General features: G+C 71.8%; 49 protein-coding genes and 10 pseudogenes (1 of these 59 running past the window's edge). 19 read left to right on the top strand and 40 right to left on the bottom strand.

The genetic code is table 11. From position 1 onward, the window contains the following. The 3 genes in view from ABZ478_RS34745 to ABZ478_RS34735 are tightly spaced (at most 2 nt apart) and all read left to right on the top strand, a layout consistent with a single transcriptional unit that may run on beyond the window. Nucleotides 1–178, top strand: the final stretch of a protein-coding gene (locus ABZ478_RS34745) for a hypothetical protein (protein ID WP_359555984.1). Its footprint begins 623 nt before the window's first position; 178 of the gene's 801 nt are visible here — the last part of the coding sequence; the start codon falls outside the window, past its left edge; the stop codon is at nt 176–178. Further along, nucleotides 168–539: a hypothetical protein gene (locus ABZ478_RS34740; RefSeq protein WP_359555981.1), complete on the top strand. Its 372-nt coding sequence runs from the start codon at nt 168–170 to the stop codon at nt 537–539. Before ABZ478_RS34745 ends, ABZ478_RS34740 begins: the two co-directional genes overlap by 11 nt. A gap of 2 nt (nt 540–541) precedes the next feature. Beyond that, on the top strand, nt 542–994 hold the full coding sequence (locus ABZ478_RS34735) for a hypothetical protein (RefSeq protein ID WP_359555980.1): 453 nt from the start codon (nt 542–544) through the stop codon (nt 992–994). Here the strand turns inward: ABZ478_RS34735 and ABZ478_RS34730 are convergent. Continuing rightward, on the bottom strand, nt 937–1215 hold the full coding sequence (locus ABZ478_RS34730) for a transposase (RefSeq protein ID WP_359555978.1): 279 nt from the start codon (nt 1213–1215) through the stop codon (nt 937–939). The two genes, ABZ478_RS34735 and ABZ478_RS34730, sit on opposite strands and share 58 nt — an antisense overlap. 428 nt (nt 1216–1643) lie before the next feature. Between ABZ478_RS34730 and ABZ478_RS34725 the strand changes: the two genes are divergently transcribed. From ABZ478_RS34725 to ABZ478_RS34715, 3 genes and pseudogenes are all read left to right on the top strand, one after another. Beyond that, complete coding sequence (locus tag ABZ478_RS34725) at nt 1644–3977, top strand: molybdopterin cofactor-binding domain-containing protein (protein WP_359555976.1); 2334 nt, start codon at nt 1644–1646, stop codon at nt 3975–3977. 9 nt (nt 3978–3986) lie between these two features. Next, on the top strand, nt 3987–4463 hold the full coding sequence (locus tag ABZ478_RS34720; protein ID WP_359555973.1) for a (2Fe-2S)-binding protein: 477 nt from the start codon (nt 3987–3989) through the stop codon (nt 4461–4463). A 47-nt stretch (nt 4464–4510) separates the two neighbouring features. Further along, nucleotides 4511–4886: pseudogene (locus tag ABZ478_RS34715) on the top strand (XdhC family protein); the annotation flags it as partial. 112 nt (nt 4887–4998) lie between these two features. On the opposite strand, the gene ABZ478_RS34710 reads toward ABZ478_RS34715, so the two are convergent. The 4 genes and pseudogenes from ABZ478_RS34710 to ABZ478_RS34695 form a co-directional block, all read right to left on the bottom strand. After that, nucleotides 4999–5679 carry a hypothetical protein gene (locus ABZ478_RS34710; protein WP_359555971.1) on the bottom strand — a complete coding sequence of 227 codons (681 nt, stop codon included), beginning with the start codon at nt 5677–5679 and terminating at the stop codon, nt 4999–5001. A gap of 658 nt (nt 5680–6337) precedes the next feature. Continuing rightward, nucleotides 6338–6502 (bottom strand): annotated as a pseudogene (locus ABZ478_RS34705) (transposase); the annotation flags it as partial. A 143-nt stretch (nt 6503–6645) separates the two neighbouring features. After that, nucleotides 6646–6951, bottom strand: a complete 306-nt coding sequence (locus ABZ478_RS34700) for a hypothetical protein (RefSeq protein WP_359555969.1) — start codon at nt 6949–6951, stop codon at nt 6646–6648. 67 nt (nt 6952–7018) lie between these two features. Then, nucleotides 7019–7393, bottom strand: a pseudogene (locus tag ABZ478_RS34695) (restriction endonuclease); the annotation flags it as partial. On the opposite strand from ABZ478_RS34695, the gene ABZ478_RS34690 reads away from it, so the two are divergent. Continuing rightward, the gene (locus ABZ478_RS34690; protein ID WP_359555967.1) at nt 7325–7897 is read left to right on the top strand and encodes an STAS domain-containing protein; all 573 of its coding nucleotides are present in this window, start codon (nt 7325–7327) and stop codon (nt 7895–7897) included. The pseudogene ABZ478_RS34695 and the gene ABZ478_RS34690 overlap by 69 nt on opposite strands. A 220-nt stretch (nt 7898–8117) precedes the next feature. Beyond that, complete coding sequence (locus tag ABZ478_RS34685; RefSeq protein WP_359555964.1) at nt 8118–8762, top strand: carbonic anhydrase; 645 nt, start codon at nt 8118–8120, stop codon at nt 8760–8762. 139 nt (nt 8763–8901) lie between these two features. Here ABZ478_RS34685 and ABZ478_RS34680 read toward each other — a convergent pair. The 16 genes and pseudogenes from ABZ478_RS34680 to ABZ478_RS34605 form a co-directional block, all read right to left on the bottom strand. Further along, a pseudogene (locus tag ABZ478_RS34680) lies at nt 8902–9489 on the bottom strand (Sua5 family C-terminal domain-containing protein); the annotation flags it as partial. A 119-nt stretch (nt 9490–9608) separates the two neighbouring features. Then, the gene (locus ABZ478_RS34675; RefSeq protein ID WP_020120296.1) at nt 9609–9812 is read right to left on the bottom strand and encodes a cold-shock protein; all 204 of its coding nucleotides are present in this window, start codon (nt 9810–9812) and stop codon (nt 9609–9611) included. A 348-nt stretch (nt 9813–10160) separates the two neighbouring features. Then, nucleotides 10161–10295 (bottom strand): DUF4157 domain-containing protein, encoded by a 135-nt coding sequence (locus ABZ478_RS34670; RefSeq protein WP_359555961.1) that lies wholly within the window; start codon nt 10293–10295, stop codon nt 10161–10163. Nucleotides 10296–10557: 262 nt separating this feature from the next. Then, nucleotides 10558–11271 carry a zinc ribbon domain-containing protein gene (locus ABZ478_RS34665; RefSeq protein ID WP_359555959.1) on the bottom strand — a complete coding sequence of 238 codons (714 nt, stop codon included), beginning with the start codon at nt 11269–11271 and terminating at the stop codon, nt 10558–10560. An 838-nt stretch (nt 11272–12109) separates the two neighbouring features. Continuing rightward, a complete protein-coding gene (locus tag ABZ478_RS34660; protein WP_359555957.1) occupies nt 12110–12673 on the bottom strand; it encodes a phage tail protein in 564 nt (187 codons plus the stop codon). Beyond that, nucleotides 12670–14634 (bottom strand): putative baseplate assembly protein, encoded by a 1965-nt coding sequence (locus ABZ478_RS34655; RefSeq protein WP_359555955.1) that lies wholly within the window; start codon nt 14632–14634, stop codon nt 12670–12672. The genes ABZ478_RS34660 and ABZ478_RS34655 overlap by 4 nt, the downstream gene beginning before the upstream one ends. After that, on the bottom strand, nt 14634–15056 hold the full coding sequence (locus tag ABZ478_RS34650; protein ID WP_020938511.1) for a GPW/gp25 family protein: 423 nt from the start codon (nt 15054–15056) through the stop codon (nt 14634–14636). Before ABZ478_RS34650 ends, ABZ478_RS34655 begins: the two co-directional genes overlap by 1 nt. Further along, on the bottom strand, nt 15056–15373 hold the full coding sequence (locus ABZ478_RS34645) for a PAAR domain-containing protein (protein ID WP_359555953.1): 318 nt from the start codon (nt 15371–15373) through the stop codon (nt 15056–15058). Before ABZ478_RS34645 ends, ABZ478_RS34650 begins: the two co-directional genes overlap by 1 nt. Nucleotides 15374–15406: 33 nt before the next feature. Then, nucleotides 15407–17260 (bottom strand): VgrG-related protein, encoded by a 1854-nt coding sequence (locus ABZ478_RS34640; protein ID WP_359555950.1) that lies wholly within the window; start codon nt 17258–17260, stop codon nt 15407–15409. Further along, nucleotides 17257–17979: a LysM peptidoglycan-binding domain-containing protein gene (locus ABZ478_RS34635; RefSeq protein ID WP_020938514.1), complete on the bottom strand. Its 723-nt coding sequence runs from the start codon at nt 17977–17979 to the stop codon at nt 17257–17259. The genes ABZ478_RS34640 and ABZ478_RS34635 overlap by 4 nt, the downstream gene beginning before the upstream one ends. 74 nt (nt 17980–18053) lie before the next feature. Continuing rightward, complete coding sequence (locus tag ABZ478_RS34630; protein ID WP_359555948.1) at nt 18054–18479, bottom strand: phage tail protein; 426 nt, start codon at nt 18477–18479, stop codon at nt 18054–18056. A 39-nt stretch (nt 18480–18518) separates the two neighbouring features. Next, nucleotides 18519–20603, bottom strand: coding sequence for a hypothetical protein (locus ABZ478_RS34625; RefSeq protein WP_359555946.1), 2085 nt, complete (start codon nt 20601–20603; stop codon nt 18519–18521). Nucleotides 20604–21519: 916 nt separating this feature from the next. Next, a complete protein-coding gene (locus tag ABZ478_RS34620) occupies nt 21520–21678 on the bottom strand; it encodes a DUF6760 family protein (RefSeq protein WP_020938517.1) in 159 nt (52 codons plus the stop codon). Further along, the gene (locus ABZ478_RS34615; RefSeq protein ID WP_359555943.1) at nt 21675–22172 is read right to left on the bottom strand and encodes a hypothetical protein; all 498 of its coding nucleotides are present in this window, start codon (nt 22170–22172) and stop codon (nt 21675–21677) included. The genes ABZ478_RS34620 and ABZ478_RS34615 overlap by 4 nt, the downstream gene beginning before the upstream one ends. Then, a complete protein-coding gene (locus ABZ478_RS34610) occupies nt 22169–22609 on the bottom strand; it encodes a phage tail protein (RefSeq protein ID WP_020938519.1) in 441 nt (146 codons plus the stop codon). Before ABZ478_RS34610 ends, ABZ478_RS34615 begins: the two co-directional genes overlap by 4 nt. 34 nt (nt 22610–22643) lie before the next feature. Beyond that, the gene (locus ABZ478_RS34605) at nt 22644–24206 is read right to left on the bottom strand and encodes a phage tail sheath family protein (protein WP_359555941.1); all 1563 of its coding nucleotides are present in this window, start codon (nt 24204–24206) and stop codon (nt 22644–22646) included. 239 nt (nt 24207–24445) lie between these two features. Here ABZ478_RS34605 and ABZ478_RS34600 point away from each other — a divergent pair, with 239 nt between their 5' ends. Further along, nucleotides 24446–25903, top strand: coding sequence for a DUF4157 domain-containing protein (locus tag ABZ478_RS34600; protein WP_359555939.1), 1458 nt, complete (start codon nt 24446–24448; stop codon nt 25901–25903). A gap of 70 nt (nt 25904–25973) precedes the next feature. Further along, nucleotides 25974–26157 (top strand): annotated as a pseudogene (locus ABZ478_RS34595) (integrase core domain-containing protein); the annotation flags it as partial. A gap of 17 nt (nt 26158–26174) precedes the next feature. On the opposite strand, the gene ABZ478_RS34590 reads toward ABZ478_RS34595, so the two are convergent. The 4 genes from ABZ478_RS34590 to ABZ478_RS34575 form a co-directional block, all read right to left on the bottom strand. Continuing rightward, a complete protein-coding gene (locus tag ABZ478_RS34590; RefSeq protein WP_359556014.1) occupies nt 26175–28208 on the bottom strand; it encodes an ATP-binding protein in 2034 nt (677 codons plus the stop codon). Between the two features lie 53 nt (nt 28209–28261). Beyond that, the gene (locus ABZ478_RS34585) at nt 28262–28966 is read right to left on the bottom strand and encodes a DUF4255 domain-containing protein (RefSeq protein ID WP_359555936.1); all 705 of its coding nucleotides are present in this window, start codon (nt 28964–28966) and stop codon (nt 28262–28264) included. After that, entirely contained in the window at nt 28963–32142 is a 3180-nt protein-coding gene (locus ABZ478_RS34580; protein WP_359555934.1) for a hypothetical protein, read from the bottom strand. Before ABZ478_RS34580 ends, ABZ478_RS34585 begins: the two co-directional genes overlap by 4 nt. Nucleotides 32143–32337: 195 nt before the next feature. Continuing rightward, nucleotides 32338–32997, bottom strand: a complete 660-nt coding sequence (locus tag ABZ478_RS34575; RefSeq protein WP_359555931.1) for a response regulator transcription factor — start codon at nt 32995–32997, stop codon at nt 32338–32340. Between the two features lie 207 nt (nt 32998–33204). On the opposite strand from ABZ478_RS34575, the gene ABZ478_RS34570 reads away from it, so the two are divergent. After that, nucleotides 33205–34536 (top strand): hydrolytic protein, encoded by a 1332-nt coding sequence (locus tag ABZ478_RS34570; protein ID WP_359555928.1) that lies wholly within the window; start codon nt 33205–33207, stop codon nt 34534–34536. Between the two features lie 1027 nt (nt 34537–35563). On the opposite strand, the pseudogene ABZ478_RS34565 reads toward ABZ478_RS34570, so the two are convergent. From ABZ478_RS34565 to ABZ478_RS34555, 3 genes and pseudogenes are all read right to left on the bottom strand, one after another. After that, nucleotides 35564–36220, bottom strand: a pseudogene (locus tag ABZ478_RS34565) (RNA-guided endonuclease TnpB family protein); the annotation flags it as partial. 105 nt (nt 36221–36325) lie between these two features. Beyond that, a pseudogene (locus tag ABZ478_RS34560) lies at nt 36326–36485 on the bottom strand (tyrosine-type recombinase/integrase); the annotation flags it as partial. A 320-nt stretch (nt 36486–36805) separates the two neighbouring features. Next, on the bottom strand, nt 36806–37039 hold the full coding sequence (locus ABZ478_RS34555; protein ID WP_359555926.1) for a DUF5958 family protein: 234 nt from the start codon (nt 37037–37039) through the stop codon (nt 36806–36808). Between the two features lie 656 nt (nt 37040–37695). On the opposite strand from ABZ478_RS34555, the gene ABZ478_RS34550 reads away from it, so the two are divergent. The 3 genes from ABZ478_RS34550 to ABZ478_RS34540 all read left to right on the top strand — a co-directional run bounded on the left by ABZ478_RS34550 (nt 37696) and on the right by ABZ478_RS34540 (nt 40089). Then, a complete protein-coding gene (locus ABZ478_RS34550; protein WP_359556011.1) occupies nt 37696–37878 on the top strand; it encodes a transposase in 183 nt (60 codons plus the stop codon). A 129-nt stretch (nt 37879–38007) separates the two neighbouring features. Next, nucleotides 38008–38730: a reverse transcriptase domain-containing protein gene (locus tag ABZ478_RS34545; RefSeq protein WP_359555923.1), complete on the top strand. Its 723-nt coding sequence runs from the start codon at nt 38008–38010 to the stop codon at nt 38728–38730. Between the two features lie 396 nt (nt 38731–39126). Continuing rightward, a complete protein-coding gene (locus ABZ478_RS34540; protein WP_359555920.1) occupies nt 39127–40089 on the top strand; it encodes a polysaccharide pyruvyl transferase family protein in 963 nt (320 codons plus the stop codon). Between the two features lie 295 nt (nt 40090–40384). On the opposite strand, the pseudogene ABZ478_RS34535 reads toward ABZ478_RS34540, so the two are convergent. Both ABZ478_RS34535 and ABZ478_RS34530 read right to left on the bottom strand, forming a co-directional pair. Continuing rightward, nucleotides 40385–41283 (bottom strand): annotated as a pseudogene (locus ABZ478_RS34535) (glycosyltransferase). Beyond that, nucleotides 41280–42043: pseudogene (locus ABZ478_RS34530) on the bottom strand (glycosyltransferase); the annotation flags it as partial. The pseudogenes ABZ478_RS34530 and ABZ478_RS34535, both read right to left, overlap by 4 nt. Before the next feature lie 182 nt (nt 42044–42225). Between ABZ478_RS34530 and ABZ478_RS34525 the strand changes: the two are divergent. The 4 genes from ABZ478_RS34525 to ABZ478_RS34510 all read left to right on the top strand — a co-directional run bounded on the left by ABZ478_RS34525 (nt 42226) and on the right by ABZ478_RS34510 (nt 45470). Continuing rightward, the gene (locus tag ABZ478_RS34525) at nt 42226–43260 is read left to right on the top strand and encodes a DNA topoisomerase IB (RefSeq protein ID WP_359555918.1); all 1035 of its coding nucleotides are present in this window, start codon (nt 42226–42228) and stop codon (nt 43258–43260) included. Nucleotides 43261–43596: 336 nt separating this feature from the next. Then, a complete protein-coding gene (locus ABZ478_RS34520; RefSeq protein WP_359555915.1) occupies nt 43597–43785 on the top strand; it encodes a hypothetical protein in 189 nt (62 codons plus the stop codon). Continuing rightward, the gene (locus ABZ478_RS34515) at nt 43764–44477 is read left to right on the top strand and encodes a transposase family protein (RefSeq protein ID WP_359555912.1); all 714 of its coding nucleotides are present in this window, start codon (nt 43764–43766) and stop codon (nt 44475–44477) included. Before ABZ478_RS34520 ends, ABZ478_RS34515 begins: the two co-directional genes overlap by 22 nt. A gap of 348 nt (nt 44478–44825) precedes the next feature. Next, nucleotides 44826–45470, top strand: a complete 645-nt coding sequence (locus ABZ478_RS34510) for a transposase (protein ID WP_359555909.1) — start codon at nt 44826–44828, stop codon at nt 45468–45470. 15 nt (nt 45471–45485) lie between these two features. Here ABZ478_RS34510 and ABZ478_RS34505 read toward each other — a convergent pair whose 3' ends face one another. The 7 genes and pseudogenes from ABZ478_RS34505 to ABZ478_RS34475 all read right to left on the bottom strand — a co-directional run. After that, nucleotides 45486–46142 carry a hypothetical protein gene (locus ABZ478_RS34505; RefSeq protein WP_359555906.1) on the bottom strand — a complete coding sequence of 219 codons (657 nt, stop codon included), beginning with the start codon at nt 46140–46142 and terminating at the stop codon, nt 45486–45488. A gap of 579 nt (nt 46143–46721) precedes the next feature. Then, nucleotides 46722–46916: a hypothetical protein gene (locus ABZ478_RS34500; protein ID WP_359555905.1), complete on the bottom strand. Its 195-nt coding sequence runs from the start codon at nt 46914–46916 to the stop codon at nt 46722–46724. Nucleotides 46917–47020: 104 nt separating this feature from the next. After that, nucleotides 47021–47422: a hypothetical protein gene (locus ABZ478_RS34495; RefSeq protein WP_359555903.1), complete on the bottom strand. Its 402-nt coding sequence runs from the start codon at nt 47420–47422 to the stop codon at nt 47021–47023. 227 nt (nt 47423–47649) lie between these two features. Continuing rightward, nucleotides 47650–48558 carry a glycosyltransferase gene (locus ABZ478_RS34490; RefSeq protein WP_359555902.1) on the bottom strand — a complete coding sequence of 303 codons (909 nt, stop codon included), beginning with the start codon at nt 48556–48558 and terminating at the stop codon, nt 47650–47652. Then, nucleotides 48555–49496, bottom strand: a complete 942-nt coding sequence (locus ABZ478_RS34485) for a glycosyltransferase (protein ID WP_359555899.1) — start codon at nt 49494–49496, stop codon at nt 48555–48557. The genes ABZ478_RS34490 and ABZ478_RS34485 overlap by 4 nt, the downstream gene beginning before the upstream one ends. Then, the gene (locus tag ABZ478_RS34480) at nt 49486–50424 is read right to left on the bottom strand and encodes a glycosyltransferase family 9 protein (protein WP_359556009.1); all 939 of its coding nucleotides are present in this window, start codon (nt 50422–50424) and stop codon (nt 49486–49488) included. Before ABZ478_RS34480 ends, ABZ478_RS34485 begins: the two co-directional genes overlap by 11 nt. After that, nucleotides 50412–51782: pseudogene (locus ABZ478_RS34475) on the bottom strand (PfkB family carbohydrate kinase); the annotation flags it as partial. The gene ABZ478_RS34480 and the pseudogene ABZ478_RS34475, both read right to left, overlap by 13 nt. 158 nt (nt 51783–51940) lie before the next feature. Between ABZ478_RS34475 and ABZ478_RS34470 the strand changes: the two are divergent. Further along, the gene (locus ABZ478_RS34470; RefSeq protein WP_359555897.1) at nt 51941–53149 is read left to right on the top strand and encodes an RNA-guided endonuclease TnpB family protein; all 1209 of its coding nucleotides are present in this window, start codon (nt 51941–51943) and stop codon (nt 53147–53149) included. Here the strand turns inward: ABZ478_RS34470 and ABZ478_RS34465 are convergent. The 3 genes from ABZ478_RS34465 to ABZ478_RS34455 all read right to left on the bottom strand — a co-directional run. Beyond that, nucleotides 53146–53922, bottom strand: coding sequence for an SIS domain-containing protein (locus tag ABZ478_RS34465; protein ID WP_359555895.1), 777 nt, complete (start codon nt 53920–53922; stop codon nt 53146–53148). The two genes, ABZ478_RS34470 and ABZ478_RS34465, sit on opposite strands and share 4 nt — an antisense overlap. Continuing rightward, on the bottom strand, nt 53919–55151 hold the full coding sequence (locus ABZ478_RS34460) for a glycosyltransferase (RefSeq protein WP_359555892.1): 1233 nt from the start codon (nt 55149–55151) through the stop codon (nt 53919–53921). The genes ABZ478_RS34465 and ABZ478_RS34460 overlap by 4 nt, the downstream gene beginning before the upstream one ends. Then, nucleotides 55148–55910: glycosyltransferase (locus ABZ478_RS34455; protein WP_359555889.1), on the bottom strand; the 763-nt coding region annotated here is incomplete at its 5' end. The genes ABZ478_RS34455 and ABZ478_RS34460, both read right to left, overlap by 4 nt.

Genomic DNA, 55910 nt, shown 5'->3' with positions numbered 1-55910 from the left:
CGGTACCTACTCGACCTACACGCTGATCTTGCAGTGGCAGGACGGTGACTGGAAGGTCGCGACGATCGACCAGGCCGACGGTCCCACTCCGCTGGTCGCGGCCGACCAGTCGGTGTCGTCCACCGACGAGATGCGCCTGGCCACCCAGGAATTCGAGGCACCGCGCTATGCAGGCTGACGTCGTACGGCGGATCGCGCAGCCGATGGTCGCCGCCCTGTTCGCTGCCTGCCTTGTGGTGGCCGGCCCGGCAGCCCCCAAGGCACGGGCCGACGGCGGTCTCGGCTCGCTCAGCCCGTGCAATCTGCCGGGCGGGAAGTTGGTCTGTGATACGGCGGATAAGGGGAGCAAGTGGCTGTACGACAAGTCGGGGGCCGACACCGTCGTCGACACTGCGAGCGGAGCCGTCGATTTCGCAACCGACCCGCTCGGCTACCTGGAGGGGAAGCTGCGGTCCGGAACGAAGGGCATGTTCTCCGCGTTCGGTGAAGAACTCACCGGCAAGAAGCCGTCCTCCCCCAAGAACGGCAAGGGGAACTAGTCATGATGGAAATCGACTGGGGAAACCCCGGTTTCTTACGCCTGTACGGTCTCGTCTTCGCGCTTGCCGCCGTGTTCACGATGGTGCAGTGGCTGATATCGGTGGTGAAGCGGGTGGTGCGGGGTGTGCCGGTCGCCCAGGCCGCCATGGAGAACGTCGGCTATCTGCTGATGTCCGTCGCCGTGGCGGCTTTCATGCCGCTGGCCATGGCGTACGCAGTCGGTTTCAATGACAGTGCGGCAGAGGCCATCCTCGGGGACTACATCGATGAGGTGTTCGTCGGCGGGCTGGCCGTCTTCACCGCGCTGAGTGCCGTTTCCGTTCTCGCGCCTGGGGTCGGCATGGTCATCGCCATCCCGATCGACGTTTGCCGAGGTCTTCACGCTCTGCGCGTTGATCACGGCCGCGGTCGGCTCCGCACGGCGGCCGTGGAATCGGCGGGCCTTGTCGCGTAACAGGTCGTGGACCTGCTGGGTCGTGCCGTCCGATTCCCACTTTGCGTAGTAGTCGTAGACGGTCTTACACGGCGGGAAGTCGTGCGGCAGGACTCCCACGGAATGCCGGTGCGGTTCACGTAGAGGATCGCGTTCACGATCTCCCGCAAGTCGTGGACGCGGGCCACCGTGCCAGGGCCGGTCCGGCCGGCTCGCCAGGCTGTGAAGACCGGTTCGATCAAGGCCCAACTCGCGAAACTACTGGCGTTCGGCGGTCACCCCGCCCCCTTGTGGATACCGCATGCCCCGGCCATACCGCACGCCCGACGAGCCGTCAGCCTCTGCGACACCACGAGTTCAACCTCAGTAGCGGTAGTTCCCCCTGCAGGCCGCACGTCTCGGCACCGTCGTTCTGTGAGGCCTTGGTAGGCGGGATATTCGGCTGGCGGACTCTGACTGAGGTGGCTCGCCGATCAGCGTCGAGCGATCGCGACCTGTTGTGTCCCTGCACAGTTCACTGGCCCAGTTCACTGGTGCTCGGCCACTAGACCACGACGTGCTGCGGACCTAGTCTCTGACCCGCCCGCATACGGAAACCCTCGTTCCGTTCGCCGATGAGGGCTGACACCTGGGCAGCAGAGCGGACGACCGGATCAGAAAGGAAGGCCCGATGACCGACATCCCTGCCCAGGGGAGCCGCACCTCTGGTCGCGGTGAACGCGCGCCGATCGGACGCCGCACGTTCATGGGGTATGTGCTGGTCGGTGCCACCCTGGCTGTCGCCGCCGAACTCCCGCTGGGCGCGCCCGCTCACGCGGCGGTGCCCTCCGTGCCGCAGATCCCGGAGCTGTACGACCTGGAGGACATGCAGACCGACGCCGCGCGGCCGACGTCCGCACTGATCAAGATCGTGCTGCACGAGGACGGCACGGCGTCGTTCGAGCTGCCGCGCATGGAGGTCGGACAGGGCATCACCACCTCCACGGCGATGATCATCGCGGAGGAGCTCGACCTGCCCGTCGACAAGGTACGGGTGACGCTCGCACCGGCGCGTCCGGAGTTGCTGCTCAACCAGCTGACGGGCGGGTCGAACACCACGGTGTCGATGTTCACCCCGGTGCGAGTGGCCGCGGCGATTGCCCGCAAGGCGCTACTCGAAGCCGCGGCGATCGAACTCGGCTCGGTCGTGGGCCTGTTGAAGTCCAAGGCCGGGGTGATCTCGGCGCCGGACGGATCGTCGGTGTCGTACGGGGAGCTGGCGGTCAGAGCCGCGAGCAGCACGGTCAAGATGGTCGAGGCCGAGCTCAAGCCGGTCTCGGAGTTCTCGGTGATCGGCAAGCCGCACGGTCGTGACGACGCGCGGCTCGCGGTCACCGGGCAGAAGAAGTACGCGATGGATCTGCAGGTGCCGGACGCGCTGCCGACCATGGTGTGCCGGCCTCCGACGCTGAACGGGTCGCCGAAGTCGGTGCGCAACAAGGCGGAGGTGCTCGCGCTGCCGGGGGTCACGGACGTGGCCGTGGTCGACACCGGGGTCGCGGTGCGCGCGATAACGTTCGGGCAGTGCATCGACGCGGTGCGGGCGCTCCAAGTGGAGTGGGCGGCCGGTTCGGTGGAGGGTGAGTCCGACGAGACGATCCTAGCGCGGCTGCGGAAGGCCGAACTGCCGCTGGCGGTCCCGGACATCCCGCTGCTCGCCAAGACGGTGGAGGCGGACTTCACATTCATGTTCCGCAGCAGCGCGGCGCTGGAGCCGAACTGCGCGATCGCCGACGTCCGCATCGACCGGGCGACGGTGTGGGCGGGCCTGAAGTCACCGATCGTGGCGCAGGGCGACATCGCCAAGGCCGTCGGACTGCCGCAGACCGCAGTAACGGTCAACGTCATAACGGGTGGCGGCTCGTTCGGGCACAAACTCTTCGGCGACGCCGCGATCGAGGCCGCGAAGATCTCCAAAGCCATGGGCAAGCCGGTCAAGCTGATGTGGCACCGCGCGGACGAGCCCCGGCAGGGCCGCGTGCACCCCATGGCCACGTCCCGGATCCGGGCCACGTATCTGGCCGGACAGGTGCTCACCTTCGAGCAGCGGCACACGAGTGTGGTGACCGACTTCAGTCACGGGCTCGGCGAGATGATCACGGCGACGGCGGACCGGCTGCCCACCGGGCTCGGCGGGCTGGCGTTCTCGGAGACGATCTTCACGCTCACCCAGGAGCTGCCGTACAACTTCGGTGTCGTCACGCAACTGCTCAGCGAGACCGACTCCCGGTTCAACACCGGGAGCATGCGCAACATCTACTCCCCCGACGTGGCGTGCGCGAACGAGCTGGTCGTCGACCAGCTCGCGAAGAAGATGGGCAAGGACCCGCTCGAGTTCCGGCTCGCGTTCCTGAAGAACGCGCGGGTCAAGGCGGCGCTGAAGAAGGTCGCCGAGGTGGGTGACTGGGGCCGGTCGATGCCCGCGGGAACGGCCCAGGGCATCGCGATCCACAGCGAGTACAAGGGCGCGACCGCCGTGCTCGTCGAGATCGACTGCCGCCCTCAGACGGTGAACCGGAAGGTGCCGAACGGTGCGACCGGGCCACGCGTCACAAAGGCGGTCATCGCCGTCGACGCCGGACTCGTGATCAACCCCAAGGGGCTCGAGGCCCAGATGATGGGCGGCGTCTCGGACGGCATTGCGCTCGCTCTAACCAGCAGCCTGCACCTGCGCAACGGGCATTTCCTCGAGGCCAGCTGGGACAATTACTTCTACACCCGGCAGTGGAACGTCCCCACTGACTTCCAGTGCGTCGTGATGCCCTCCGACTCGCAGCAGCCCGGCGGCGCCGGCGAGGCGGGCGTGGCCGCGTCCGTGGCGGCGGTCGCGTGTGCCTACGCGCGGGCGACCGGCACGGTCCCGACGCGTTTCCCGGTCAACCACAGCACGGTCGACTTCGAGGTCAAGCCGTTCGTCCCGCCGGTCCCCCAGTCGCCGTCCGACGGCCTGAGCCACACGTTCTGAGGAGCCCACGTGAGCACCCACACCTTCATCCTCAACGGCAAGCCCGTCACCGTCGACGTCGACGACAGCGTCCGGCTGCTGTGGGTCCTGCGGGACGTGCTCGGCGTGACCGGCCCGAAGTACGGCTGCGGCATCAACGTCTGCAAGGCCTGCACGTCCCACGTCAACGGCAAGGCGTTCAACCCCTGCTCCGTCGAGGTCAAGGACATCGGCCCGGACGACGAGATCACCACGATCGAGGGCCTCGCCGACACCGTCGACGCCGACCTGCACCCCATGCAGGAGGCCTGGCTCGAGTACGACGTGGCACAGTGCGGCTACTGCCAGCCCGGACAGATCATGGCCGCCGTCGCCAAGGTCAGGCAGGCCAGGGCGGCCGGCCACGAGATCACCGACGCGGACCTCGACGAGATCCGCAACATCTGCCGCTGCGGCACCTACAACCGCATCCGGGAAGCGATCAAGGCGGCCGCGGAACGTATGTGAAGACGCGTCTGCACGTCTCAGGACCATCGACCAGGGAAAGGAGCACCGTGCTGGACCTGAGAGACCAGTTGCTCCGTTGGTACGAGGAGGGTCGGGCCTTCGCCGTCGCGACCGTGGTGGCGGTCCACGGGAGCGCTCCCCGGTCACCGGGTTCAGCGCTGGCCGTAGGTGTCGACAGGGCTGTCATCGGAAGTGCGTCCGGCAGTTGCGTGGAGGGCGCCGTGTACGACTTGTGCCAGGAAGCCCTGGCATCCGGCGCCTGCACGCTGGAGTCCTTTGGGTACTGACGCCTTCGCCATCGGCCTGACCTGTGGAGGGTCCCTGGCCTTGGCAGGTGCCACGGACCCGGCGACCGTGGCCCGGGTCGTCCGCGGGCCTGCCGAGCAAGTTGGCCAGGTCGTGTGCGTACGGGCGGACGGAACCAGCCGTCAGCAACTTCGCCGATCCGGTCCTGGAGGCAATGGCGGCACGCGCCGCTCGCTGGTTTCGCGGTAGTCGCACAGGCCCTGATCGCGCCATCGGCACTCGGTGACGGTCACGCAGGCGTGGGCGTCGAGGTCGGGCCAGTTGTCGGCGCCCGTGTGCAGGGCGTTGCCGCGGCCGCGGGACGGGCAGCCTCTGCGCTCGGCGCGGCTGCGTTTCGCGGCGCGCTGAGGTCCGCTTTTCTTGGTGCCCGGCTTCTCGGCCGGCGGTACGGTGCCCGGGAAGTTTGATGGTGGGGTAGGGCGTTGACCAGGCGGCCGACCGCCCACTGGTCGGCTGCGTCCGGATTGGCGAGCACCGCACGCAGGGTCGCTTCGAGGTCTTGCTGAACCGATTCCGACAGCGGGTGTCCGGCCTCGCGGGCGAGCTGCGCGGTCTGCCGGGACAGGGCGGATACGACACGGCGGCGCTGCGCGAAGAGATCCTTCAGTCCGTCGGCGTCCAGCGCACGGTAAGCCTCCCGCAGTGCCTGCCCCAGGTGAAGGAACTGCTGGCTCTCTTCCGGCTGGGAGCGCAGCAGAAGGTTCGCCGCCCAGGCTGCGAGGGTGGGGCGACGGGCGGCATGGATCCGGCGGGCATCGTCCACCCGGCCGGCTGCCTTCGCGACGGCGGCCGCCGTCTCCCGTCGAGCGACGAAGTCGGACGGCGGCGTGGTGTACAGCTCGTCGAGGACGGCTTCCACGTCCTGCCCTGCGCCGCCCCGGCGGTTGCTTCGCGCGTTCAGTCTTTCCACACCTCCGCCCGCCCTCCTGCCGCTCGATCCATGCCGTCCGTCGGACCTGCATCGCTGTCCTAGACAGCGGACACGACGATCCGCCGCGCTCCCACATGGCAATCAGACTCACGCGCACCTCATCACCCCGCATCCCAGCCAACGTCACGCCTCTCAGATGGGGGCTTTGGGCTCATCCATGTGGGAGTGGCGGCGGCCCCTGCAGGCCGGTCGAGGTGACCGGGTGCCACTGCCGGCCGGTGCGGCCGGCACGAGGAGAGGCGACCGTAGCTGCGCCCCGTGCGCCCCCCTCGCGCGGGTCGAGGCGATGGCTCCTTGCGCCCGGCCTACGATCGGGCAAGTGGAGATCCCCGTCAGCCTGATCGAGTCGGAGCCTCGCGCTGAGGCGGAGCGGGCCCGTCTGGCCGGCCTGACCGGCGAGGAGTACGAGCAGCAGCGGGGGCTCTGACATGAGGCGTCCGAGGCCGCCGAGGCGGCCGTAACGGCGCACGCCAGGTCAACGGACACGAAGCGGTACGAGCTGGAGCAGGCCGTGAAGAGTGCCGCCCGGCACGCGGATAGCCTGGCCGAATAGCCGCGCGCTGCCAGGTCAGTGCATTGACAGGCGGTACTTGTCGAGCGGCGGCTGGGGAGCTGCCGTCGGCCTCTGCCAGGCGCCCCCGGTCCGCACGACGTAGGAGATGGCGTCCACGATCCGCCGCCGCGGATGCTTCTCCCAACGTCCGCCCTTCGGCCCCACCCTCTCAGACGGCAGCAACGGCTCCACCAATGCCCACTCCCCGGCCCGGGTGACCCGTCGGATCGCCAGCGCCGCGCGCACCATGCTCCACGCCACGGCGCTCGGCCGCCTCCTCCTCGCCCTGGTCCACCTTGACCCTCTCTCAGCCCTTGGGGGAGCATCTGGAGCCCATCGCATGACGAAGGCCCCGCCCGGACGATCCGGTGCGGGGCCGCAGCGTGTTCGGTCTACGGCTCGTCGGTGAGGCTGCCGTTGATCGAGCCGTCGTCGTAGTAGTCGAGCACGTCCCGTTCCCCCTTGGGCATGTCCTTGATCGCATGCTGCAGCGTCCAGGCCATCAGGAGAGTGTCGTAGTCGTCCTGCTTCAACCCGTCACACGCCCCGGGCCGGTGGGTCTTCGTCGCCGTCGGATTCAGCGCCTTCTGGCAGTCCTTCACCATGTCGTCGTAGGACGGCTGGGCGAGCCAGATACCAAGTCCGAGGCCTGCCGCGACGACCGCGGCGGCGGTGATGATGGTGGTGCGGCGACGCATGGGTTCCCCCCAGGGTGCGGTGTGCGTAAATCGTCTGCCTGTGGGTGTCGAGCGGGTGCGGGCGGAGTCACATCAACGGAGCCGGACCGGTCCGGGATGCCCACCCGGCGAGCGCCCCGTTGTCGAAGAGCCGGATGCCGTGGTGAACTCCGTAGGTGACGGCCGGTTGCGTGAACACGCTCGTCGTCACGACCGCGGCCACCTGCGCGCCGTGGACGCTGTAGCAGGTACCCCCGAACCGCTGAAGATCCGGTGAGCCGACCTTGGTGGTCGGCCCATACCGCTTGCACTGAATCACTATCCGCCGGCCGTCCGGGGCGGTCGCGGTGACGTCCGCGCCAAGGTCGCCGGCACCGCCGACTACCTGGACACCGTGGCAGCCGTCGCGCTGGCAGAGGAACGCGACGGCGTGCTCGAACTCGCGTGGGTCCATGGCGTGGTAGCGGGCCAGCTCGGTGGACTGCACGGTCCGGATGCGGTGCAGCTCGGCTTCCCGCCGGTGTGCCAGGAAGCTGTTCAGTACGCAGGCTGCCAGAAGAACGGCCAGGAGAAGCGCGGCCATCACTCGGTGTCCCGACGACCACAGTCCTGGGACCAGGAGCACGACGCACCCCACGCCGCTGCAACCCCCTGGCCGCCATCCTCCGCGCCGACCTGGACGGCCTGCTGTGGATCCGGAAGGACTGGGCCCCTGGAGGAGATCGCCCGAGGTCAGCGGTGTGTGGTGCTCGAGCTGTCCGCGCTCATGTTCTGCGACTCGGCCGGGTTGAATGTGCTGCTGTGGGCCCGGCAGCAGGCGAAGAGGGCTGGCGCCGTGCTGGTGCTGGCCTGCGTGCCGGCGACACTGCAGCAGATGCTGGCCATGACCGGGGTGGACACCGTCGTGCGGGTGTACGGGACCGTCGCCGAGGCCGAGGACGAGCTGGTGGTCGACGGCGGGGCCTGACGTCGGCGGCTGGGGTCAGGCTGCTTCGAGGACTTGGTCGAGGTTGGGCAAATTCTTGGGGCCGCGGGTGAGTCGGCGGGCCATCAGGGTGCTCGCGTCAGCTGCAGGAGCCGATGACACCGTCGGTTCGGGACCGCGCAATCGATAGCGTGGCCAGATCCGGCGAGCTCCGGCTGGACCAGGCGGTGCGACCGCTGAGGCCGCCTCGTAGTCTGCCGCTATGACCGAGAAGATCCAGACGCCGACGCCCCGCGACGCTTTCGAGCTGCTCATGGCGGGCAACCAGCGCTTCGTCGCCGGCACTCCTGAGCACCCGAACCAGGACGCCACCCGCCGCACCGAGACCGCACCGTCCCAGAAACCGTTCGCCGTGCTGTTCGGGTGCTCCGACTCCCGGCTTGCCGCCGAGATCATCTTCGACCGCGGCCTGGGCGACCTGTTCGTGGTCCGCACCGCCGGCCACGTCGCCGGTACGGAGGTGCTCGGCTCCATCGAGTTCGGCGCGGCAGTGCTCAACGCACCGCTGGTCGTTGTCCTCGGTCACGACTCGTGCGGCGCCGTCGCCGCCGCCTGCTCCGCCCTGGAGAACGGGCAGACGCCGGGCGGCTTCGTCCGGGACGTCGTCGAACGGGTAACCCCGAGCGTGCTGGCAGCCCGCGCCGCCGGACGCGAGACAGCCGACGAGATCCTCGCCGAGCACATCGAGCACACCGTGGACCTGCTGCTGGAACGCTCCCGCGTCCTGGCCGAGCGGGTGGCTGACGGCCGCCTCGGCGTGGTGGGCCTGTCCTACCGGCTGGCCGACGGCAGTGCACAGCTCGTCGCCTCCCGCGGCCTTGATGCGGCGGTTCGCACCGCGTCCTGACCGCCCGGCCGTGGGTCGCGCCGCGTGATATGCCGCGGTCAGAGGACCTGCGTGTACGTGGAGGACCCCCTCGGGTTCGCCGTCAATACGCCCCGCCCTCGCCTCCGGGAGCAGTGAGAGCACACAGCGTCCACGCTGGTCACACGGTGGGCCGGGGGCCGGCGGCGCGGCGGAGCCGGTTGGCGATGGCCAGTCCAAGTCCCTCCTCGACCGGTAAGGAGGCGATGATGAGGTCACACCCCTGCTGGTCGCGTTCGCGCAAGAAGCCGTACAACCCGCGCGCGTAAGCGGCCATCGAATCGGGGACCGCCACCACGGCGTGCGCCTTCCCCGGAGCGTCGGCGAAGGAGAAAGGCAGAAAGACGCCGACCTGGTGCCCCAGCTCCTGCGCGAGCTGCGCTTCGGCGACGATTTTCTCGGGCTCGACAAGGACGACCCGCGCCCGCGGCGCGTAGTGCGACGGATGCTGGCCCGGCACTGGGACGCGGCTGGTCGAGGGGACCGTGAGCGGGCACCCCAGCACCGCTTCGAGGTCCTCGCGCGTCACCCCGCCAGGCCGCAGGATGGTCGGGATCTCGCCGGTGACGTCGACGATGGTGGACTCGACGCCGACCTCGCAGGGGCCCCCGTCCAGCACGAAGTCAACGACATCGCCGAGCTCGGCACGGACGTCGTTCGCGGTGGTGGGGCTGACGGAGCCGAATCGGTTGGCTGACGGGGCAGTGACACAGCGGCTCATGGGGACCCACCCGAGAGGCCGATCGGATCCCGCCCGCTGACCACTCCGACAGACAGTCAGGCCCGGCGTCCCGAAGCCGGGATGCCGGGCCTTACCGAGGCGCGCGATCAGACGGGGCGGATGTTCTCCGCCTGCGGGCCCTTCTGGCCCTGCGTGACGTCGAACTCGACCTTCTGGCCCTCCTGCAGCTCACGGAAACCCTGGGCGGCGATGTTGGAGTAGTGGGCGAAGACGTCGGGGCCGCCACCCTCCTGCTCGATGAAGCCGAAGCCCTTCTCGCTGTTGAACCACTTCACAGTGCCCTTGGCCATGACTGTCTCCTTCGAGGGAAACCGGGCGTGCACCCTGCACGCACGGGAGGTGATCGCCCTGGTCCGGAGAGGCGCTGAACAGCAAGAACGCCCGTGATGGCGATCACGGGCGAACGGAACTTCGGAACCACGACTGCTGATCACAACGCTATACCGGCATGGCGGAAGCCGCTAGCGATAACGCGCCAGCAACTGGCTCGGACGAAGGGCTGGATCGCCCGTGAGAAGCGGCGATGGTGATCACACATTTTTCAGCACCACCGGCACGGTGCCCGTGCCGGGGCCGCCGACGGTCACTGGCCGGCCCTGCTGGACCTGTTCACCGCGGGCGCTGCCCCCGAAAGCCTTCTACGCCCGCGCGCCCAGCTCGTGCGCCGAGCGCTGCGCGACCGTGCCGGTGTGCAGCCGTACGTCGGAGAAGTCCGCGCCCGGGCCTGGCCTCCATCTCGGCGCGGACGTGCTCGGCGAGCGGACTTCCGGCAAAGCGCAGCGCCTCGGGCGCCGAGGAGCGCTGCACCGGCTGCGTGCCTCCCCGGCGGAGCATGCGGACCGCCGTCTGGTTGCCCGCCGAGCCCTGCAGGGCCGCCACGGCCGCGGGCGCCGGACGCCGGGCGGGCAGCCTGGCTCCGGTGCGACGGCCGTGAGCCGGTCCCGGTGCCCGGGTCGGGGCGGTCCCGTCCTGGGACCGGGGCTCTTCTTTCCTCGCGCGCATGCCGAAGCCTCCGTATCGCTCGATGTCGCTCGATCAGGACCGCTGGAAGAACTCCACCTCCGCCAGAGCCAGATGGCGGCCCGGTGCCAGGCCGGTGGCCGAGCGCAGGACCAGGCGTACCGTCTTCACGTCGCTGATTCCGGTGGGGAATGGCTGCGAGCCCGGCTTGTCGCTGAGGGTCAGCTGCTTGTCGTACCGCTCGCCGTCCTGCGTCGTCACCTCAAGGTCGATCTGCAGTGCGCGTCCCTCGCGGGCGTACTCCTCCGGTGCCTTGGATGCGCCGTTGGTGATGAGCAGGTCGACCATCCGGAACGGCTTGTCGAAGGTGTACGTCACCGAGGCGCCCGGCGCGGGCGCGCCCCAGTAGCGGTTGGCCAGCCCGTCCGTGGTGTTCTTCGCCGGGTGCCCGGGGACCTCGGCGCTCGCCCTGGTGCGTGCCGGGGTCACGGGCTTGGGGTCGGACAGCTTGTCCCGGGTGTCCTCGAACAGGGCGCGTCCGGCCGGCAGCAGCAGGACGGCGCCCGCGCACAGAGCCAGCACCACGGCGAGGATCACCAGGAGCCGCACCCCCCGGCCCGAACTCGCCCGCACCCGGCGGCGGAACGGCCACACGGTCCGCCACCACGGCAGCGGGTCGGCCTTCGCGGTGGGCTTCAGCGGGGCCGCACAGCGCCGGCAGAACCGGCGGTCCGGCTGGTTGGGCGTGCCGCAGGAGGGACAGGGCCTCCCCTCCACTTCCTCCGTCACCGCTGCGGGCCGTACTACGGGGCGTGGAGCCTGCGGCTTCGCGGGCTGTACCGCCACGATGGGCTCCGGCGCCGGTGCCTCGGGGGCGGCCGGGGGCCGGGGGCCTGTCGCTTCCCGGGTGCTCGGAGGGGGTGCGGTGGGGCGGTGCGGGGGTGCGGCCCGGGCCTGCAGGGGTCGTGGTGGTGCAACGGATACGTGGGAAGCGGGCTCATCTCCGGTACGGGGTACGGCGGTTGTGGACCCGTCGGCCGTTCCTGAGCGGGCGGACACGGGTGCCGCCGTGGGCGCGGGCGTCGACGGCACGGGTGGCGTGGTGGGGGGAGCTTCTCGGGCTTCGTCGGTGCGGGGGGTCTCGGCGGTCCCGGGGGTCTCCTCGTCGCCGCTCGCCGGGCGGTGTTCGGGGACGGAGAGCTCGGTGCGGGCGTCGGCGGGTCCGGCCTGGGGCGGAGGGCTCGTCATGTCGTCCTGGCCGGGCCGGGCATCCGGACCCTCGTCGGCGCCGGAATGTGAGGCAGGAGCCTGCGCCGCGCTCGGCCCGCTGGCCTCGCTACGGGTCCGGCCGGTCAGCCGGCTGCGCAATGACGAGGTGCGGGGAGGTGCGGCGGACGTGGACGCGTCCGCCGTAGGCGATGCGGGGGCCGGGGCGGGATCCGGGGCGGCCGGGGGCTGCGAGGGTGTGCTCGGTTGCGGTTCCAACCGCTCCGGTTCCGGCGACGTGGCCGTTGGCGTGCTCGCGGCCGGCGGATCGTCCGACCAGCCCAGGTACGCGCCGCAGTTGCCGCAGAAGTCGTCCCCGGGGCTGTTGGACGCCCCGCAGGCGGGACATGCGCGCATGGCGTCACCTCCCTTCGTCGGCGGGTGGGCCGGGCAGGACCTCCACCCGGCAGACGGTGTGCACCGGGCACATAGCCCGGACGATCTCGCGGACGCGGTGCACGTCCACCTGCGCCTCGCGGTCCGGCCACACCCGGACCAGGGGCTCGCCGGGAGGCTCGGGCGGCAGGTCGGCTCCGGCGGTGTTCGACCACCACGCGCCGCCGTCGTCGGTCACCTCGGCGTGCACGCCGAGCGCGAGGTGCAGGGCTTCGACCAGGCCGCGCCTGGTGCCGCGCCACCGGTGCAGCTCCACCGCGCGGACGACCGCCTCGCGGCGCAGTTCCACGGGCCACTGCGGGTCGTCGTCGGCGCCCACCCAGGACGCCAGCCAGGCCAGGAAGTCCGTCGGGGCGACCCGGGGATCAAGGTAGGCGGGCAGGTTGTCGAGGGTCGCGAACACCGGGGCGAGGACGGTGTCGAGGCCGGCGGTGAAGCGCTGCGCGAAGTCGTCGTCGGCGTACAGGGCGGGCAGTTGCCCGCCGATCGGGTGGCGGCTCGGCAGATCGGGTACGGCGGCCCGGCTCATCCCCCCGCCTCCGGCTCGACGGCCGTGACGACCACCTGGTGCTGGTAGGAGAAGACCAGCGCGCCCGCGGCCACGTCGACGCGGTCCACCGGAGCGCCGCGCCGCCCGGTGATCGGGTCGGCGGCGAACAGCCGGATCTCCTCGATCAGCGCGTTGCCGGTGGCGCGTTGCAGCACGCCGAACACCTCCCCGTACTGCACCGGCCGCCCGAACGGCCATCCGGTGCCGTCCGGTCCGCCGTGCAGCGGGTTGAGATGGCGGAACAGTGCGGCGAGCGCCGCGTCGCGCACTCTGTCGGTGTCGCCCGGTGCCGCCGCGAGCCGGGCCACGACGGTGACGCCCTGGTAGACCGGCGGCTCGACGACGAGGCGGGTGCCGATCAGGCGTCGCTCGTCGAGGCTCGCGGTGATCGCCTCGAGCACCTGGTCGGAGGGGATCAGCTGCTCGAAACGGAGCCGGTCGTCGCCCTCGTCGGCGACCGCGTCCGGCACCACCAGGACCCGTACCGCACCCGCGCCGCCCTCCGCGGCGGGCAGACAGCGGACCCGGCGCACCGAGGGCGCCGCCTGGCGGCTGATGACCTCGTAGTCCTCGGCGGTCACCGCGCGCTCCTGCATCCGCAGGGCGTCCGGAGCCCGCAGCTTGGCGTTGGCGAGGGTCTCGCCGGCGACACCGCCGCGCGCCGCCTCCCGGTTGGTGACCTGGGCGATGTACGGAACGGAGCTGAGCAGCACGGAGATCGCGCCGCGCGCGACGTTGCCCGCCGGGCCGCCACCGGTGCGGTAGCGGGCCACCCGGATCTGGGCGCCCTTGGGCGGTACGGCGCCGCACTGCCGCAGCGTGCCGTCGGGCTCGCGCAGCACCGGCGGGAAGCCGAACTCGCCGTTGGTGGCGTCCACGCGGACGTGCCGGTCGTCGGGCCCGGAGCGGCCGAAGTGTTCGACGACCTCCCAGCGTTGCCAGCCCTCGGCCGAGGACACCTCCACCACGGGGGGCTCACCGTCGAGGAGGACCGGCGGGCGGCCGAGCCGGAACGTCTGCCCGGCGACCCCCTCCGAGGTGCCGAGCAGCACGTCGGTCACGGTCTCGGCGTGTTCGACGGACATGGTGCCGCCCACGGTGAACACCGCCGCCTCGCGCACCGTCGGGGACTCCGAGTAGAACGGCTGGCCCGGCTCCGCCTCGGTGACGCGGCAGCGCAGCCAGCCGGCCCGGGCGCCGCCGATCACCGACGCCGTGTGCCCGGCCGGTACGTAGACGATGACCTCGCCGGGCCGGTTCAGGCCGCCGGTGGTGTCCTCGCCGGTCTCGCACACCCGCCAGCCGCCGCCGTCCCACGCCTCCCACACCAGCGGGGGCTGGCGCGGGTCCACGCCGACGCCCTCGACGCGGCTGTCCAGGTGCAACGCGACGACGCAGCGCGGCACCGCCGTCGGCAGGCCGAACAGCAGCGCGTCGCCCGGCTCCGGTGCCGCCTGGAAGCAGGGCACGTCGCTGCCCTCGTTGATCTCCCTGGTCCGGTCGGTCTGCTCGCCGGTCCGGGGCGCGGTCACCAGACGCGTCAACTCGCTGGGAACGACGTGCAGTTCGTCCGTGGTCGCGAACACCACGGGTTCGTCGCTCTCGCCGCGCACGGTCGTTACCTCGGTGCCCGCTGGCAGCACCACTGTGTCGGGCTGCGGCGCCGACAGCCAGAAGTCGACCTCGGCGCCGGCCGCGGCCGGCGGGAACAGCCGGATGTCCAACAGGTCGAGGAACGCGGTGTAGTTCTTGTCCGGGACCCGGTTCAGCCGGTACAGCAATTGGTCCACGAGATAGGCGAACGTCTCGATCAGGGTGACGCCCGGGTCGGAGACGTTGTGGTCGGTCCACTCCGGGGCGCGCTGCTGCACGTACCGCTTCGCCTCGTCGACGAGTTGCTGGAACCGGCGGTCGTCCAGGTTGGGGGAGGGCAGGGCCATCAGTCGGCGACCAATTCCTCGGCCCCCTCCTCGGAGGGGATCGTGTAGAAGGGAAAGACCAGGTTGCGCCGGTCGTTGGTGGAACGCAGGGTGTAGTGCACGTCGATGTAGAGGGTGCCGTCCTCGATCGCGTCGAAGGCCACCACCACGTCGTCCACCGCGATGCGCGGCTCCCACCGCTCCAGGGCCTCGCGCACCTGCTGCGCGATACGTCCGGCGGTGGCGCCGTCGCCGGGGGCGAAGACGTAGTCGTGGATGCCACAGCCGAACTCGGGGCGCATCGGGCGTTCGCCGGGTGCCGTGCCGAGCACGAGGCGGATCGCCTCCTCGATCTCCTGTTCCCGCTCGACCATGCCGATGCCGCCGGTCGGCCCGACCCGCAGCGGGAAGCCCCAGCCCCGTCCGATGAACCGCTCGCTCATCACACGCCCCCGATCAGGACGTTCATGGCGCCGGTCACGATCTGCGCGCCGCACGACGTCTGGTCGCGTGCGCGTGCGGCCGGCAGCCCGCCGATGAGGACCATGCCCGCGGTGACAGCGGCCGGGTTGGGCATGATCACGTTGCCCGGCCCCAGGGCCAGGTGCGGGGGCATGGCGCAGGTGTGCACGCTGCCCACGACCGCGGCGGGGCGGCCTCCGATCAGCACGGTCGCCACCTTCAGGGCCGCGCCGGGCGGCGGGGTGGCGATCACACCGCCGTGGTTGGTGGGGTCACCGGTACGGACTGCGGCTGGCATGCGGTGCTCCTTGCGGCAGGTAGGGGACTGAGGTCAGTTGATCCGGATGAGCTTGGCCTTGAGGACGCCGAGCAGACCACCGTCGACGGTGACGCCCGTGCGGCCCTTGATGTTCACGTACTGGCTGCCGTCGATGTCCACGGTGCGGCCGCCGATCTTCACTCCGACCCTGCCGTTGATGTCCACGTTCCGGCCCGACACGCTCACGTCGCCCTGTCGTGCGTCCAGGGTGATGCCGTTCTTGTCGAGCACGACGGAGGAGAGGGGTTTTGTACCGCCCTTCGCGGCGTACACTGTCAGCTCGATCCGGTCGCGCCGGTTGTCGAGGAACACTTCGAGGCGCTCGTCGGCGGACCTGAGCCGGACGCCCGACCTGCCCGGAGCCCTCGCGTCCAGCAACTCGACCCGGTGCCCCGAACGCGACACAATGGAGCGGCGGTTGACCTTCCCGGTGGTCTTGTCGATCAGCGGGATGTCGTGCGGCGACGGCTTGTCCACGCCGTTGTAGAGGCCGCCGATGACGTACGGGCTGTCCAGCAGGCCCTGTTCGAAGCCCACCAGGACCTCGTCGTTGACCTCGGGGCTCACCACTCCCCCGCCGCCCTTGCCGCCCCACTGCACGGTGCGCACCCAGTCGGTGACGTAAGTGTCGTCCAGCCAGGGGAACTTCAGCCGCACCCCGCCGTTCTGAGCGCCGCCCGGCTCGCGTACGTCCGTCACCACGCCGATCGCCAGACCCGGCATGCGCGGGCCGCGGCCCGGCGCGTTGGCACCGGTCACCAGGCCCGTCAGGGAGCGGTCCGGGCTGGCGCTGACCCACACCGTCGTCCGGTATCCGCCGTGCGGCTCCAGGACGTGCTGCACCGCCGTCGCCGTGTACTTGCCGGAGAACGCCTGCCCGACGTTGCCGAGCGCCACGGGCTTGCCCGCCCGCAGCCGGGGGTTGCCCTCGGCCAGCACCTCCAACTCGCCGAACCCCGCGCTGACCTGATCGGCCACGGCGTCGGCGACCGCGGTCGTCTCGGCCTGGGTGCGGTACGGGGTGTCCGTGACGGTCAGCTTCGACGACTTGCCGAACCGGGCGGCGAGCGCCGGGCTCAGCCCCGGCACCACCGTGTCACTGTTCACCGACGGCTTGCGGGCCACCAGCGGCTTCTTGGTGGTGACGTCCCAGCCGCGCACCTCCACCTGCGAGGCCCCGTCCGCGGCCGACAGGGAGGCCCGCAGCGCCAGCAGGTTCCGCCCGTACTCCAGCACCATCGGGTTCCGCGTTGCCGGGGTCGAGGGCGCGGGCGCGCCGGACGCCTTCTCGGGCTTGGTGAACTGCAGCACGCCCTTGTCGTCGACGCGCACCTGCGCGCCGCTCTCGCCCGCCAGGAACTGCAGGAAGTCCCAGTCGGACACGTTCGCCTGCGAGAGCTGCTTGTAGGTGACCGGCGCGGCCTCCACGGTCCCGCAGGTCAGCCCGGCCCCGGCGGCGACCTTGCGGACGATCGCCGACGCCGTCATGTTCCGGTACGCCACCACCTTCCGGCCCCGCTGCAGGCGGTGCGCCTTGGAGTAGGCGCGCACCACGGTGAACGAGCCGGTGCTGTCCCGGTCGACCTCCATGCCGGTCACCTCGCCGTTGAACAGCCGCTCGCGCGCCTGCCCGGACACGGTGACCACCGACACCTTGAGCGGGGTGCCGATGGTGATGCCGGTCGACTGCAGGAACTCGTGGTCGGGGTCGCGGAAGGTGAGCACCGCCGCGTCGGGCAGGCCCACGTTCTCGTCGACCACGCAGCTCACCAGCTGGGCGGCCCAGATCGGCGAAAGTTCGCCGGGCGTCTCCACGACGGGGTCCGCCGCGAACGACCGGCCACCCCGTGCCTCGGGTGTGGTCACCGCTCCTCCTCAGCGCCCGCGTCGCTGAGCCCCGGCACCACCAGTTCGGTGCCGGGTTCGAGCGCCATGGGGTCGTCGATGTCGTTCGCCTCCGCGATGGCCCGCCAGGCCGTCGCGTCGCCGTACTCCCGCCAGGCCAGCAGGGCCAGGCTGTCGCCCGCCACGACGATGTGCGTGCTGCGGGCGGTGCGCGCGCCGGACGTCGGGTTCTGGCCCGGCGGATCGACACTCGCCTCCTCGATGGACAGCGAGCAGGTGGCCCGCAGCGGCTTTCCGTCCACGTCGAACAGCGTGTACGACACCGACAGGCTGGAGAGCACCCCGTCGAAGGAGGTCGTCCGGGCGGTCCCCCATTCGAACCGCACCCAGGGGCTGGCCGGTTTCTTGCGGCCCAGGCTGGCCTTGGTCGGCACGCACCCCTTCATCAGCTTCTCCACCGCCTTCTCCACGGAGTTGTCGTGGGTGGCGGTGGCGTCCAGGAACACCTCAAGGCTCAGCGTGCGCGGGCCGCTGCCGACGAACTCGGGCAGCGCGGACTCCCCCGCCATCCGGGACGGGGTGCGCCGCCACTCGGTGGTCTTGCTCAACTGCAGCGTGGAGGGGTTGAACTGGAGGTTGAGCTGCGTGATCGTCCCGCCGGGCTTCGCGCCGACGGAGGTCGGTGGCTCCTTCAGGGTCAGCTGGGCCCTGGTCCGACTGGAGCGGAGCGCTGCACACATGTCGGGACCTCCTTTCCGGGGGGGGTAGGGGTAAGTCTCAGGGGCGGCGGGTGGGAGCGGTGCGTGACGGCGGGTCAGGACGGGCGCAGCCCCTGGTGGGCGATCTCCAGGGTCTCCACCGCCGCCTCGGAGTTGGCGGGGTCGAAGGAGGGTCCCTGCCAGCGCACCGGAACGATCCCGGACACCTGCCAGCTGATGATCCGGGTCAGGTTCGGTTTCAGCGCCACGATCTCGCCGTCCTTGGGCGTCACCCGCTTCAGCGTCTCGTCGAGCCAGCGGGCGATCTTCGCCGTATCGGCGGTGACCGGCCGGCTCAGCGTGATGTTCGACCAGGTCACGCGGCCGGGCAGTTGCCAGGTGAACCCGTTGTTGCCGCCCTCTGCGTAGCTCTCCATCTCGACCTCGGCGCCCATGCCGGAGCAGGTGTGGAAGGCGCCCAGGTCGTTGCCGCCGATGGCGAGCTTGAAGAACACGCTCGTGGCGAAGATGTTGTCGGTCATGCGTGCGTCATCCGTTCCGTGCGCTCACGTTCCACGCCCTCAGCGGCGTCCGTCGTAGGGGCGGCCCGTGCGTTCCCGGCCGCGCCGCAGCTCGGTGCGGAGCAGCCGGGCCATCGGGTCGAGCAGGCGCCGCGCGAGGTCGTCCAGGTCGAGACCGGGGTCCTTCGGTGCCTCGGCGCGCTGCTCCGCGTTCTTGCCGGAGGCGGATGAGGTGGAGGACGAGCGCGAACGGCCGTGCGCCGGGACTTCCTTCGCCGTGTCGCCCATGAGCAGGCCGGCGGCGGACGGCGTGGCGGCCGGTCGCGAACGTTCGCGGGCCCGGTCCGGCTCCGCCTTCGTCGTTGCCCCCATGAGCAGGCCGGCGCCGGTGGTGTCGGTGATGTCGCGCTGGATGGGGGTCGACGTCCGGCCGCTCCCGCCGGTCACCGGAAGAACCACGGGGACGGGCTGAGTCGATGCCGGGGCGTTCGCCGGGCGGTCCGCGAGCGGCGGCGCCTGCGGGGCGGTGACCGGCAGGGATCGGGCCGGGACGGCGGGGGCCGAGCCGACCGGCCCCTGACCCGGCGGTGCGGGCCGGACGACCGGGACACGCTGGACGGGGCTGGGGGAACCTGCCGGACCTGCCGAGTTGGCGCTTCGTACGCCCGCGTTCTCCCGTCCGGCGGGCGGCGCGGCCACGGCCCGCTGGACCTGCGGGGTCGCCGGGGCGACCGGGGACGGCCCTGGCGTCGGACGCCCGGGGTCAGCCTGCGGGGCAGCCGGTACGCCCGGCCAGCGCGCCGCCACCACGGGACGGCCGCCGGAGCGGGCGGCGACGGGCGGTGCCGCGCCCTCGGTGGCCCGGGTGCTCAGGGTGAGCGGGCGGGCGGGGAGCAGTTGCAGGGTGCGGGGTGCCGCCGGGCTCGAGGGCGCTCCGGGGCGGGTGACGGTGAGCGGGGGCGCACTGTGCGGCTGAGCGCCTCCGGTCGCCCCGGCTACGGCTCGGGTGACGACGACCGGGCTCGGCGAACCGGGGGCCCGGGGCCGCTGCCCGCCGGACGAGGCCTGACCGCCGGACCTCGTACCGGGCAGTCGTACGTCTCCTGCCGGGCTTTCCGGGGTTACGGCAGCCGCGGGTGCTGCTGCGGACGGCATCACCAACGGCGTTGCGGACCCGCTCCCGTGGTCCGCGACGCCCGGCGACGCGGCGCCCCCGGCAAAGGAGTCGTCCGCGGGACGGCGCTGGACTACGTCGCCCGCCCCCAGCAGCGGCGCGTCCGCTCCGGCGGTGGAGGGCGTGCGGTCGCCAACTGTTCTAGACGACAACGGAGTTGGGTGGGACTTGCCGTCCTGCTGTGCCGGAGCACTCTGGACGGCGGGAGCGGGAGCGCGGGATGCGGTGGCGCCGGGCACATCAGCGCTGGGCGGCAGCGCGGACAGCGGAGCGCCCAGGCCGCCGCGCACGCGGGCGCCGTTGTGGGCGCGGTGGGCCGTTCCCTGGGCGCCGCCGTATTCGTGCGGGCGCGAGGTGCCGGCCGTGTCGTCCGTCTGGCGCTGGACGACGGGCATCGCCGCGCCGGGGACGGTGCTTGAAGTGGGGGCGGTGGAGCCGGGCAGCTCGGCGCTGGGCGGCAGCGCGGACAGCGGAGCGCCCAGGCCGCCGCGCACGCGGGCGCCGTCCGGGGCATTCTGCGCGCCGCTGTCGTGCAGGCGCGGCGTGTCGGCCACGTCGTCCGCCTGGCGCTGGACGACGGGCAGCGTCGGACCGGGCGAGGTGCCTGAACTGAGGGCGGTGGTGCCGGGCAGCTCGGCACTCGGCGGCAGCGCGGACAGCGGCGCACCCAGACCACCGCGCACCCGGGCGCCGCCGGAGGCAGCCGGCTCCGTCCCCTGCGCACCGACCACGTCCGAGCCCTCCGCCTGGTGCTGGACGACAGGCAACGCCGGCCCGGACGTGGTGTGCAGCGCCGGAATGATTTCCGTCAACGGCGCGGCTTCGGAAGGCAGTTCGCGCGTCGGGGCGCCGAGGGGCGCGCGGCTTGGCTCGCTCACGGCGGCGCGCTGTACGGCGGCGGTGGTGGCGTTGCCGGGTGCCGGAGTGGCGGCGGGCCGCAGCGCGGTGACGCGGCGTACCGGTCCGGACATGCGCCGGGCGACAGTCAGGGAAGGTGCCACCGGGACGGCCCGGACGGCCGGGCCGGAAGGCGTACGGCCCCCGGAACCGGACGGCGCTTGCGACACGCGCCGGGTCGCTCCACCGCCTGCGGCTGCGCCCGGGAGCACCGACACACGCCGTACCAGAGGAATCGCCGGAGCGGCCGTCGTCCGATGGTCCGGGTCGGCGGGGGTCACGACCGGATCGGCACCCGGCAGCGCGGCACGCTGGACGGGCGGCGAGGACGGGGAGAGCGCGGCGGGGGAATCGGCGGACCTAAGGCCACGGGTCTGTGGGGAGTCGCCCGAACTTCCCGTCGCTACCGGGCTGTTGCCCCCAGAGCGCGCCACCGCGGGCTTTCGCCCGGATCCTCCGTCCGCCGCTCCAGTACTGCTACGAGAAGTCCGCGGGGCGACGGATGCCGGACTCCCGGCATCCAACGCACCGTCCGCCTCGCCACCCGCCCCCTCCGGGCGCAGCGCCCGGAGCAGCAGTGGACCCCCGCCGACCCGGGTGGCCTGCGGGGTGGCAGGACGGGCGACGCCGCGCACCAGACCGGTCGGGGCGGCGGACAGCACCGCGTGGCCGAGACCCGAGTCGAACGACGGGTTCTGCCAGGAGGCGAGGCCCGCACGGAAGACGAGCCCGTCGCTCACCCCGAGCGGGGAGCGGGCCACGGTGAGCTGCGGCGGCGCGGTGCGACGCCAGCCGCCGTCCCAGTCGCCGGGCACGGAGGAACCCCGGCCGCCGGACTCGCCGCGATCAGTACCGTCGCCGGATGTGCCCCGGTCCGGGCCGTCGCCGGCCGGACCGTTCTCCGCGGCGCCGGAGCGGTCCGCACCCGGACGGCGTGCGGTGTCCGGCGCGGCGGCCCGGCGGCGCAGCCTGTCCCGCCATGCCATGCGTTCAACCGCCTTCGTTCACACGGGTGTTGATGCGAGCGATCTCGGCGACCCACTGCCGGCGCTCGTCGTGGGTCAGGTCGAGGATCTCCTCGCGCTGCCAGTGGAAGTGGTAGGCGATGTACGCGATCTCCTCCCGGAGCCGGGGAAGGGCGTACGTCACGATTCCCCCAGGCGCCCACCCGAGAGGTCGACCTCGAAGCCGCCCTCGCAGTGCGGGCAGGTCACCGCGGCGCGGGTGTGGCCCTCGCTGTTGACCCGGCGGTAGAAGTCCTGGAGGAACGCGACGTCGGTGGCGTACATCCGCTCCACGACCCCGGCGTGCACATCCGTGATCGAGCCGATCCGGGTGATCACCTGGCTCAGCAGCACCACGCTCAGGTACGCCGGGTTCTCCTTGACCCGCAGGTCGATCTGGGGCCGCAGTTCGTCCCGGGCGGTGGCCAGGCGCATCGAGCCGTGCCGGTGCACCGTGCCGTCGTCGTCCACGTACCCGCGCGGCAGCTCGAACTCGAACTCCGTGCGCAGCCCGTGGTCCTCCCGGCGCGGCGGGGCGGCGGCCGGGGTGGCCGCCGCCTGCTGCTCGGCCGTCTGGGCGGGCGCCGTCGCCTGGAGGATCTCCTCCAGGTTGCCCGCCGTGACCGTACGGCGCCTCATTCGACGACGATCTCCTCGAACGTGATCGTGACGGACTCGGTGGCCGGAGCGGACTCGCCCGCCTTCAGCGACGGGCCCTCCCACTTGGAGGCCCAGCCCTGCATCAGCTGAATGCGGCGGACCGTGTTGCCCTCGGTGTCCTTGATCTCGATGGTGAGGTTCTGCCGAGCGGTGTTGACGGCCCCGTTGTTCAGGGTCTCCTTGATCCACTTGGTGAACTCGCTGCTCTGGTCGAGTCCCCGGGTGATCGTGATCTCACCGGCCTGCCGCGCTCCGGGCTGCTTGCGGATGATCTGCTTGCCCTCGGCGCTGACCTGCTTGACCTCGACGACCTCCTCCTCGACGGTCAGCCCGCTGATCTCCTGGATCGACTCGACCAGGTAGCCACCGAGCTGCACGCCGAAGACGTGGGTGGAAAGAGCATCGCCCGTTGCCATGACTGTCTGTCACCTTTCCTTGCTGACCCGCAGGTCACTCGTCGATGAGGCTGGTGCTGTCGGAGAACTGGGCCAGCCGGAACACCACGAACTCGGCGGGCTTGACCGGCGAGACGCCGATCTCACACACGACGCGGCCCTGGTCGATGGATTCCTGCGGGTTGTTGTCGCGGTCGCACTTCACGTAGAACGCCTCTTCGGCGGTACGGCCGAACAGGGCTCCCCGGCGCCACTCCTCGGTGAGGAACGCGGTGACATTGCGCCGGATGCTGGACCACAGCCGGTCGTCGTTCGGCTCGAAGACCACCCACTGGGTGCCCAGGAGGATGGATTCCTCCAGGTAGTTGAACAGGCGGCGCACGTTCAGGTAGCGCCAGGCCGGGTCGGAGGAGAGGGTGCGGGCACCCCAGATCCGGATGCCCCGGCCGGGGAAGGCCCGTACGCAGTTCACGCCGATCGGGTTCAGCAGGTCCTGCTCGCCCTTGCTGAGCCGGACCTCCAGGTCCACCGCGCCGCGGATCACCTCGTTGGCGGGCGCCTTGTGCACGCCGCGTTCGGCGTCGCTGCGCGCCCAGACACCGGCGATGTGACCGCTCGGCGGGACGGTGGTGTTGTGCCCGGCGGCCGGGTCGAAGACCCGCACCCACGGGTAGTAGAGGCTGGCGTAGCGGGAGTCGTAGCCCGCCTCGTCGTTGCGCCAGGTGCGCACCTGCTGGGCGGAGAGCCCGGGCGGGGTGTCCAGGACGGCCACCCGGTCGCCCATCTGCTCGCAGTGCGAGATGACGGCGAGCTGCACGGTGCGTACGCCCTCGGCGTCGATGTCGCCGCGCTGGTGGGCGCTCATCAGGTCCGGCACGGCGACCATGGTGATCTCGTCGATGGTCTCCAGGCCGGCGAACCCGGTGCGGGCCGCGGCGTCGCCGACGTACTCGGCGGGGTCGAGGCGGACCACCTCGCCGGAGCCGTTCGCGGCGGCCCCGCCCGGGGCGTCGGGCAGGGCCACGGTCTGGGCGGCGGGCTTGCTCTGGGCGGCGCCCCGCTGCTCGGTGACCTCGATCAGGTTGGAGGCGCGGGCCTGGTTGACCAGGTACCCCCTGACGTTCTTGCGGGTGGAGGCCTCGTAGGTCTCCGCCACTTGGTCGCCCTGGCGGACCAGGACCTTGAAGCGGTCCTCCGGCGGGTTCTCGCCGTCCGCGTCGGCGATCTCCACCGACACGCCGGAGACGCCCGGCTTGGCCGCGACCAGGAAGCCGCCGAGCTCCACCGACTCCACGGCCTTGGTGGCCTGACGCCGCCGGCCGCCGCCCGCGGACGGGGCGGAGGCGTCCTCGGCGGAGCCGCCGATGCGCACCACGTACGCGGCGCCGCCGCCGTTGGCGAAGTAGCCGTAGACCGCGTGGGCAAGGTAGGTGCCCTCGGTGAAACCACCGAACGTCTGGGAGTACTGGTCCCAGCTGGTGACCAGCGTCGGCGTGTGGAAGGGGCCGCGCTCGGCGAACCCTACGAACGCGGCGACGGCGGTGCCGACCCCTTCGATCGGTCGGGCACCGGACTGCACCTCCTCCACGTACACACCCGGGGTGAGGTACGTCGGCATGCTTGCTCCTTCATCGGGGCACCTGTGTCCAGGCCGAGTCTGCGGGGCGGGTGCGGTGGGCGGCAGGGACTCGGGGACCTGTTTGGGGGCAGGCTCGCTGCCTTTCCGTACCTCCCGCACGGACCGTCCGGACATCACCCGCCTTTGCCCTCGCACTGCCCGTGCGGACCTGGACGCCCGGTCGGCTCGTGCTGTCGACTGGGGGCTGCAGCAGAAGTGCGCCGACGAGGAGGCAGCAGATGCAGAGGTCCGGACGGCGTACCGGGAAGACCGAGGCCGAGCAGCCGGTGCGCGGCGCAGCCGCCGCCCGACGGGAGACGTCCTCGGCCGGCGCCGCCGTCCCGCCCCCGCTCACCGCCGACGTGCTGCGGGCGGCGCAGGGCGGCGCGGGCAACGCCGCGGTGACCGGCATGATCGCCCGCCGCGCCCGCACCGCGCCCGCCCCGGAGCAGCTCGACACCGGGGTGCCTGAGGTCCTGAACTCGGGCGGCAAAAAGCTCGCAGCGCCGATCCGCGCGGAGATGGAGTCCCGCTTCAGCACCGACTTCTCCGACGTACGCCTGCACACCGGCACCGCTGCGGCCCGCTCGGCCCGCGCCATCGGCGCCCGCGCCTACACCTCCGGCAGCCATGTCGTCATCGGCCCCGGCGGCGGCGACAAGCACACCCTGGCCCACGAACTCACCCATGTCGTCCAGCAGCGCCAGGGTCCGGTGGCCGGCACGGACAACGGTGCGGGGCTGAGGGTTTCCAACCCGTCCGACCGCTTCGAGCGGGAGGCGGAGAGCAATGCGACACGGGTGATGAGCCGCCCCGTGCAGCGCCTTCCTCATGCGCATGAGGAAGGCTGCGCCGAGGAAACTTCCGCCGCCTCCGCGCCGCCCGTCCAGCGCGCGGAGGGCGTGCCGGTCCAGCGGGCCAAGGATGACACCATCGGTGTGAACATCGCCGGCGGCCTGCGACAGTACGACGCCCAGGTCGCGGAGCTGGCCACCGCGGTCGGCACCACGCCGCAGAACGTTCTGAACGCCCTGCTCGATCCGGCCTACGACCCGATGGGCGCGCACGCCATCGATGCGCAGATCCTCGACATGAACCTCAAGGACCCGATCGAGTACGCCTCCTGCTTCCCCACGGCCCACGCGCTCTTCCCCGTTCTGACCGACCCCCCGCAGGCCGCTCCGACGCAGGGCCCGAACCCTGAGAAGGCGGGCAGTCTGGAGGAGTTCCAGGCAGCGGTGCAGACGTTGATCAACGCGATCCAGGAATCCTGGAACGCCAGAACGCAGACGGTGTTCCGGATCGAGTACGCGGGCCACGGTTTCACCCTCGTGATCCGGCAGGCGGGGGACGGCGAATTCCACGTAGAGCTCATCGAGAGCCTGGCGCACGCGGCCGGTATCATCCCCTCCCTCGAACGCCCCGCCTTCGAGCTCAACCACGTCCTTGAGGCCCTTTTCCTGATGGCACACCCCGGCGTGGAAGATCGCGTCAGGGGCGCCGGCATGCTCGGTTGGAACGCCCACGCGCTCTACCTGGGCGACCCCTCCCCGACCGAGCAGGAGCGTTTCCCCGAGACCCGCATGAGGTGGTGGCGGCTTCCACTGTCGCAGACCGCCGGTGGCAACTGGTTCAACCAGCTCAAGCTGCGGTTCAACTTCGTCGCACAGCAATACGGGACCGCGCAGCTGCCCTAGCTGTTCTGTCTCGGGAGGTTGTGGAGGGGTGAGCCAGGTCTCGAGCCAACCGCTGCCACCAGCTCGGCGAGGCAGGTATGACCGACCGCACCCTGATCGACGAGTGGGCCTACGCCCGCCCGTACCGGAGCGAACAAGAGCGCCGCGGCGCCTTCCCTGCCTGGCTGCACACCTACAATCACCACCGCGGACACACCGCACTGAAGGGCAAACCACCCGCCGGCCGCGTCACCAACCTCACCGGGCAATACACCTGGCGGTCTCCCGCCCCTCAGGCGCCGGTTGCCTCCGCCAGATACGGCCCGAACTCGCTCTCCAGCACCAGCCGTCCGAGCTTGCGGTACTCCTGCGCCACCGACGTCACCACCTGCCGCATGGTGAGCGGTTCGCCGGACTCCGCCGCGAGGTAGGCCGCGGTCACCGCACACGCCCGAATGGAGCCGCCGGCCAGTTCGAAGCGGTCCGCGCAGAAGGCGAGGTCCAGGTCCTCAGCCCGGGGCAGCCGGTCGCCCAGGCACCGTTCCCACAGGGCGAGGCGCTGGCCGGCGTCGGGCACCGGGAAGTCCGCCACCACGTCCAGGCGGCGAGTGAAGGCCTCGTCCAGGTTGGCCCGCAGGTTGGTGGTCAGCACCGCGATCCCGTCGAACGACTCCATGCGCTGCAGCAAGTACGCCGACTCGATGTTGGCGTGCCGGTCGTGCGCGTCCTTCACCTCGGAGCGCTTGCCGAAGATCGCGTCGGCCTCGTCGAAGAGCAGCACCGCGTTGACCGCGGACGCCTCGGTGAAGATCCGCTCCAGGTTCTTCTCGGTCTCCCCCACGTACTTGTCGACGACCGTGGACAGGTCCACCACGTACAGGTCCATGCCCAGGTCCGCCGCGACGACCTCGGCGGACATGGTCTTGCCGGTGCCCGACTCGCCGGCGAACAGCGCGATCACGCCGCGCCCCCGGCCGCCGCCGGGCCGCATCCCCCACTTGCCGAGCACCTGCTCGCGATGGCGGGCGCGCAGCGCGAGTTCGCGCAGCCGCCGGTGAGTGGTCGGGGGCAGCACGAGGTCGTCCCAGCCGACTCCCGGCTCCACGCGGCGGGCGAGCCGGTCGAGCCCGGCGCCGTTCTGGGCCCGTACGGCGGTGCGCAGGTCGTCGGGGAGGACCGGGCGGCCCGCGAGGGTGGCCGTGCGCACCGCCACGTCGGCGGCGCGGCGCAACTGCCCGGAATCCAGGCGGTGCGCGGCGACCGCGCGGGCGAGCTCATCGGCGTCGCCGGTCCCGGAGCCGTTGCCGAAGCCATGGCCAGGGCTGTCACCGGCGGCCCGGTCGAGGGCGTGCCGCCAGCGCGCGGCCTGCCGCTCGGGAGTGGGCGCCGGCACGGTCAGGACCACGGGGGTGTCGGCAGCCCACAGCGGGTCCCAGCCGAGGGTGCCGTGCGTGAGCAGGGGAATCCCGCGCAGCGCCGAGCACAACGCCCCCAGCGTGCGGGCCCGTTCGGCGGGTTCCCCGGGCAGTGCTTCCAGGGGGCCGAGGACGACCCCGGCACCCGTCAGGCGGGCTTCGAGCGCGGCCACGCGGGCGAGCGCCGGTACGTCGCCGGGGCGCCGGGCGAGTGCCGCCGCGTCCAGGACCAGCGGGCGCAGCCCGGCCACGTGCAGGGCTGCTACGGCCAGCCCCTCGGCGTCGCCGCCCCGGCTGCGCAGCTGGACGAGGCCGGTGCCGGCCGCGGCCGCGGCCCGGTGGACGTCCGCCGCCTCGGCGGTCGGGTCCTCGCGGGCCTCGCCGAGCACCCCGGCGAGCCGGGCGTCGGGCTGCGCGCTCCCCAGGAGGTGTCCGGTGACCCGGTCGGGAACCACCAACACCCGGGACAGCGGCGGCCGTTCGGGCTCGGTGACCTCCACCAGACCACTCGCGACCAGCGCCGCTTCGGGGGCCAGCCGGAAGCGCGCGGACGCCGCCCCTGCGAGCCCGCACAGCTCCAGGGCGAGCCCGACCGTGGGCCGTCGACGCGTCAGGTCGTCGTTGAGGTAGCCGTAGAGCCGTTCGAACCGTGCGTCCAGGTCGGGCGCCACCGCGACGAGCAGCAGGTCCAGATCCAGCGAGGACAGGCCGAATCGCGCGGCGAGACCGCCGAGGACGGAGCCGGCCGGGGGATCCGGGGGTTCGTGAGCGGGTACGTCGAGGCCACCCGGTTCGTCCAGGACGCGGGCGACTGCCTCGGGAGTGAGGTACTGGCCACGGTAAGGGTCGTCGGGATCGGGATCGGCGGCGCGCCGGACGGCCACCGCGTGCCGCACCCGTTCCTCGACCATGCGGAGCCGCACCCACAGGTGCTCCACTTCGGCGACCGCCTCGGCAGTGTGCGTCACGGCTGGCGGCCCCCCCTGCGGTGGCGACGGGCGGGCGCGGGCGGGCGTTCACGCGGGCCGGCGTAGCCGCCGTCCGGACCCGGGTCACTTGTTTCCGTGTAGCGCAGCCTGCGCCCCGGCCCCGCGTCCTCGCTGCGGGAGGTGGCGCGCACGACGAGGCCTTCGGTGACCGGCGGCGCGGCGGCCTTGGTGATGCCGGCGAGCGGCGCCCGCACCCGCAGCGAGAGGGAGGCCTTCAGTTCGCCGCCCATGGCCGACCACACGTCGGAGGCGGCCGGTGCGTCGGACCCGGTTCCGGCGGTGTCCAGGCCCACGGTCAGGCCGAGTTCGGCGAGCGTGCCGGTGAGCAGCCGCGCGGGCAGCGTGTCGGTGCTCACCAGCGTCGCGAGCACCTGCGACAGCAGCCGGTGTTCGTCCTGCGGGCGGGTCGCCCACGCCGTGATCAGGTACGTCAGCTCGAACCAGCGCGGCGGGGAGCGCCGCGCCACGAGGTGGCCGTCCTCGTCGTACACCTCTCCGGAGCCGCTGCCGCGCCGGACGGCGTCCTCCCGGATGTCGTACAGGAAGACGCAGACCGTCGGGGCGCTGCGGCGCGCGGCCCAGTCCCGGGTGGGGGCGTCGAAGACGACGTCGACGCCCGACGCCTCCAGGCCGGACTCGCCGAGCAGCCGGCGCAGCCCCTCGTCGACCTCGTGGATCACCGGCGGGTCACCTCGTCCGGCGGCTGCACGCTGCCGGTGACCACCAGGAAGTCGGTCGTCACCGGGGAGAACCCGGGGCCCTTGACGGTGATGATCCGGGGCCCGGTCTCGTCCTTGGCGAGGATGAGCAGCTGGCCGATGAAGGTGCCGTTCGGCAGCGCAATGGTGGGCGCCGCCGCCGCGGTGATCCCCGGCTTCCAGGTGAACCGCACCGGCACGCCCGGCGGGAAGTCCTTGCCGCGCACCGAGGTGACGAAGCCGGGCTTGCCGATCGCCGGCACCGCGATGATGCGCGGCTGGAGGATGCGCAGCCGCTCCCGGGCGCTGTTGTCGCCCTTGTCGGCGTCCGTCCCGGTGGTGGTCAGCTTGCCGGTGACGTGGGTGGTCAGCGCCTTCTTGGGGCTGAGGACGACCCGCACGACGGTGCTCGCGCCCTGGTCCAGGTCCGGCAGCGCGCACACCCAGTTCTTGTCGCAGCCCTCCGGCTGCCCGTTGTTCGGGATGCTCTTGGGCAGGCCGATGTGCAACCGCAGTCCGGTCGCCAGCGCGTTGCGGCCGTTGCGCACGGTGTACGTGACCACGACGCGCCCGCCGACGTATCCGGGGTTCGGCTGGGCGGTGAGGCGGAGACCGGGCCCGGCGTCGGGCTCACCCGGAGTCGGGGGCACGGTGGGCGGAGAGGTGGGTGTCGGGGTGGGTGTCGGGGTGGGTGTCGGCGTGGGTGTCGGGGTCGTCGGGGGCATGGCCTGGACGACCGGCACCACGGTGCGGCCCGTGTTGTCGCTGGGCTGCGGATCGAGGACGGTGCCGGTGACCGACCAGTCGATCGGCGCGTTGCCGGGGGTGACCCCGGTGACGGTGACGGTCACCGGCACGGTGCTGCCGGGCTGCACGACACCGACGGTGCACTGGAGGGAGGCGGCGTCGCAGGTGCCCCCGGGATAGGTCAGCTTGGTGATCTGCACGCCGGTCGGCGGGGCGATGGTCAGCTTGGTGCCGGGGGAGGCACCGGGGCCGTTGTTGACGACATCGACACGAATGGTGGTGGTCTTGCCGACGGTGACCGCCGGGACGGTGCCGGGCGCGTTCACCGCGACGTCCACGGACTGCTGGACGCTGGGTTCCTTCTGCCGGCCCCCGAGCTCCGCGGTGAGCGGGGTGAGGTCGCCGGACGCGACGTCCAACAAGCGCAGTTTCTCGGGGCTGTTGGCGGCGACCTCGGCACGGGAGCTGATCACCAGGCCCTTGCCGTCGGCCGTCCAGGCGGCGTCCCGGGGCTGGAACGGACCGGTGGTCGAGGTGTCCGGCAGATCCGTCTGGCAGGCGCCGGGGACGTTGCGCGCGGCGATGGGCAGCAGAACCTCGCAGTCGTCGCCCGACAGGGCCGTAAGGAGGATGCCGTCGCGTTCGTCGACCGCGCCGCCGCCGCTCTTGCGGTTGAAGGCGATGGTGAGGCCGTCCGGGGAGAACGCCGGACTGTCGTCGATGACCTGGCAGTTGCCCGGGCAGATCGTGGCGCTCAGGTCGCGCTGCTGGTCCAGGTGGTTCACCGGCACGGTCCAGATGTGCTTGTTGCCGCCGCTCCCGCCGATCACCTCGTTGCGGGTGAAGGCCAGGGTGGTGCCGTCGGAGGACCAGGTGGGCTGGGCGTCCTCGCCCTGCTGCTGCCCGGCCGGCGGGGTGATCCGGCCGGTGATCGCGCCGGTCGCCGCGTCGGCGATGAGGATGCGGCTGGGGCCCGCGGCGTCCCCGAGGCCGCCCGGCGACGTCCGGGTGAAGGCGAGGTACCTGCCGTCCGGGGAGAACGCCGGGTCGGTGTCCCAGTCCGTCGCGCCGCGTCCCGCGAGGGGCATGGCCTGCGCGTTGGTGCCGTCGGCGTCCGCGAGCCAGATCCGTTCGATCCGCTGGTTGTCGGCGTTGGTCTCGAAGCGGGTGACGACGATCCGGCGGCCGTCGGGCGTGTAGTTCTGCCGCTCGGTCCACGGGTCGGAGCCGGCGGCGGGCTGGAACAGCGGGTCCTTGGTGGGATCGGTGTTGGTGTCGGCCGCCGGGTCCTCGTTGAGGATCGTCAGGTTCAGGTCGCGTGGGTCGGACCCGTCGATGCGGGCGTCCTGCAGCGTCACCACGTGCGGATTGGCCGCCGAGTCGCGCTCCACCACCACGCCGCCGCCGTTGCCCGGTCCCAGCCAGGTGGGTGAGAGGACCTCCCGGTTCTCGTTGAGCACCAGCCCGGGCTCTGTGTCCGCGTGTGCAGTCGACTTGAACACGTGGTCGTAGTCGCCCTCGCACGTGCAGGTGATCTCGGGGCTGAGGAACACCAACTGGTCCCCGTCGGGCAACCACGATGCCCCGTGGGCACGCCACCCCGCGTAATTGCCCGCGAACAGCGCCTCGTCACTGGTCCCGTTGGTGATCCGCAGCCGGGGCACGGACTGCCCGTTCTCGGTGGTGGTGGAGGTGTAGGCGATCCAGTCCCGGTTCACGTCGTCGTTCACCGGGTTCCACGCCGGCTCGGAGGCCGTGCCGTTCGCCGGGGAGGTGATCCGGGTGGCGGTGCCGCCGTTCAGGGGCCGTACGTAGATCTGCTCCCCGACCAGCGGATCGCTGTCGCTGCTGTACGCGATGCGCTGCCCGTCGGGGGAGACCGTCGGGCACTCCTCGTTGGCGGAGGTGTCGGTGAGCCGCGTCAGGCCGGTGCCGTCGGTGCGTACCAGCCACACGTCGCGCTGAGTCCCGCCGCCGGTGCCGCCGGGTTCGGCCGAGTCGAACACCACGGACTGCCCGTCCGGCGTCAGCCGGGGGTGCGCCGCGTCCCGGCCGGTGGTCAGACGCCGTACCGAACCGTCCGCGGCCCGCAGGTAGACCTGCGGGTTCTTCTCGTCGCGGCGGCTCGCGAAGACCATCTGGTCACCGAGCGCGGACGGCTGCACATCGTTGTGGACGGGGCCGTCGCCGAACAGCGGTGTGCTGGAGGTGGTCGAGGCCACCGTGCCGAGGCTGCGGTGCCGGGTGCCCGCGTACGCGACGCGGGTGTCCGTGGCGTCGGCCGCGCGCGGGGCGGAGGCGGCGCTGCCCTGTCCGGAGGCCGCCGTCACCCCGAGCAGCGGGATCAGCAGCAGCAACGACGTTCCGAGTCTCCCCAGGCGGTACCGGCCGCCGGGGTCAGCCGTTCCCATCACGGTCCCCTTCGCATTCTGGTGCGGCATCCCGATGTGCCCATCCGGATCGCCTCCGCCACCCTGTACCGGACGTGCGCGGCGCGGCAGGGCGGCGGGGCCGTACCCGAGGGAAACGCGCGGTGCGCTTTCGGGCAGTGCGGGTTTCCCGTAGGTCTCTCCCGGCTTGTTGCCCCTGCGGCGTCAACGCCGGTGTCAGATCAGTCCGTTGCGCAGGGCGTAGCCCACCGCGTGGGCTCGGTTGCGCAGTTGGAGGCGCGTGATTATCTCGTGCAGGACGTTCTTGACGGTCCGTTCCGAGTACGAGGTCTTGCGGGCGATCTCCGCGGTGTCCAAGCCCTCCGACACCAGGCGCAGCATGTCCACCTCGCGCGTGGTCAGCGTGGACAGCGACAGGCCCCGCGGATCGACAGCCGAGCGCTGGAGGCTGCTCACATGGCTGAGCAGCTTGCCGAGCAGGTCGCCGGGGAGCACACCCTCCCCGTTGGCTATCGCCTGGACCAGCTGGAGAAGTTGGTCCTGGTGCGCGTCGGAGCGCCGCAGCACCGCCGCGACGCCGCACTCTATGACGCGTTGCAGCGCCCCGGATCCGAGGGTGCCGACCACGAGGCCGGTGCGGGTGGCGGTGTTGAGCCGCAGCCGGTCCAGCAGGGCCGCCACGTCGTCGTCCACGGTGTCCACGACCACCAGTGACGCCTGGGCCCGCCCCGCGTCGGCGTCGTCGAGCAGGTCGACCTCGGGGCGCTGGCGCAGCTGGTGGACGACGCCGACGCGCAGGACCGGATCGGCGGCGTACACGGCCACCGTCACCCGGCTCCGGTGTCTGGGCAAGTTCTTGTCTTGTGCACAGGACATGAGGGTTTTACCTGTTTCATGAATTCGTGGGGGGCTGGGCGCTGGGGCGTGGCGAGCACCGGAGGGCGGCGCGCGGGCTGCGACGGGAAACGCCAATGTCCCCTGGGTACATAGGAGTTGCCGGTGACTGTCAGGGCATCGCGACTGCCCGCATCTTGCCCTCGCGTTCCTCGCGGCACGCCCGGACGTGTTTCTACGGTGGTAGGCGTGACGCCTTCCGCAGCCTCTTCCGGCCCTGGTGCGCCCGGCCTCGACATCCCGGCCGTGACCGTGACACCGGGTGACACCACCACGACAACTCTGACCGTCCGCAACGACAGCGACATCGTCGAGGCGTACAGCCTGGAGGTCGTCGGGGACTGCGCCTCCTGGACCACCGCCGAACCCGCCCGAGTCTCGCTCTACCCCGGCACCTCCGAAACGGTGACGCTCCGTCTGGAGCCGCCGCGCTCCCCGGAGATCCGGGCCGGCGAGATGCCGCTGGGTGTGCGGGTCCTGCCGGCCGAGCACCCCGATGCGGTGCAGGTCCTCGAAACCACCGTGCACATCGAGGAGTTCCGCGAGCTGCGCACCGAGCTGGCCCCGCGCCGCCGGCGCGGCTGGCTGCGCGGCCGCTACCGGCTGGCGGTCCAGAACCAGGGCAACACCCCAGCGCAGGTGTGCTTCACCGCCGGCCAGGCGGGCGAGGAGCTGGCGTTCGCCTTCAACCCGGCGAAGCCGAAGCTGGAGCCCGGCGAATCGGCGGAGGTCGGACTGCGCGTCCGCACCGGCAAACCGGTGTGGTTCGGCTCCCCGGTGGTGTGGCAGTTCACCGTCGACACCACCGACGACCGGGACCAGGACGAACAACCCGGCTCGTACGACACCGTTGTCCGGACGCCGCTGGACGCCGAGTTCGTCCAGATCCCGATCTTCCCCAAGTGGCTGCTCGCACTGCTTGCCGCGCTGCTCGCACTGCTGATCGCCTGGTTCGCACTGGTCCGTCCGGCGGTACGTAGCGCAGCCAAGGACGCGGCCGACGAGGCGGTCCGGGCACGGCCCACGCCCGCCGGACAGCAGACTCCCGGCAGCGGCGCCGGTTCGGCCGGTCCCGGCACCCAGGGGTCGGGCGCGTCGGCCGGAGCGGGCGGCGGCAGCTCGGGCGGCGGTGGCGGCGGCACCTCGACCGGCAACGGCAGCGGCCAGCAGAGCTCGCAGACCATCGACGTGCAGACGGCGAGCGGGGAGACCAAGACCGGCACCTACACGGTGCCCGAGGACAGCATCTTCGGGGTCACGGACATTGTCGTCGCCAACTTCCAGGGCGACGAAGGGGTGTTGACGATCTCCTTCGGCGACCGCAAGATCACCACTATCGCGATGGAGACCTTCCGCAACCAGGACTATCACTGGGTCACCCCCATCAAGATCCCCGAGAGCGACGCCGTGTCCATCGAGGTGACCTGCAACAAGCCGGGCACCCCGGCCACCGGCCTTCGGGCAAAGGGCTGTCACGAGGTCCTGAACGTGAGCGGCCTGCTCAGCAGCACCAAGCAATGACTCGAACCTCTCCACTTGTAACCCATTGTCGATCGGTAAAGACGCGATCTGCCAAGCGATGGGTCTTCTTTCACTCGGATCAGTCCTGAATTCGACAGCCCAGGTCTGAAAACCAATACCCGACAACCCCAGGTCAGCGGCCTGGGGTTGCTCTGTTGCACGGGTCGACTGCCGATCCCGTGCTGCCCTGGCATGGCCGACCGGCCGAGGGGCGATGCAGATCCCCACAACCCCGTCCAGGCCCTGATCACCCAACGCACCCGGAAGAGTGGTGGGTGCCCGCACACGGCGCCCACCGACCTGCTGACCGGTGGCTGCCGCGTGGTCCTGAGCGACGGGGACGTGCTCGCCGCGGCGCTGCGACACGGCCGAGTGAAAGGTTCTTCATCACCGCGTCGCTGTTCACCGCGATGTTGACGGAGTAGGCCCGGGAGCCAGGGGTACGGCGCTGTACCAGCCACAGCCACTACTGTTCGCTGGTGGCGGGCATCCGCCTCGGCGGGCATGAGCGCGCCGGCGAACGTCTTGATCATCGCGCGCAGCAGATCGGGACTCGCCGCGGCGAGGACATGCAGGGGCGGACTGTCAGGTGCGGTCATCGTGCTGATCTCCTTCGGGCTTCGACACCTCGAAGATCAGCCGGTGGCCGTTCATCTATGCGGGCCTCATCCCGATGCCGGAGCAAACCCCCGGATCAGGTCGAACCCGTACACCATCTCCCTGTACGCGACCTGAACTCTTCCGCCGAGAGCGCCTCATTCAGCAAGACCAAGATCCGGCCCGTTGACGGACCACCGCCCAACCCACAACAGCATCGAGTTTCATTTCTGCAGGTCAGCGGGCGTCGGACCCATGTACTGCCAGCAGACGAAGAACTCGCCGGTACGTCGGCCCGCCGCATTCGCGGCCTCGTCGGCAGCAGCCTCGGCTCCTCGGCTTCCTCGCTGAAGGCCCGCCTCGTAAGCCGCGTCGGCCTCCGCCACCGCTTCCTGGGGTCCCGAGCAGCTGACTTGACATCCTCGCCCACCTAAAGGATGGCGATTCCCGTCTGCCGCACCGTTGTCGGGTGCGGCTCCGGGCGGGTTCCCGCTTCGCCGCGCTGTGCGGGGACGGGTCCCGGTCTTACCCCCGCTCCACAGGCTGTCACGGCCAGTCCGGCCGCCTTGGCGACGTTGACCGCCGCGTTGATGTCCCGGTCCAGGACGGCCCCGCATGCCCTGCACGTCCACACGCGGACGTGCAGGGGCTTGGAGCCGTCCCGGACGCCGCACCGCGAGCACACCTGGGAGGTCGGCTCGAACCGGCCGATGCGCACGAAGGTGCGCCCGTACCGGGTGGCCTTGTACTCCAGCATGGTCACGAACGCCGACCATCCGGCGTCGTGGACGGACTTGGCCAGGCGCGTGCGGGCGAGTCCCTTCACCGCCAGGTCCTCCACGGCGACCGCTTGGTTCTCGCGGATCAGCTTCGTGGAGAGCTGGTGGTGGAACTCGCGGCGCGCGTCCGCGACCCGCGCGTGCGCGCGGGCGACCTTGACCCTGGCCTTGTTTCGGTTGCTGGAGCCCTTGACCTTGTGGGACAGGTCCCGCTGCGCCTTCTTCAGGCGCTTCTCGGCCCGGCGCAGGAAGCGCGGGCTGTCGACCTTCCGGCCGTCGGAGAGGACCGCGAAGTGCCCGAGTCCCATTTACTGCGGCAGACCCGATCTTTGACCTTGCAGACGTAAAAGTGATAGGCGGTCTCTCCCTTGGTCGGCCACCGTCATGTACGCAGCCCCTCAGCCATTAGGCCAGGCGTGGCCGAGGATCTCCATCACGACGCGGGGTGCGACCCCGGCCGCCGAGGGGGCTGGCGATGCCGTGGCGGGCGTCGTGCAGGCGGATGACGCGGAGGCCGGCGGACTGGGCGACGCGGGTGAACGAGCGGTAGACGTTGCGCGGCTCGACCGGGCGGGCCGGTGCGTTCGGCACTTTGGCGCACCACCACGGCCAACCACGCGTTCGCCGACCCGCACGACCTGATCACCGCCGTCCGGCGGGGGTGGACCCCTCGGCCGTCTTGCTCAGGTTGGCTCAGGCGTTGGGGCGCTTGCCGTGATTGGCCTTCTTCTTCTTACGGCCGCGTCGCTTGTTACCTCGTTTAGCCACGGTGCACATCTCCCTAGTTCAGGACTTTCTATGCCTTGGTCAGTCTAGATTCGGCCCGGAATGTCCGCATCAGCGGTGCCGCGGGCGCGGCGCACGTAGACCGGCCCTCCGCCGTCCCGGAGCAATCACTGGCTTCTGTCGAACGCACGTCGAACCGGGGTTACGTCCCGTGGTGGATCCGGCAGGTTGTGCCACGCGTGGCCACATCCCCCAGCGCAGTACAGCGACCGCCTGCGGGTGTCCGCAATGCTGAAGAGGGCGACGAGCAGGCGGAAGGACTTGTTGAGTTCGTAGGCCGGAAGTGCTTCCATCCCGAAGCGCCACTTCGTCAGCATCACCGCCGGCGTGTGGGTGGGCACCAGCCTCGGCTACGCGGCCGCTGCCGTGCTCATGGTCCCGGGCGAGACGGCGTCGCCGAGGCCGCCGACATCATCCAGGTCTCCCGCATCCGGGTGAGCCAGCTGCTGGACGAAGCCCGGCGGGACGCGGCGCCGCCGGATCGTGGTTGTTGCGGTGCGCCTGGAAGGTGCACACGGTACCGGGGGCGGCGAAGAGGTTGCCGCGGGCGGCCTCGCACCCGGCCGCGGGATGCCGCGGGGCGCTTCGAGTCGGCTGCGGGCCGCGTTTCCCCGCTTTCTTCGCCACCTTTTCAAGGATTCTGTCCGTGTCATTCGAATCGTTCACGGCCTTTACCTTTCGGCGCTTTGAACCGGCCTGAAGAAATATCCTCCTGAGCGGCCAGGCAGATCGACGACAGGGGAATGATGACAGCCGGAATTCCGGGTATGCCTTGCCTTCCGCGCTCGATGGTAAACGGCCATTCCGCGGCACGCCCGCACCCCGGAGGGCGGCGGTTTCGCCGGTTCCTTCTCCAGGGCCATCTCGTCGGCGCCAGTCAGCGGACAGGGTGAGCACTTCCCGGCATGCCCCGAGCACGGCGTGAGGCACCGGCCACCGAGGGGGTCGGTGCGTCCGAAGTGCGGCACCTGCTGGGGACGAACTTCGCGAGCGAGCGATCCGCGAGGTCCGCACCACCGGCCGGCCGATCGCGCACGTCGCGAAGGACCTCGGCATCCACAAGGAGGCCCTGCGCGGCTGGGTCCGCCAGGCCGAGGCTGACCACGGCGAACGTGACGACGGGCTCACGACCGCCGAGTGCGGAGAGCTCAAGCAACTCCGCAAGAGAACGCCGAGTTGAAGCCGGCGAACGAGATCCTCAAAGCCGCCAGTGTTTTTTTGCCCAGAGGAGATCGACCGTCCCCGGACGAGCCCGAGCAGGTGATAGGTGAACTTGTATGTGCGGAGGTGGCTCGCTGCCCCGCTCCAGATGCCCGACGGCTCTCTGCTGCAACGGGAGCGCGGAACCCCACAAGGGGCTCCCGTGTCTCCCGTCATGGCGAACCTGTTCCTGCACCACGCATTCGACACCTGGATGGCCCGGGAGTTCCCGTCCGTCTGGTTCGAACGCTATGCGGATGATGCGGTGCTGCACTGTGTCACCGAGCGCCAGGCCCGCCAGGTGCAGGCCGCGCTCACGGACAGGATGGCCGAGGTCGGGCTGCGTCTACACCCGGCCAAGACCCGGATCGTGTACTGCCGGGACGGGAATCGTCAAGGCTCCTACGAGCACAGGGCGTTCACGTTCCTGGGATACACCTTCCGCGCCAGAAGGAACCGGAGCCGGCACGGGAACCAGTTCCTGGCGTTCGACCCGGCGGTCAGCAAGGACGCTCTCAAGAAGATGGGCCGGGAAGTCCGGAGCTGGCATCTGCACACCCGCACTGATCTGACCTTCCAGGAGCTCGCCCGGAGGATCAACCCTGTCGTGGCGGGCTGGAGCAACTACTACGGCCGCTTCCGGCCTTGGGAGTTGACCTCTTTCGTGACACGCATCAACTCTTGGCCTGCTTCTCCTCCTCGCGGCAGCGTGCGGCGAGATCCCGGCCGGCCTGCAGCGCCCGGCGTGCCACGGGGTGGACATGGGCTTCTTCCGCGGCTTTGTGAATGGCGAGCAGGCGCATCAGCCGCTCGAACGCCCGGCGGCGCGTAGGCCCTGGAACGGCGGCCTTGTAGAAGCCGCAGCGGATCTGCGCGTGCTGCCGGGTGAGTATGTCGACTGCGTCCTCGCGTGTGAGCGTCAAGGCCATGATCGCACCTCTCCGTCTTTGGGAGACGCCGAGTACCCCTGCTCTCCTGGGCGTATGTAGCAGCCGAACCGATCCCGGCGGGCGCTGCAGCGCCCGCCGGGTGGCTTCTGCTGCAACTTCGGGGTCGGGCACAGTTCCGGTACCCCGAAGACCACAAGGAAGCGGCTGCGCGATCCCCCGGCACCGACCTGGTAGCGGGTACGACCACGGCCGTACGGCCAGTTCCACCTCTGTTGCCCTGGGCGCCTGATTGGCTACCCGTTCCGCCGGGCACCCGTGCCGCTGTGTCCGAACCATGGGTGGGAGCATTTCCGGAAGCGCGCGGCAGACTGCTGCTGGCCGGGTGGTTCAGTTTCCTGCACGGTGAGGTGACGGCCGGGGACGTACTGGCCCTGGACCGGGTCCGTGACGTGCTGGGCCGTGCGGGCATCGCCCATGATGTCGCCTGGAGTCCAGGTTTCCGGCCCGGTGCGCTGCACCTGGAGGATGTGCGGCCCGAGGCCTATTCCCACGTGGTCTTCGTGTGCGGTCCGGTGCACGGACGGCAGGTGGAGGAACTGCACGAGCGGTTCTCGCATTGCGTCCGCATCGCGGTGGGGACCTCGGTCGTCGACCGGGACAGCCCCGCGGTGACCGGGTTCCACGTGGTGCTGGCCCGGGACGCCTTTGATACCGAGCCCGGCCGGGATCTGGCCGCCCGGGCCCCCGCTCTTCCGCCACGACCGGTGGCCGGGACGGTGCTCACGCACGGTCAGCATGAGTACGGGCACAAGCGGCGCCACGAGGAGGTCGCCGAGCGGCTCGGAGACTGGCTGCTGGGAAAGGACTGCGCCCGGCTGGAGCTCGACACGCGGCTCGATACACGCGACTGGCGGCTTTGCGCGACGCCCGCCCAGCTGGAGTCCGTGCTCAGTCGGCTGGACCTGGTCGTCACCGACCGGTTGCACGGCTTGGTCCTCGCGCTGCGCGCGGGCGTTCCCGCGCTGGCCGTCGACCCCGTCGAGGGTGGGGCGAAGGTGACCGCGCAGGCGCGCGCCTGCGACTGGCCCGCACTGGTGGCCGCCGAGCGGATGAACCAAGGAGCGCTGGAACGCTGGTGGGACTGGTGCCTGACGTACGGACGGGCGCAGGCCCAGCGGATTGCCGCCGAGTTCCGTGAGGGCGTCGTCGAGGACGGCGCCGACCGCCTCGTGGAGGCGCTGCGGGCGCGTGGCGGCGAGCGAGCCGATCCGTCGTCGCTGCGGTGGGGCGGGACCTTGTAGCCGGAAACGGCGCCGGGCACTGGCGGGAGGCTGACCCGGGCGCCCTCACGAGAAGCAGCGGGAGGGGTGCCGGTCGGCCGGTTTTGGTCGGCGGATCCTCAGGCGATCGGTCCGTTGAGGGCGCGCCTCCTGCTTGGGACGGCGGCGCCCGCAGGCTGTGCGCGCGGACGGCTGGCGCCGTCAGACCGGAAGGTCACTCGGGTGGTGCGATCCGTCCGCTGCTCTTCATCGCAGTGGAGGGTTCGGGTGTGTCCGGGGGCCTGCGGACCAGTGTCGGGATGGTGGCTGGGGTTGGTCAGCCTATGTAGCGGCGGGCCTTGGAGGTGTGCGCTGTGCTTCCTCCAGCGTGCGCAGTCGCTGTTCGACGCGCGGCGGGAGGACGCGCCGCTCGCGAATGAGCCAGGGGAGGTCGGCGGCGGCCTCGGCGAAGGCGAGCAGGCTGGCGCTGTCGCGGGGGACGGTGCGGGCCAGGTGCAGGGTGCGGCGCAGGGCCGGTCCGGCGGGGCGGCGCAGCCAGGTGAACCAGAGGGTGTTGCGGATGCCGTGCCGCCGTCGCAGTGTCGGGTCCCTGACCTGCGATGGCTGGTGGTGGACCGCGAGGTGATCGGCGTATGTCAGCCACCAGCCGTTCGCTGCCAGGTCCGCGGCGAGCAGTTCTTCCTCGCCGCGGAGCCAGAGTCGGGGATGGAAGCCGCCTGCGGCCCGGAAGGCGTGGGTGCGCAGTACGGTCGCTGCGGCGAGGAAGGAGCCGAGCGCCGGACCGGGTAGCCAGCTGGGACCGGGCACGGGCGGCTGGCGCAGTTCCTTCACGATCGGGTCATCCGTGCCGTCGGGCTTGACGATGATGCGTGCTGTGACGGCGCCGAGGGCGGGGTGCTGGTCGAGGAGGTCGGCGGCTGCGGACAGGGCGCCGGGTGCCCACCAGGAGTCGTCGTCGCAGAAGGCCACGTAGGGCGTGTGCACATGGCGCATGGCCAGGTTGCGACCGACGGAGCCGAGGTTGCGGCCCGGTCGCAGCAGCAGTGCTTCGGGGTGGTGCCGGGTGACGGCGTCGGCGGTGCCGTCGGTGGAGGCGTTGTCGGTCACGATCACCTGGGGACGCTCCGGTAGTTCGGCCAGCTTGCCGAGGGTGCGCAGCAGTCCCTGGCGCCGGCTGTGGGTGATCACGACGACGGTCGTGCGGGGGTCGGTCATGACATGGCTCCGATGCCCGCGGTGTCCGGGGCCTCCAGGGTGCGGGCGGCCTGCTCCACCTGCGGGGGCAGCGCCCTGCGGGCCCGCAGGGCGGCGGGAAGTCGCGCGAGTGCCTCGTGGAAGGCTCGGCGGGCGTGTGGGTCGTGGCGGGCCTCGGCGGCCAGGTCGCGGGTGCGGGCGAGGGCGCTGGGCAGTGGGCGGCGCAGCCATGCGGTGAGCACGGCGTTGCGGCGCACGGTGGCCGAGCGGCCGTTGCGGGGTGAGGGGCCGGGGTGGTGGTGGGCGGCCACGTCGGGGCAGTGGGTGACGCCCCAGCCCCGGGCGGCGAGATCGTAGGCGAGCAGGGTCTCCTCGCCGCCGAAGAACAGCAGCGGATGGAAGCCGCCGGCGTCCAGGTAGGCGGTGCGGCGGACGACGCAGGCGCAGGCGCAGGCGAGGACCTGCGGGCCAGGCAGCGCTCGCCGGGCCCAGGGGTGAGGTGGCCAGCAGCTTGTTGAGGGGGTCGGGGTCTTCGGCGGGGCCCACCAGGGTGCGCGCCGAGAGCAGACCGAGCCGGGGGTGGGTGTCGAAGAGGTCGGCGGCGTGGCTGGGCACCCGGCGCCCACCAGGAGTCGTCGTCGCTGAATGCCGCGTACGGGGTGTCGAGCGCGCGCAGGCCGTCGGTGCGGGCGAGGGCTCCCCGGTTGGACGGCAGGCTCAGCACGCGCACCTGGGGGAAGTCGCGGGCGAGCAGTGCCGGGGTGCCGTCGGTGGAGGCGTTTCGGAAAACGTGTCTGACGCGACAGAGATCGGGTCCGCGCCGTCCGTGCCGTAAGTCCGGAGGCCACCAGCGCCGGGCACGGTCCACGGTCAGAAATGCGGGTACAGGGAGAGCACCAGGCGACCGGTTGAGCGCTGAGCACACGGCCGTACGGTCACCTCGGCAAGGTTCAGGAGGACGGGATGCGTCTGTACCACAGCCGTCCGACGGAACCCGGGTACCGCCGCCTGCGGCACGGGCGCGGCTTCCGGTACCTCGACACTCATGGCGAGCCGCTGCGCGACGCTGCGGCGCTGGCCCGGATCCGGGCGCTGGTCATACCGCCGGCCTGGCGGGATGTGTGGATCTGTACCCGGCCGAACGGGCATCTGCAGGCCGTGGGCACCGATGCCGCCGGACGCCGCCAGTACCTGTATCACCCGCAGTTCCGGGCCGAGCAGGAGGAGGCCAAGCACGAGCACGTGCTCGACGTCGCCGAGGTCCTGCCCGCGGTACGGGAGGCCGTGGAGGGCCATCTGGTCGATCGGGGGCTGACCCGGCAGCGGGTTCTGGCCACGGCCGTACGTCTGCTCGACCTCGGCTTCTTCCGCATCGGCAGCGACCGCTACACCGAACTGAACAACAGCTACGGCCTGACCACGCTGCTGCGCGAGCACTCCCGCTGCCAGGCTGGGGCGGCCCTGTTCACCTACACCGGCAAGCACGGCAAGGAGATCGTCCAGACGGTCGCGGACCCCGCCGCCTGCCGCAGCCTCACCGCGCTGATGCGCCGCCGAGGCGGCGGTGACCGGCTCCTGGCCTATTGGGAGCGGCGGGCCTGGCACGAGGTGAGCGGCGACGACGTCAACGCGTACCTCAAGGAGCTGGCCGGCCTGGAGATCACCGCCAAGGACTTCCGCACCTGGCACGCCACCGTCATGGCGGCCGTGGCGCTGGCCGTCTCCCAGCCGGTCGCGCGCAGTGAGACCGCCCGCCGCCGAGCCATCGCCCGGGCGGCGCGCGAGGTGGCCTGGTACCTCGGCAACACCCCCGCGGTCTGCCGGGCTTCGTACATCAACCCGCGGGTGATTGAGATGTACGAGGAGGGCGCGACGGTCGCCTCCGTGCTGCCGTACCTCGGCGACGAGGGCGCGTACGGCATTCCCGCCACCCAGGGACCTGCCGAACGGGCCGTGCTGCGCATGCTCCGCAACGGGCACCCACCGGAGACCGGGTAACACCTCAGGCAGGGTGCAGGTGCCTGGGGAGCCGCAGAGTGCCCTGCCAGCCCGGATGCGATACCGGCGGCGTTGGGCTCCGGCCGCCGGAGCAGCGAAGCCGTCGGCATCGACGGCCGACCGCGAGGACCCAGAACCCGCCGTGGGGCAGAAGCCGAGACAGGTCCCCCGCCTGGTCGTCGGCGGGTTCCTCCTGACGCGGGGCGAGCCGGGCGACTCTGTCCCGGGCAGGCGCTCAAGCCGGCGGGCACAGTCGTCACCAGCGGGTTTCCCGGGTGCGACCGGGAGACCCGAGGGTAAGGCCCGAAAATCTCGCTACGAAGAAGGGCCGATCCGATGGGTGGCGCACCGAAGGACATGGACCAGGCAGCGCGGCAGGCCGATGACGATGTTGTGGCTCTGCTGCTGGAACAGCACTCCATGATCAGGGAGCAGTTCGGCACCGTGAGCGGCAGCCGGGGCGCGCTGAAGCAGAAGGCGTTCGACGAGCTGCGGGCCTTGCCGTGCTTCCGGGCCGCGACGTAGTAGCGGACCATCCCGTAGGAGACGGACGAGTCCAACGCCTTCCGAACCGTCCGCCACGTCACACCGTGCTTGCGCTCAAGCTCCCGCATCGACATGCCACCACGGTGGTCACGCCGGATCGCCGCGTACTGGCGGATCCGGGGATCAGAGTGGAGTCGGTGCAGGACGATGGCGAGGTGATCCGAGTCGGTGTCAGATGCCGAACGGCCGGGGCTCGGTGTCCGGATTGTGGAAGCTGGTCCGGGCGGGTGCACGGCTCCTACCTGCGGTTTCCCGCTGACCTACCTGTGGCGGGACGGCGAGTGGTGCTGCAGCTTCGTGTTCGGCGCTTCACGTGCATAGACGTCTCCTGCGGGCGGCAGACGTTCGTTGAGCAGGTCGCGGGCCTGACCCGGCGGTACAGCCAACGGACCGAGCGGATGCGGTTGGTGCTGTCCGAGGTCGGCCTTGCCCTGGCCGGTCGTGCAGGTGCCCGGCTGGCCGACGTCTTTGGGGCGAAGGTCAGCCGGAACACGGTCTTACGGCTGGTCGACGCTCTCCCGGAACCCCAGCCACAGGTCCCGCGTGTGGTCGGCGTCGACGAGTACGCGATGCGCAAGGGCCGTGTCTACGGGACTGTGCTGGTCGACGTCGAGACCCGCAGACCGGTGGACCTCCTGCCGGATCGCGAGGCAGGCACTGTCGCGGCCTGACTGGCCGAGCACCCGGGGATCGAGGTCGTCTGCCGTGACCGTGCCCTATTCTTCGCCGAGGGCGCCAGGATCGGGGCACCCACCGCGGTCCAGGTCGCCGACCGGTTCCACCTCTGGCGCAACCTCGGCGAAGCGGCCGAGCGGTGCGTCTCCCGCCACCGTCCCTGCCTCCGCGCGACCTTCACCGCATCGGAACCGGAGAAGGCTCCGGCTTTGGCACCGGCGGAGCGCGGGTCCCCGTGGCCCACCGGGCACCGGTTCGCCGATCGCACCCGCGCCAAGCACTCCACCGTCCACGCGCTGCTGGCCGCCGGCCACAGCCGACGCTCAATCCAGCGCCAGCTCGGCATGACCTACCGCACCGTCCAACGGCCGGCCGACGCCGCGAAGCCGGAGGACCTGTTCCAGGGACAGTGGCAGAACCGCAAGACCAAGCTCGACGGCTTCAAGCCCTACCTGCACGAGCGATGGGCCGAGGGTTGCACGAACGCCTGGACCCTCTGGGAAGAGATCAAAACGCACGGCTACACGGGCGGCTACGGAGCCGTCCGCGCCCACATTCAGCCGTTCCGCACATCCCCGACCGCGCCGGCAGCCCGCCCGCCGTCCCCGCGCACGGTCACCGGCTGGATCCTGACTCACCCCGACACCCTGCCGAAGAGCGAACGCCTGAGACTCAAATCCGTCCTCGCGGGCTGCCCCGACCTGGATGCCCTCACCGGGCACATCCGCGCGTTCGGGAAGATGCTCACCCAGCTCCAGGGTGACCAGCTCCCGCAATGGACCAAGACGGTCCGCGCCGACGACCTGCCCAGCCTCCACACCTTCGTCAACGGCCTCGAACGGGATCTCGCTGCCGTCACCGCCGGCCTGACACTGCCGTGGAGCTCCGGCGTCGTCGAAGGTCACGTTAACCGGATCAAAATGATCAAGCGCCAGATGTATGGTCGGGCCGGATTCGGCCTGCTGCGGAAGCGCGTCCTGCTGGCCTGACCGCAGCTCTGTTGCTCAACGAGAGGGTCCATTCAGCTGATCAGGCGCCGCAGGATCCAGGCCCAGCTTGCTCCGACATGAGTCGACGGCCCAGGCGGCCCAGGCAGTCACGGCGTCGCGATCTGGCGCGATCGTGTGAAGCTCGCGTGCCCTCCCCTGGGCCTCGACCATCCACGGGGCCAGCGGGTCCTCTCGAAGGACTCGCTCGAAGTGATCGCGGGCCGTGTCCGGATCCCCGACCAGGGCGGCCGCGACCCCGGCGTCGAAGCAGTCCCAAAGGAATCCCCGCCGCACCGGCCTGGATGTCAGGTATCGGGCGACGTCTGGCAGAGCCGGGAACTTCTCCCTGAGCGCGGTCACGTTCGCAGCCGCCTGTCGGCTGAGTTCGAGTGCCATCGGCGTGAACTGGTCCTCGGTGCGGAACAGCTCGGGGCTGACTCGGACTGCGTCCACGTGGAAGGCCAGGTGGTCCACGTCGTGCCACAACCACATCGCACCGACGTGCAGACCGCTGCCAGCAGTACGTGGCGGGGTGAACTCCACGACCCCGAGCCACCACCCGTGATCATCAATCCACAGCCGCGACCGTCCACGCTGGGCAAGGCCGAGCGGCTTCAGGGACTCCCGCGCCGCCGAGTTGATGATCCGGAGCACCGGACTGCGATCTGCCATGCCCGGCATTATCGACCGCCCTACCGACACTCCCGTCGGTACTGAGCGTCACCGTTCCACAGAAGTTGGACCAGAACCCAAACTCGTCGACATCACCCATCCGTGGAACAGAGCGCCTCCCAAACCCATCGACAAGTGCCTTCACCACTGCCCGATAAAGCCACCGGACCGGGCGAGTAGCGATCACGGTGTGCCGACATGTAGAAGACAGGTTCCACGTAACGGGATCACGACGTCGAGGGTGCCTGTGCCAGGGACCACGACGGTGTGCTCGTCGAGCGCATCGATCAGCCGGACTGCCATGCGCGGAGCCTTGGGCCGGATCACCTCAAGGAGCTGCGGCGACCGGCCTTTCGCAAGCTGGCCGGGGTGTCAATCCCCTGGTTGCATAGAGACGTTGGTTATGCGGCGCGGGCGTCCGGCCGGACCGCGGTGCCGTGCTGATCGCTGCCGTACGAGGGCGGCGGGCCCGAACAGCGCGCTGCCCTACGACGGTGGAAGACCCTGAACGCCGGCAGCGGGCCCCGACCGCGCTCGGGGCGCCGTCGGGGCCCGTGCTGCCTGGGCGGCCGGTCCGGGTCAGGGGTGATCGGGTTGCTGTGCCGGGGGCACCCCGCCGCCTTCTCCCCCGCCCTTTTCGCCCTTGTCCGGGCCGTGCGGGCGGGCACCCGCGCCGCGCCTGGTGTTCTGGCGGGCCTTGAGCTGGCCACTGTCCTGCGGAGTGCCGCCTCCCTTGTCACTGCGCCGCTGTTCGGGCTGCTGCGGATTGGACATGTGCCGGACTCCCTTCCGGGTGTGCGTGATCCGTACCCGCTCCGGGTTCCCAGGGCCGAGCGGGTGAGGCGCCCCGGTCCCGGCGATCCGGGCCGCTCCCCCGCTCAGTGAGCGGCGTGGGTCAGCCTTCGGTGGAGGTGTTCGAGCGCGTCGAGGAGAATCGAGCGGTGGTACCGGGCCAGCCAGGCCGCCGTGTCGGAGGCCAGCAGCCCGAAGGCCTTGGCCTGCGCGGGGGTCGGCAGGTGCCCGGCGTCGGGCCAGTGCACGGTGATCAGAGCGGTGCAGGCCCCGGCCGAGGACAGGACCGGGATGCGCTGCAGGGCACGCGCGCCCGTCGCGAGCAGGGGACGGCGGCTGTCGTCGGACAGCAGCGCATCTGCGGTCACGTCGGGAACGCTCACCTGCCGACCCCGGGTGCGGGCGACCGCCTCGGCCGTGCCGTCGTCCCGGCCGTGCACGAGCTGGTCGAGGAGGGCGTCCGTGCAGCCGTGGTGGGTCTCAAGCATGAGCGCGTTCACGGCACCAAGAAGGTAATGGGGGGCTCCGGACCGGCCGGTGTCCTCGATGTGCTCGGCGAGGGCCTCGCGGAACTCCGCCGCGCCGGACTCGTCGACCGTGCCTGCGGCACGCTGCTCCCGCCGACCTCGGGGCGCTGCTCACGCACAGGTCCGTCCGATGCGACGGCTTCCCCGGGCGTGCCGGCGGCGGGCCGGGTGTCGCCTCGCGCGGCCGGTCAGCCGACGTACCGCCGTGCGGGTGAGTCACGGCGTGCCCGCTCCAGTGCGGCCAGCCGGTCTTCCAGGTCCGGCGGGACCGGGTCGCGCTGACGCAGGACCCAGGGCAGTCCGGCGGTGGCGTGGGCGAACGCGCGGACCGAGGCGGCGTCCCGGGGCACCGTGCGCATCAGGTGCCCGGTGCGGCGCAGGGCCGGCAGCAGCGGGCGGCGCAGCCACGTGAACCACAGGGTGTTGCGCAGGCCGAGGACGCGGCGGTCGGTGCTGTCGCGCAGCCGGGACGCGTGGTGGTGGATGGTGAGGTCCTCGGCGTAGGCGAGCCACCAGCCCTGGCGCAGCAGGTCGCAGGCGAGCAGTTCCTCCTCGCCGCCGAGCCACAGGCCGGGGTGGAAGCCGCCGCCCGCGCGGAAGGCGTCGGTGCGCATCACGGTGGCGGCGGCGAGGAAGGAGCCGAGGGCGGGTCCGGGGAGCCAGTCGGGGCCGGGTAGCGGGGACTCGCGCAGCTCGCGGACCACCGGGTCCTCGGTGCCGTCCGGTTCGACGAGGATCCGCGCGGTGACGGCCGCGAGCCGGGGCCGGGTGTCGAGCAGGTCGGTGGCGCGGGCGAGGCTGCCCGGTTCCCACCAGGTGTCGTCGTCGCAGAACGCCACGTAGGGCGTGTGCACGTGGCGGACGGCCAGGTTGCGGCCGACGGCCCCGAGGTTGCGGTCCGGGCGCAGCATGGTCGTCTCGGGGAAGTCCCGGGCGACCGCCGCGCCGGTGCCGTCGGTCGAGCCGTTGTCGGTGACGATCACGCGGGGGCGTTCGGGGAGCCGGCGCAGCAGGTCGAGCGTGCGCAGGAGTTCGTCCCGCCGGTTGTGGGTGATCACCACGACGGTCGTACGGTCGTCGGGACGGGCATCGGTCATGGGGCGGCGTCCTCCTCCGCGCGGCCGGCGGACTGCCGGTCGAGCAGGCGGGCGGCGTGTTCGACGGGCGGGGGGAGGGTGCGGCGGCGGGCGAGGGCGGCCGGCAGTCGTTCCAGGGCCTCCTTCAGGGCCCGGCGCGCGCCCGGCCGGCCGGCCGCGGCGGCCATGGCGAGGTCGGCACCGGCGCGCAGGACGACGGGCCAGGGGCGGCGCAGGCAGACGGTCAGCACGTGGTTGCGCCGGACGAGGCAGGAGCGGCCCGGGCGGCCGTGGTTCCCGGGGTGGTGGCGGGCGCGGAGGCCGGGCTCGTAGGCCAGGCCCCAGCCCTGGGCGGCCAGGTCGTAGGCGAGCAGGGTCTCTTCGCCGCCGAAGAAGAGCAGCGGGTGGTAGCCGCCGACGGCGAGGAAGGCCTCGCGGCGCACCACGCAGGCGCAGCCGAGGAAGCCGAGCACGGGGCGGCCGGGCAGGTCGGGCTCGGCCGGCAGGGGCGAGGCTGCGAGGACGGCGTTGAGCGGGTCCTCGGCGGCCTCGTCGCCGACCAGGGTGCGGGCGGCGAGCAGGCCGAGCCGGCGGTGGCGGTCGAGCAGGTCGGCGGCCCGGGCGAGGCTGCCCGGCTCCCACCAGGAGTCGTCGTCGCTGAAGGCCACATAGGGGGTGCGGGCGTGCCGGACGGCCAGGTTGCGGCCGAGGGCGCCGGTGTTGCCGACGGGCCCCAGCAGACGCGTGAGCGCCGGATGGCCGAGCACGGCCCGGTAGGTTTTGTCGTCGCGGGAGTTGTCGACGACGATGACCGGCGGCTTCTCGGGCAGGGCGGCCAGCGCGTCGAGCGTGCGCAGCAGGCTGGCCACGCGGTCGCGGGTGATGACGGCCACGGTTACCCGCGGATCACCCGCGACCGCGAACCCACCGGCGCGGCCGGGAACGTGCTCAGGACACATGCGCCACCTCCGGCACGACCGACCCCGACCACCCACGATGCCGCCGCAACACCATCAGGCACGCCGCGGCCACCTCCCCGGCGCCGACGCCCAGAAGGCGGGCGTCAGGGGTGCGGCCGTGCGGGTCGCCGGGCGGGCCGGGCTTCCACAGGGCCGGGTGGTCCCGACTCGGCGGCGGGCCCCACAGGCGCGGCGGGACGGGCCCGAACAGGGTGACGGAGCGGGTGCCGTACGCCACCGCGAGATGGGCGAGTCCGGTGTCGCCGCTGAGCACCAGGGACGCCTCCGCCACCAGCACGGACAGCTCCCCGAGGGGCAGCCCGCCGGTCAGCACGTCGCCAGCGGGCTGCCCGCCGCGCTCGGCGACCGAGCGCACCAGGGCCTCCTCGCCGGGCCCGCCGGTCAGCACCACGTGGTGCCCGGCGGCGCGCAGGCACCGCACGACGGCCGCGAACCGCTCCCCCGGCCAGCAGCGCGAGCCGGAGGCGGCACCGGGGTGCACGAGGACCGCACCCGGGGCCGGGGACGGCCCGCCGGGCCGGGGCAGGCGGAGTTCGCCGGGGTCGGCCGGGATGCCGTAGGCGCGCAGAAAGCCGCACCAGCGGTCCCGTTCGTGGGCCTGGGCCTGCCAGGGCGGGCCGTCCGGGCCGGCGTGGGCGAGCAGGCGGCGTGGCCGCAGGACGGCCAGGGCATCGCGGCTCTCGGGGCTGTTGCCGTGCAGGTCGATCGCGACGTCCGGCGGGGGCCCGGCCCAGTGGGTCGACGGCACCGCCCGGTCCGGTGCCTCGGCCGGGAACACGGCGTCGACGGCGCCCGCGGGCTGGGCGGGGACGATCCGGTGGCCGGGGTAGGCCCGGCGGATGCCGCGCAGCGCGGGCACGCCGGCCAGCAGATCGCCCAGGCTGCGGGGGCCAGAGCGGCGCGGCAGGCGAGGCCGGTGGTGGAGCGGCCGTCGAGGTAGGGCAGCAGCAGCACTTGGCCGCCCCAGCTCTCCACCAGGGGCTGTTCGGACAGCGCGGTGCGGGCGTAGTCGCCGCCCTTGGCCCAGATGTGGGGGCGCAGTTCGCCGAGGATGCGTTCCGGTGTGTCGTCGTCGAAGACAGCGACCGCGTCCACGCACTCCAGGGCTCGCAGCACCCGGACCCGGTCGGCGACCGGGACGAGGGGGCGGCCGTCGCCCTTGCGGCGGCGCACCGAGTCGTCTGAGTTGACGCAGACGATCAGGCAGTCGCCGGCCCGCCGGGCGGCCTGCAGGAGGGCGACGTGTCCGGCGTGCAGCAGGTCGAAGCAGCCGCCCGCGGCGACGACGGTGCGGCCGGCGGCCCGGACCCGGGCGGCGGTGCGCACGGCGTCGGCGGTGGTGTCGCCGTCGGACGTGGCCGGTGGCGGCTGCTCCGGCGGCTCGGGCGCGGCGACCGCGCGGGAGCCGCCCTCGGCGACGTAGCGGGTCGCGGCGTGCACGGCGGCCTGCACGGCGGCCTCGGTGAGCGTGCCGTCGCCGAGCAGTCCGGCGGCGGCCGCGGCGAACCGGTCGCCGGCCGCGGCGGCGGGAGTCGGTACGAGCAGCGGGGTGTCGCCGTAGGAGAGCAGCGCGCCGCGCTCGCCCAGGGTCACGGCGACCGCCTGCGTCTGCCAGGCGCGCACCAGGGTGCGGGCGTCCCGGGCCGCGGTGCGCAGCCCGGCCTGGTCCTCGGGGCCGTCACCGTCGTCGAGCTGCCGGGCGAAGGTGCGGGCCTCCTGGGAGGAGGGCGTGGCCAGGCGGACGCCGGGCACCGGGGGCCGGCCCCGCACATGGGGGTCCCAGACCACGGGGGCGTTGGTGTGGGTCAGCGCGTCCCTGAGGACGTCGGCGGTGCCCCGGGCGTAGTCGGCGACGAGGATGCCGTGGGCCGCCGCGACCGTGGACACCGCCTCCTGCGTGGCCTCGCGGGCGTGTCCCTCGCCGTCGTCCAGGCGCAGCAGCGGGCGGTCCCCGGCGAGGACGCGGGTCTTGCTGCTCAGCGTGCCCTCCAGCGGCACCTCGACCAGGCGGACCCGGTCGGCGAGCAGGTCGCGCAGGGTGTCGCTGGCGGGGTCGGTGCCGAGGGCGGTGACGAGGGTGACCGGCCGGCCGTCGGCGACCGCGAGGCGGGCGGCGAGGGCCGCGCCGCCGGGGCGGGAGCTGCGCCGGGTGCCGTGCACGACCGGCACCGGCGCGTCCGGGGCGAGCCGTTCGGCCCGGCCGCACAGGTCGTGGTCGAGCAGGGCGTCGCCCACGACGACCAGGGGCGTGCGCGTGGTGGTCATCGGGTCTCCTTCGTGGATACCCCGGTCTTCAGGCCGGGGAGGAAACGAAGCTCCCGCGTAGCGGGGCAGGGAAAGGCGAATCGCCGCCAGGGCCATTCGCCGTCCATGGCCACCGGCCGACACCCGCCGTTCACACGGGAACTGATACTGTGTGAGGCGTGACGCAACAGGTCAAGCGGGCGTTCAAGTACCGCTTTTACCCCACGAACGAGCAGGCGGCAGAGCTGTCCCGCACGTTCGGCTGCGTCCGCCTCGTGTACAACAAGGCGTTGGAGGAGCGCACTCGCGCGTGGTACGGCGAGCAGCGCCGCGTCTCCTACGTGCAGTCCTCCGCTGCGCTCACGGAGTGGAAGAAGACCGAGGAACTGGCCTTCCTGACGGAGGTGTCCTCCGTCCCGCTCCAACAGGCCTTGCGTCACCTTCAGACCGCGTTCGCCAACTTCTTCGCCAAGCGAGCGAAGTACCCGCGCTACAAGAGCCGGAAGAAGTCCCGATCGTCGGCCGAGTACACCCGCAGCGCCTTCAACTGGCGTGACGGAAAGCTGACGCTGGCCAAGATGGCCCAGCCTCTGGACATCCGCTGGTCGCGCCCGCTGCCCGCGGGTGCGGAGCCGACCACGGCGACAGTGTCCCGCGACGCGGCAGGACGCTGGTTCGTGTCCCTGCTGTGCGAGGACACCATCACCCCGGCCCCCGCCACCACGCAGGCCGTGGGCATCGACGCCGGGATCACGTCCCTGGTGACGCTGTCCACCGGGGAGAGGATCACCAACCCGAAGCATGAGCGCCGTGACCGCCTCCGGCTGGCGCGCGCGCAGCGGGAGCTGTCGCGGAAGGCGAAGGGCTCGGCGAACCGGGAGAAGGCTCGGGTTAAGGTCGCTCGCATCCACGCGCGGATTGCCGACCGGCGCCGTGACTTCCTGCATAAGCTGTCGACTCGGCTCGTCCGTGAGAACCAAACGGTCGTGATCGAGGACCTGACCGTCCGTAACCTGCTGAAGAACGGCAAGCTCGCGCGCGCCATCTCGGATGCGGCCTGGACGGAACTTCGCTCCATGCTGGAGTACAAGTGCGCCTGGTACGGGCGCGAACTCGTCGTGATCGACCGCTTCTTCCCCAGCTCGAAGCTGTGCCGGGTCTGCGGCACGGTCCGCGGAAAGCTGCCGCTGAACGTCCGCGAATGGACGTGCGACTGCGGCGCCGTGCATGACCGCGACGTGAACGCGGCACGCAACACCCTGGCCGCCGGGCTGGCGGCGTCTGCCTGTGGAGACGGTGTAAGACCTCAACGGGAGTCCTCCCGGACGGGGCGGTCGTCGATGAAGCAGGAACCCCAGCGGGCGACCGCTGAAATCCCCCGCCTTTAGGCGGAGGAGGAAGTCAAGTGTGTCCCTTCCTGGTGGATGATGGATGTGGATGGAGGAGGAGGAGAGTTGGAGTTGGAGGGGAGGGGGCGGGCGGCTACGGGCGTGCCGTCCGCGGACCGGCCGACGGTGCGGGCGCGGCCGACGAGCCGGCCGACGACGCCGGGTTTGCCGTCGGCGCCGTGCCCGCCCGCCCGGTCGGGCTCGCCGCGCTCGACGGCCCGGTCGAATGCCTCGCACAGCATGTGCACGGCGATCAGGTGCAGTTCCTGCACCGTGGCGGCCACCGGGGCGTCCACGCACAGCGCCTCGTCGGCGCCGAGCTGGAGCGGGTTGGGGGCCCGCCCGGTCAGCGCCCACACCGTCATGCCCAGGCAGTGGGCGCGGTCGGCGGCGGACAGCAGGTTGGCGCTGGCGCCGCTGGTGGACAGCAGCATGAGCACGTCCCCGGCGCGGCCGTGGGCCGCGGTCTGGCGGGCGAACACCTCCTGGACGCCGTAGTCGTTGGCGATCGCGGTGGTGGAGGAGGTGTCGGCGTGCAGCGCGACTGCGGAGAACGGCGGCCGGTCGTCCCGGTAGCGGCCGACGAGTTCGGCGGTGAGGTGCTGGGCCTGCGCGGCGCTGCCGCCGTTGCCCGCGACGAGCAGCCGGGCGCCGGAGCCCAGGCGCCGCGCCAGTTCGGTGCCCCACCGCTCGATGAGGGGACCGCAGTCGCGGAACGTCTCGAGGGCCTTCATCAGGTCGTCGCAGTGGGCGGTGTTGGTGACGGTCTTCATCGGACGACTCCCGAGAGCGAGGGGATCGAGGACACGGCGCCGTACACCCCGGCCACGCCGTCGGCCACCCGGTCCCAGGTGTAGTGCGTGAGCACCCGCCGACGGCCGGCGGCCCCGTACCGGGCGAGCCGGTCCGGGTCGGCGAGCAGCGCGCGGACGACCCCGCTGAGGTCGTGGTCGTCGTCCGCCGGCACCAGGACGCCCGTGGTGCCGTCCACGACGGTGTCGAGCTGGCCGCCGACCGCGGTGGCGACGACCGGGGTGGCGCAGGCCATCGCCTCCAGCGGGACGATGCCGAAGGGCTCGTAGCGGGGCAGCGACAGCACGAGGTCCGCGCCGGCCATCAGCCGGGGCATCCGGGCCCGGCTCACCCCGCCCAGCAGGGTCACCCGGTCGAAGACGCCGTACTCGGCGGCGATGTCGTAGAGGCGCCGGGCCTCGGGTTCGGCGCCGAGCAGGTCGGCCTCGGGGCCGCCCGCGATGAGCAGTTCGGCGTCGGGGACGCCGGCCAGGGCCCGGATGGCGCGGTCGAAGCCCTTGCGGGGCACGAGCCGGCCGACGGCCAGCAGCCGCCTGCGGGCGCCCGGCGGGCGGGTCCGCGCGACGGGCGCGAACTGGTCGGGGTCGACCCCGCAGGGCACGACCCCGATCCGGTCCTCCGGCACCCCCATGGCCTTCAGTTCGGACACCTCGTCGCTGCAGGTGGCGACGATCCGGGCGCACTCGTGGCCGACGGCCTCCTCGATCGCGAGGCGCTGCGGCGGGCTGGTGTCGGCGGCGCCCTGGTAGCGCTGCTTCACGGTGCCCAGCGCGTGATACGTCTGCACGACCGGAATGCCGAGCTCCCGGGCGCCGGCCAGGGCGGCCAGGCCCGACATCCAGAAGTGGGCGTGCACCACGTCCGGCGGGCCCGTCTCCCACTGCCGCGCCAGGAAGTCACCGAACTCGTCCATGTGCGGCAGGAGTTCGTCCTTGGGGACGGGGGCAGGCGGCCCGGCGGGCACATGCACCACCTGCACCCCGTCGATGAGGGTCATCCGGTCCGGCAGTCCGGTGGAGTCCCGCCGGGTGTACACCGTGACCCGGTGTCCCCTTCTGGCGAGTTGCCGGGCGACCTGCGCCACGTACACGTTCTGGCCACCCGCGTCCGGTCCGCCGAGCGCGGCCAGGGGGCTGGCGTGCTCGGAGACCATGGCTACGCGCCCGGCCGGGGGCAGAATGCGGCTCATCGGGTGACCTCCTTGATCAGGCGCTCCCAGTCGTCCAGGGAGCGCCGCTCTCCGTAGCGGGCCTGTGCCGCCGCCCGGGCCGCGTCGCCGGTCAGACGGGCGTACTCCGGTTCGGCGAGGAACTCCCGCACGGCGTCCTCCAGCACGTCGAGGCGGTTCGAGACCACGCCGGCGTCCTCGGGTACCGCCTCGCGGACCTCGGTGGTGTCCAGGGCGACCACGGGCATGCCCAGGAACATGGCCTCCAGCAGGGACAGTCCGAGCGAGGTCCAGCGCACCGGGTGCAGATAGACGCGGCACCTGGCCATCTCGCGGTGCAGTTCGTGCTGGGGCAGGTCCCGGGTGCGGCAGCGTTCGGGGGGCAACCCGAGATGCTCAGGGAGTCCTTCGGTGCGCATCCCGAAGACGTCCAGGGGCGCGGACCGGGCGAAGCGGGGCAGCAGGTCCGTTCCGGTGGTACGGCCCCTGCGCACCGGCTCGTTGACGACGACCGCGGCGCGCCGCTCGGTGCCGGTCCACAGCCGGCCGGGGTCGACGATGCCGTGCTCGACGACCTCGGTGGGGGCCTGGCCGTTGTCCCACATCAGCCGGTTGAAGTGGGTGACATGGACGAGGGGGATCCTCGACTGCCGGGCCAGGGGGTGGAGTTGGCGTTCGGGCGTCTCGTCGGGGCTGTTGTGCTCGACGTACACGGCGGGCACGTCCACGCCGGGCACACGGCCGGTCCAGCGCCGGGCGAGGCCGATCTCGCGCGGACGC

Origin of the sequence: Streptomyces sp. NPDC005706 (assembly GCF_040631045.1) — a bacterium.
Lineage (GTDB): Bacteria > Actinomycetota > Actinomycetes > Streptomycetales > Streptomycetaceae > Streptomyces.
This window is presented reverse-complemented; position numbering and strand designations above follow the sequence as displayed.

What these genes read in the sequence shown, in the direction of transcription:
- ABZ478_RS34605 (WP_359555941.1), bottom strand. Translation starts at nt 24,206, where the DNA reads ATGCCGACGTACCTCACCCCGGGTGTGTACGTGGAGGAGGTGCAGTCC.
- ABZ478_RS34645 (WP_359555953.1), bottom strand. Translation starts at nt 15,373, where the DNA reads ATGCCAGCCGCAGTCCGTACCGGTGACCCCACCAACCACGGCGGTGTG.
- ABZ478_RS34675 (WP_020120296.1), bottom strand. Translation starts at nt 9,812, where the DNA reads ATGGCCAAGGGCACTGTGAAGTGGTTCAACAGCGAGAAGGGCTTCGGC.
- ABZ478_RS34735 (WP_359555980.1), top strand. Translation starts at nt 542, where the DNA reads ATGATGGAAATCGACTGGGGAAACCCCGGTTTCTTACGCCTGTACGGT.
- ABZ478_RS34650 (WP_020938511.1), bottom strand. Translation starts at nt 15,056, where the DNA reads ATGAGCGAGCGGTTCATCGGACGGGGCTGGGGCTTCCCGCTGCGGGTC.
- ABZ478_RS34510 (WP_359555909.1), top strand. Translation starts at nt 44,826, where the DNA reads ATGACCTACCGCACCGTCCAACGGCCGGCCGACGCCGCGAAGCCGGAG.
- ABZ478_RS34660 (WP_359555957.1), bottom strand. Translation starts at nt 12,673, where the DNA reads ATGAGCCGGGCCGCCGTACCCGATCTGCCGAGCCGCCACCCGATCGGC.
- ABZ478_RS34590 (WP_359556014.1), bottom strand. Translation starts at nt 28,208, where the DNA reads ATGGTCGAGGAACGGGTGCGGCACGCGGTGGCCGTCCGGCGCGCCGCC.
- ABZ478_RS34655 (WP_359555955.1), bottom strand. Translation starts at nt 14,634, where the DNA reads ATGGCCCTGCCCTCCCCCAACCTGGACGACCGCCGGTTCCAGCAACTC.
- ABZ478_RS34525 (WP_359555918.1), top strand. Translation starts at nt 42,226, where the DNA reads ATGCGTCTGTACCACAGCCGTCCGACGGAACCCGGGTACCGCCGCCTG.
- ABZ478_RS34495 (WP_359555903.1), bottom strand. Translation starts at nt 47,422, where the DNA reads ATGCTTGAGACCCACCACGGCTGCACGGACGCCCTCCTCGACCAGCTC.
- ABZ478_RS34625 (WP_359555946.1), bottom strand. Translation starts at nt 20,603, where the DNA reads ATGTCCGGACCGGTACGCCGCGTCACCGCGCTGCGGCCCGCCGCCACT.
- ABZ478_RS34490 (WP_359555902.1), bottom strand. Translation starts at nt 48,558, where the DNA reads ATGACCGATGCCCGTCCCGACGACCGTACGACCGTCGTGGTGATCACC.
- ABZ478_RS34505 (WP_359555906.1), bottom strand. Translation starts at nt 46,142, where the DNA reads ATGGCAGATCGCAGTCCGGTGCTCCGGATCATCAACTCGGCGGCGCGG.
- ABZ478_RS34575 (WP_359555931.1), bottom strand. Translation starts at nt 32,997, where the DNA reads ATGTCCTGTGCACAAGACAAGAACTTGCCCAGACACCGGAGCCGGGTG.
- ABZ478_RS34700 (WP_359555969.1), bottom strand. Translation starts at nt 6,951, where the DNA reads ATGCGTCGCCGCACCACCATCATCACCGCCGCCGCGGTCGTCGCGGCA.
- ABZ478_RS34520 (WP_359555915.1), top strand. Translation starts at nt 43,597, where the DNA reads ATGGGTGGCGCACCGAAGGACATGGACCAGGCAGCGCGGCAGGCCGAT.
- ABZ478_RS34610 (WP_020938519.1), bottom strand. Translation starts at nt 22,609, where the DNA reads ATGGCAACGGGCGATGCTCTTTCCACCCACGTCTTCGGCGTGCAGCTC.
- ABZ478_RS34460 (WP_359555892.1), bottom strand. Translation starts at nt 55,151, where the DNA reads ATGAGCCGCATTCTGCCCCCGGCCGGGCGCGTAGCCATGGTCTCCGAG.
- ABZ478_RS34465 (WP_359555895.1), bottom strand. Translation starts at nt 53,922, where the DNA reads ATGAAGACCGTCACCAACACCGCCCACTGCGACGACCTGATGAAGGCC.
- ABZ478_RS34635 (WP_020938514.1), bottom strand. Translation starts at nt 17,979, where the DNA reads ATGTGTGCAGCGCTCCGCTCCAGTCGGACCAGGGCCCAGCTGACCCTG.
- ABZ478_RS34740 (WP_359555981.1), top strand. Translation starts at nt 168, where the DNA reads ATGCAGGCTGACGTCGTACGGCGGATCGCGCAGCCGATGGTCGCCGCC.
- ABZ478_RS34580 (WP_359555934.1), bottom strand. Translation starts at nt 32,142, where the DNA reads ATGGGAACGGCTGACCCCGGCGGCCGGTACCGCCTGGGGAGACTCGGA.
- ABZ478_RS34725 (WP_359555976.1), top strand. Translation starts at nt 1,644, where the DNA reads ATGACCGACATCCCTGCCCAGGGGAGCCGCACCTCTGGTCGCGGTGAA.
- ABZ478_RS34485 (WP_359555899.1), bottom strand. Translation starts at nt 49,496, where the DNA reads ATGTGTCCTGAGCACGTTCCCGGCCGCGCCGGTGGGTTCGCGGTCGCG.
- ABZ478_RS34630 (WP_359555948.1), bottom strand. Translation starts at nt 18,479, where the DNA reads ATGACCGACAACATCTTCGCCACGAGCGTGTTCTTCAAGCTCGCCATC.
- ABZ478_RS34600 (WP_359555939.1), top strand. Translation starts at nt 24,446, where the DNA reads ATGCAGAGGTCCGGACGGCGTACCGGGAAGACCGAGGCCGAGCAGCCG.
- ABZ478_RS34545 (WP_359555923.1), top strand. Translation starts at nt 38,008, where the DNA reads ATGCCCGACGGCTCTCTGCTGCAACGGGAGCGCGGAACCCCACAAGGG.
- ABZ478_RS34685 (WP_359555964.1), top strand. Translation starts at nt 8,118, where the DNA reads ATGACCGAGAAGATCCAGACGCCGACGCCCCGCGACGCTTTCGAGCTG.
- ABZ478_RS34500 (WP_359555905.1), bottom strand. Translation starts at nt 46,916, where the DNA reads ATGTCCAATCCGCAGCAGCCCGAACAGCGGCGCAGTGACAAGGGAGGC.
- ABZ478_RS34615 (WP_359555943.1), bottom strand. Translation starts at nt 22,172, where the DNA reads ATGAGGCGCCGTACGGTCACGGCGGGCAACCTGGAGGAGATCCTCCAG.